The sequence below is a fragment of the Agrobacterium sp. 10MFCol1.1 genome, from assembly GCF_000381165.1.
Taxonomy (GTDB): Bacteria; Pseudomonadota; Alphaproteobacteria; order Rhizobiales; family Rhizobiaceae; genus Agrobacterium; species Agrobacterium tumefaciens.
This window is the reverse complement of record NZ_KB906085.1, coordinates 1-57671: the sequence shown is the minus strand read 5'-3', so window position 1 is coordinate 57671 and position 57671 is coordinate 1. Positions and strand designations below refer to the sequence as shown.

The window sequence follows — 57671 nt, the reverse complement described above, 5'->3', positions numbered from 1 at the left end:
GCGCACGGGTCCCACCCGGTCGGCGGCACGACGTCACCTACCCGGCCCACGCAGTTCGCATGTCGGAAGTCTTTTTATATTTGAGACCGGTCTCAACTAGAAAGAGACCGGTCTCTTTGGATATTGGCAATTGTTATCTTCGCATTTGCCAGTCGTCAAGTTCTCTTGTAAGGCTACCGCTTATGGACAAGATCCCACCTAAAACTCCTTCCGTGACAGTCGCTGACGTCGCACGCCAAGCCGGCGTCTCAAAGGCAACGGCTGCACGCGTACTGGGTGGCTACGGAACCGTCAGCGACCGGGTGAGAGAGGCGGTCCTGGCAGCGGCTCAGTCCCTCGATTATCGCCCCAATGAGCTTGCTCGCAGCATGACGACAGGTCGTTCAGGCACCATCGGCGTCGTGGTGGGAGATATTGAAAACCCCTTTTTCAGCCTTGCCGTGCGAGGTATCACGGATATTGCCCGGCAGGCAGGCTTCACCGTCATCCTCATTAACTCGGGTGAAGACGTCGTTGCGGAAAGAGCGGCCATCCGCACTCTGCTTGCCAAGCGTGTCGACGGTCTCATCGTCTCGCCGGCCAAGGAAAACGATGTCGAGCATCTGCATGAGGTTATTCGCTCGGGGCTGCCGCTCGCGTTGCTCGATCGTGGAAGCGACACGCTCGATGTCGACACCGTTATTGCCGACGACCGGCATGCCGCCGAGAATATTACACGCCGGCTGATTGCTCTCGGCCACCGCCGCATCGCCTATTTAACCGCCTGCGACACGCCGGATCATTGGTTCCGCAGTGCAGACGACATCAGTACCGGTTCGGTCAGGCGACGCATCGAAGGGTATCTTGGTGCGTGCAGTGAGGCTGGTCTGACCAACATGGAAAGCTGGGTACAGGTCGGTGCCGTCACGCAGCAAGAGACGCATCGCATCGTTACCGAAATGCTCCAGTCGGCGCAGCGTCCGACGGCAATCATTGCATCGGACAGTATAATCGGCCTGGAGGTGTTCAAGGTTCACCGTCAACTGGGGCTTAGCATCCCGGATGACCTGTCGCTGGTATCGTTCCATGATGCGGATTGGACGTCTGTAACAACGCCTCCCGTGACCGTCGTGCGCCAACCCGTCTACGATCTCGGTGCGACGGCGGCCAGGTTGCTGGTCGACCGGCTAAATGGCAAAGGTCAGACGGTCCGCAAGGTCGTTCTGAAAACCGAAATCGTTGAACGTGCCTCCATGCGGGAAGCACTTTGACTCGGTAGACGGTGTTGAAATGCTGCTTTGATCCCTCCGTCTTTTGTGACGGCCCCTCGCCGATCGATCCGCTGTCACTATTATCGCCAACGTAAAAACGGCGCTGGTCCTCGGTCAGACAGAAACCGATAGATCGGTTCGCAGCCGGCCCCTTTTAGTATGGCCGAGTGGTTGCCTCTTGAGATCGAATGTCGTTCGATTCGCCATGGGGTAGATTTTTTGCACTGAAAATCTCGTTTCGATCGACGCTGATGACCTTGATTGCCGAGCGAAAATGCAGTTGCCGCCGCAGGGACAGGATGTCCGAAATATTCTATAAGTGTCTGATTATAATTTATAAAATGGCCGCCTCTATTCCCCTGTCAACCACGGACGTCAATATCCGGTTAACCGTAAATAACTGGACGGCGAAACAGAATCATGTTGTACCTTTGGCGGATGATGGTCGGCAAACCGGCGAATGCCCGCCAAGAGGAAAATATGGCGATAGCAAAACACGCAGAAATGACGAGCGGTCAGAAGGAAGACGCGGGCGCCAAGATCATGCGCCATGCGGGTCTTCTGTCTCAGCAGTTGCAGGACCTTCGCACCCGCATGTATCCTCCGAAGTCGGAGAAGAGCCTGCGGCCGTTCCTCACCAACGAAGTCTCCAAGCTGACCTCAATACCCGATTCTACGCTGAAACTCATGTCGAGCGAAGGCCGTGGACCGATCCCTGGCCGGCTGGAAAATAACCATCGTGTCTATACGCTTGCTCAGATCAATGAATTGCGCGAGCTCTTTGCCGCCCAGAAGCCTTCTGAAGCGCTGAGATTTTCTCCTCGCCGACGCGAGGGCGAGCATCTCCAGGTCGTTGCGATCGCCAACTTCAAGGGCGGCAGTGCCAAGACCACGACCTGCGTCCATCTTGCGCATTATCTCGCGCTGCAGGGCTACCGCGTCCTTGCTCTTGATCTCGATCCGCAGGCATCACTTTCTGCACTGTTCGGCGCGCAACCTGAGTTTGACGTTGGTGCCAACGAAACGATCTACGCTGCTCTTCGCTACGACGACGCCGAGCGCCGGCCAATCCGCGATATCATCCGCAAGACCTATTTCGACGGGATTGATCTGATACCCGGCAACCTCGAAGTGATGGAATATGAGCATGAAACGCCGCGGGTTCTGGCGCAGAAATCGGGCTCGGGAGCGATCTTCTTCGAACGGTTGAAGCTTGCTCTTGCCGAGGTTGATCAGGACTATGACGTCGTCATTCTCGATACTCCGCCGTCTCTCGGGTTTCTGACGCTGAGTGCGATTTATGCTGCGACCAGCATGATTATCACGGTACACCCGGCGATGCTCGATGTCGCATCCATGAGCCAGTTTCTCCTGATGATGGGGGACCTGATAAGCGTGCTCAATGAGAGCGGAGCGCAGCTTGATCAGGATTTCATCCGCTATCTCATTACCCGCCATGATCCCAACGACGCACCACAGTCTCAGGTCGTTGCGCTGATGCGCCATCTCTTCGGAACGGATGTGCTTCTTCCGACGCTGATTGAAAGCACCGCTGTCGAGGCAGCAGGACTTGCAAAGCGCTCGATTTACGAACTCGAAATGGGCCAGATCGGCCGTGACACGCATAAACGCGCACGCGAGGCGGTTGATGCCGTCAACGAAGCGGTCGTGAAACTCATCAACACCAGCTGGGGACGCACATGACCAACAAGTCATCGCGTAAATCCATCGTTGCAAATTTTGGCCTGCTGTCGGCGGAACTTGAAAACCGGCTGGCGACCGATGCTCCTGCCTCCCCGCAGCAACCTGCACCAACTGCACGTGTCGGTGCCGGCGTGATCGGTGCGGCGCACAGGGCGATCGACGACATCAAATCGGAACGCGACCGCCTCAAGGCGCTTGTTGAATCCGGCGGTGGTGCGATCAGAGAGCTCGACCCGTCAAAGGTCGATCCCTCTCCCTTTCCCGATCGTCTTCCAGATGACGATGCGTCGGATTTCGAGTCTTTCAGGAACTCGATAAAGTCCGAGGGGCAAAAGGTCCCGATCCAGGTCCGCAAGTCACCAGCATCGCCCGATCGCTATCAGGTGATCTACGGCCATCGCCGGCTTCAGGCAGCCCGCGATCTTGGAATTCCGGTCAAGGCGATCGAAGTCGAGATTTCCGACGTCGAGCTTGTCATTGCGCAGGGTATTGAAAATGCCGATCGCCAGGATCTGACCTGGATCGAGCGCACCCTGTTTGCTCGCCGTATGGATGATGCCGATGTGAAGCCTCGTGATATCAAGGCGGCATTGTCTATCGACGATCCCGAGCTTGCACGAATGCGAGCGGTTTATCGCGCACTTCCGCTCGATATCGTCGAGACAATTGGTCGGGCAGCCAAGGTCGGTCGTCCAAGGTGGGTGGAGTTTGCAAAGGCTTTCTCCGAACAGCCTGACCTGCACGATGAACTGCGCAGCGTGCTTTCGGCCGCTACGCAAAGACGGCTTGGATCCGATCAAAAGTTTCTGGCCGCCTTTAACGCCCTGAAACCTGCCGCACCGTCGAAGGCCGGCAAGATGATTGCCGGCGCCGCAGGCGAACCACTTGGCAGCTTTTCTCGCACGAACAAGGATATCCGTATTTCTGCGGATACACCGGCCGGAGCAGAATTCCTGCGTTTCATCGAGGCGCAGCTGCCATCACTGGCTGAGCGGTTCACGCGTGAAAGATCAAAGATTTGAACTGAAGCCGAGAAACAGACTTCGGAACCATTTTAAGTAAGGAAAACGCGCAAAAGAAAAAGGCCCCCGAAACGTTGCCGTCATGGAAGCCCTTCTCGTCGTGTGAGAGCTAGAGAATCGCATTTCCATGAATCCTAGTCAAGAGTCTTTGGCATCGTTTTGGTGAGCGTGAATCTTTTGCCTTTTTGAAGAGGCGAGGGACATGGAAGGTGGACAAGTGACGACGCCGTTTGGGCGGCGGTCGGTAACGCTTGCGCTTGTGAAGCAGCAGATTGCCACGACCAGGATCAAGGAAGGCAAGTCGGCAGACAAATGGAAAGTCTTCCGCGACGCATCGGAGGCGCGAGAGGTGCTTGGTCTGCAGGATCGCAGCCTTGCAGTGCTCGATGCGCTTTTGAGTTTCTATCCTGAAAATGAGCTGCGCCAGGACGCACAGCTTATCGTTTTCCCGTCGAACATCCAGCTGTCAATTCGTGCGCATGGCATTGCGGGCGCTACCCTGCGGCGTCATCTTGCCCTGCTTGTCGATGCAGGGCTGATCATCCGCAAGGATAGTGCAAACGGCAAACGCTACGCCCGAAAGGATGGTGAAGGCTCGATCGAGCACGCCTTCGGTTTTGACATATCGCCGCTTCTGATGCGCGCCGAGGAACTGGCATGCCTTGCCCAGCAGGTGGCTGCCGATCGGATCGCGTTCCGCAGGGCAAAGGAGAACCTAACGATCTGCCGGCGGGATATCCGCAAGCTGATTACGGCGGCCGTCGAAGAGGGAGCTGCAGGCGATTGGGACGAGCTGGAAGAACAATATCTGGCCGCCGTCAGGCGAATTCCTCGAACCCCGACGCTCGACGAACTGAGAGATTTGGGCATCGAGATGGATAATTTGCGGCAGAACATCATCAACCAGTTGAATTCCGATGATTTTTCTTCAGAAATGACCACCAATGATGCTCAAAATGAGCGTCACATACAGAATTCAAATACCAACCTCCTTAATGAACTTGAACCTAGCTCTGAAAACGAGCAGGAGGCGAAGCCGAGCCAGAATAAGCAGGCCGAACATGTGCCGATTAAGGCTTTTCCGATTGGTCTCGTCTTGCGCGCCTGCCCCGAGATTTTAAACTACGGTCCTGAAGGCCAGATCAGAAACTGGCGAGAACTCATGACGGCCGCCGTTGTGGTCAGATCGATGCTCGGGGTGAGCCCGTCCGCATATCAGGAGGCATGTGAGGTGATGGGTCCGGAGAACGCGGCAGTGACAATCGCCTGCATTCTCGAGCGGGGCGGCCACATCAATTCGGCCGGCGGGTATCTCAGAGACCTAACCAATCGGGCCAAGCGAGGTGAGTTTTCGCTGGGGCCGGTGCTGATGGCGCTATTGCGGGCGGCCGGTCATTCGGTGAAGGCAACGGGGTGACGTTGACGTAATGGATGAGGGTTCCCGTTGCGCCGGTGTTTCCATCTGGAGACTGGAGCATTTGAGGAATCCACATCCAGGTTTGGGGGCTTTCCCTTCATTTTCCGGCCTTCCATATCAGTTCCTTCCGCCTCAATGTTTACGACCCAACGACAGCTGAACTCTTGTTGGATTGCAGAGGCCGAGAGAGACTGACATCAGCTACCGGACGTTGTTCACGGAGCTGATGCGGCGGACGTTGGGTGCCTAACTTGCGGCGGACTTCCGTTTGGAAGCGTAGTTCGTGACTGTGACGGTCAAATAACGCGACTATTGGGGGTCGTTTGCGGGAGGGGGCGAAATCCTACGCTAAGCCGAGGACCACTTTTGCGGGCTCGACATTGCGCGAATCATTTTCCGCCAATAGTTTGAAGCTTGGCACCGTGCGGCCAGCCGCTTGCTCCTCTGGAATGGCGAAGGCACGGATAATCCTGGTTTGACCCTTATGGGCGACCGTCAGCAATGCAAGCACTGACAACGGCGCGCCCTTTGAGGATCAAATATGCTTTCCTTTTCAGACTCGAAATCTATGGCCAAGGCTCTTCGCAAGTTGCTGGAGGAGCACAATCTGCAGCTTTCACACAGCGCATGCCTTGAAATCGTCGCTCGCCAATTTGGTTTTGCAAATTGGCAGGTTCTGAGTGCCGCCTGCGAACACGAAAAACAACTTGCCGTCATTGTTTTCGTTGAACATGGTCGCCAGCGAGAAGCTGCCGCGTTTTATATGTCGGCGTTTAACGCCTCCCATGTGCGAACACATGAAGATAGCAATATTCTCTATGCAATAGATCTCGACTTAGGCGGGATCAAAATTACGGTCTCGGGCGCCAATCCGAGGCGCGAGGCGGAGCCGCATCGAGGAGGCCCCTTCTTCCCCAAGGCAAATGGCGCGGTGAATTCGATTTTTTCGCTCACGGTCGCAGATGCCGAAAAGACACTGCAGCAGGCAATTGCTGCAGGAGGAACGGTCCGAAATCACCTTGAGATCAGTGACGAACGTAAGCGAGTGGCAAGCTTTTTCGATCCATTCGGGCATGTCTGGGCTTTAACCGAAGCGCAGCGGATGAAGATTTCGCCTCGGGAACTGGATAAATTGCGCGCGGCCGGATTGGCCCGTGCGCGGGAAATCAGAGGCGTCACGCCTGCCCCAGAACCCGCCGGCCATAATCTCTGAGTTCACCTTTTGGGCCGACATATCGGTAAAGGGTGACACGCTCGATCCCCAGTTCCTTGCACAACTCGGAAACGGAAGTGTCACGCTGAGCCATGGCGGCCTGCGCTAAACGCACCTGCGCTGTATAAGTCATGTCGAGGCAAAAAGTTCTTTCATGGCACTTCCTCCCAAGGTGCCATGTTGAATATCTAACCCGTTAATGCCATCGCGTACTTGGACGGGCCGTGAGCGGCTTCGGTATCCTCCTCAGAACACGAAGCTGCCGTGTCCTGCTAACTCGGCAGATACTCTGCGCTCCAACTCTCGCTGATCGTGCCGGATGCAATCAACCGATCGATCTCGTTATCGGTTTAGTTCAGGTCGCGAAGAACGGCGCGCGTGGAGGCGCCGTACTTCTCCGCTGGCGTTATAGCCGTCACCTTGCCGACTGCCGGACGGATGGCGAAGGGGTCGAGCTGAGTGACGGTGTGCCCGCTCGGATGGTCTGGAAAAACCGAGAATGAATAACTGCCCCGGTCGAGCCCCGGCGTGCCGTCGGCAATGCGGGCGCTGCGGCTGCGGATCTCCTCGATGTTCTCGCAGAGAGATACGCCGATATCGGCTTTCTGCAGGCGCTGTTGCCAGGTTTCAGCAGGTGCCGTCATGAAGGCTTTCGCCAGATAGGCCTCGCGATCGGATGCGGCCATCTCGACAATTGCCTCAAGCCCCTCCGCCTTGCCGAAGCGTGGCAAATCAACTTCCGAAGCACACAGAAGAATATGATCCCCCGACGCCGTTTCGTAGAGCTGCGACAGGGCGCTATATCCCTTGGTCTCGCGACCGGAAGGCTCATCGAAGGGACCTCGGTTGGCATAGTTATAGCAGAAGGGTATCTGGGCGAGGCCGGTCAGCGCCGACAGTGATGTCCGCGGGCGACCGATAACCCCGGTTCTTGATTTCTGATACAAAGCCGCTGCAATGCCGAGCGCAGCGCCGAAACCGCACATCACGTCAATGGTACCGACATGGGCGTGTTCCTCCGGCGTGTCCATGGAGCCGCCGAAACGTAACATGATGCCGGTTGCCGACTGCACGAGGTCGTCATAGCCGAGATAGTCGGTACGCGGACCGGTGCGCACGCCGCCGAAGCAATCGAGCTGGCAAAAGATCGCTTGGGGGTTGAGCGCTTTCAGGCTTTCGGCATCGAGACCCATCGCCTTGACCTGACGGTCGGTGGCGTTCCAGACAACGACGTCGACCGAGCGCACCAGTTCTTCGAACACGATGCGGCCATCGGGCGAACCAATGTTCAGCAGCACGGACTGTTTGCCGCGCATGTGGGACATGCCGAAGATCACGGTGTTCCAGCAGTCATAGAGCGGCTTGGCCGGATCGATCTTGATGACCTCCGTACCGAAACGGGCAAGATAGGCGACCGAATGCGGACCGGCGATCACATTGTACAGATCGAGAACCTTGACGCCGTCCAGCCAGCCGCCGGGGCCCCATTCGCTACAACCGGCAAGGAAGGGCGCTCGATGCCGGCGAGCAGTGCTAGCGCCTCCTTGGCCGTTCCCCAACGTCTCGGGCTTGGCGTTAACATAGATTCGGCGCTCTCCTGCAGCCAGGCCATAGGCCCCGGCTGGGTCATGCGGCCGAAGATCGGATCGTCCAGTTCGATCATGAGGCCGGCAGCCTTGGCATGATCGTCGGCGATCCATTCCTTCAGCCAGCGTTGCGGCGCGCCCGGAAACAGCCCTTCTCCGAAGACACGTTCCCATTCGGAAGCCGTTTTGGTCAGGAAAACATCCTTCATGCGAGCCGCGATTTTGTCAGCCCAGAATTTCGGGAGCGGATAGACACCGAGCGAAACGTCCGAAGACCACTGCGAAACTGGAAGATAGGTGTCTTCCTCCTCGCGCAGTCCTTCAGCAACGAGCTCGTCGTAAATGCCAAGCGCTTGCAGGCAGCGTTTGGCATGGTTCTTGTGGCTGGGGCAGACCACGTAGAACATCCGTCCGTCGGCGCACCTATAGCTGCGATAGAAGGGATCGAGAAACTCCTGGAGGTCGTCAAAAGACATGTCCATTTGCAGGTCCTCGCCCCGCCGACGCTCGATTTCCCGCTCGCGCTGGGTTTTATAACGCAACGGATAGTCGTCAATCAGAATGGAATTGTAGGACAGGCCCTCCATGACGGCGCTTGCCAGCGGCACCTCAATATGATCGCCGTGGCCGGTGCGCTCACGCGCCTGAAGCGCCAACACCGTCGCGGAGGCCGCAAGCATCGCACCATATGCGGAAGAGAGTGGGAGCGGCGAGAAAGACGGGTTGATACCCATAAGAACGCGGTTTAAGCCCATATCCGTAAAGACGCCCGACGAGGCTGCGATCACTGTCTCGAAGGCACGCCAGTCCCGGCGGAGTTCATCGTCGGAGGCGAAACCTGGGATAGACAGGGTGATCAGCTCAGGCCGCGATTTACGCAAAGTCGAAAAATCGATCCCGAGCCGGGCAAGCACACCAGGGCGGAAGTTCTCGATCACAATATCAGCCTCGGCCACCAGCGCTTTCGCCTCAAGCAAACCCTTCTCCGTTTTGAGGTCGAGTGCGACGATCAGCTTGTTGCGGTTGAGGATGGCGTTGGCGGGATTGTCCCAGAGCGGCCCGCTGGGGGGATCGATATGCACGACGGTCGCGCCGAGATCGGCAAGGATCATGGCCACGGCCGGGCCAGCAATATACTGCCCAAAATCAACGACTCGAACGCCGGAAAGCGGAAGCGTTGAACGTGCTACTGATGTCATCCTGTAACCTCCCCCAATAGTTTTCTATGCGTGTGCGTCAGCAACAATCCAGCCGGCTGCCTTTTCGGCGATCATCAGCGTCGGCGCATTGGTGTTACCACTGGTGATCTTCGGCATGATGCCCGCATCGACGACCCGCAGTCCCGCGATTCCTCGAACCATGAGGCGACTATCGACAACCGCCATAGGATCGTCATCGCCGCCCATCTTCGTCGTACCAACCGGATGGAAGATGGTATTGGCAATATCGCCCGCAAGCCGCGCCAGCTCCTCATCGCTTTGGAACTGCGGGCCCGGTTTCCACTCCTGCGGCCTATATTTCGCCAATGCTGGCTGCGACACGATTTTGCGCACTTGCCGCAGACTTTCTGCAGCAATCCTGCGGTCTTCGTCCGTGCTGAGATAGTTCGGCGCAATCGCCGGCGCGTCCGACGCCTTATTGGAGCGAATACGAACGCTGCCCACGCTCGATGGATTGAGGTTGCAAACGCTGGCTGTGAAAGCGGGGACAGTGTGCAACGGTTCGCCGAAGGCGTCGAGGCTGAGGGGCTGGACGTGATACTCCAGATTGGCGTGGGCCTGGCGTTCGTCCGAACGGGTGAAGGCGCCCAGCTGCGAGGGCGACATGCTCATCGGACCACTGCGTTTCAACGCATATTCGAGCCCTATCATCGCTTTACCAAGGACGCTGTTGGCGAGCGTATTCAGCGTTTTCGTATTACCGACCTTGAAGACGGCACGGATCTGCAGATGGTCCTGAAGATTTTCTCCGACACCTGGCAGGTCGTGTTCGACCTCAATACCGAAACGCTTCAGCAATCCCGCTGGACCGATGCCAGATAATTGCAGGATTTGTGGTGAGCCGATGGCGCCGGCCGACAGAATGACTTCTCCCCGCGCCCCAACCTCCGCGCGCTGCCCTTGACGCTCAACAATAACACCGATGCACCGCTTGCGACCAGATGCCTCGTTCGCAAGGATCAAACGCTCGACATGAGATTGCGTCCAGATCGTCAGGTTTGCGCGGTTTTTCGCTGGGCGCAGGAAAGCCTTGGACGTGTTCCAGCGCCACCCCGAGCGCTGGTTCACCTCGAAATAGCCGACGCCTTCATTGTCGCCACTGTTGAAATCGTCCGAACGCGGAATGCCCGCTTCCACCGCGGCTTCTGCAAAGGATTCGAGGATATCCCATTTCAGCCGCTGCTTCTCGATGCGCCATTCGCCGCCATGGCCATGCATGTCGGAAAACCTGCTGTTGCCACCAGTCTTCGGGTCTGCGCCATGGTCCAGCCGGTAGTGGTCCTCATGCGCCTTGAAATCGGGCAGGCAATTTTGCCAGGACCAGGCATCGTCGCCGGTTGCCGTTGCCCACCCGTCAAAATCGCGTGCCTGACCACGCATATAGATCATGCCGTTGATCGACGAGCAGCCACCAAGCGTCTTACCGCGAGGATAGCGTAGCGAACGACCGTTCAGTCCGGCGTCCGGTTCGGTTTTGTAAAGCCAGTCTGTGCGTGGGTTGCCGATACAATAAAGATACCCGACCGGGATATGTATCCATGGGTAGTCGTCCTTGCGGCCGGCTTCCAGCAACAGAACATGTTTTGACGGGTCACGACTGAGGCGATTGGCAAGCAGGCAGCCTGCGGAGCCACCACCAACAATAATGTAGTCAAAAACGTCGTGGAAATTGCCGGAACCACCATTCCTCATTGGGTTACCCTCCAATCGCGATGGAACACCACACAATTATAAGACTGGACACTTTGCATTGGCATGCCATGCTTCCTCCCTGCTTTATATGCAGGCATAGCCAACATTCGATCGTGAAATCCAATGACAAATTCAACCAAGCATTATAAGTGAAATTAATATGCTGGAAGGTATCGATCTGAGAACATTGCGAGCGTTTGTTACCGTGGGGCGAGAAGGGAACGTCACCCGCGCCGCCGAGCACCTGCACGTCACGCAGCCCGCGGTGACGCTTCAGTTGAAACGCTTGGCCGCTGACACCGGGCTAACCCTGTTCCGGCGGACCTCGACAGGTTTGGAGTTGACACAGGAAGGTGCACTGTTGGCGGCAAAGGCCGAGCAAGTGCTGGCGGCGCTGGCGGACTTCGGCCAGACAGCCGGACGTTTATCGACCGGCGTCCGGGGAAAATTGCGGATCGGTACGATCATCGATCCGGAGTTCACACGATTAGGGGCGTTTCTGAAAGCACTTATCGAAAACGGGCCAGGTATCGAGACAACGCTGCGTCATGGCATGAGCGGCGATGTGCCGGAGAGGCTGAAGCGAAACGAACTCGACGCCGGTTTTTATCTTGGTGATCCAAGGGACTATGACCCGCCGACCGATATTACTGGAGGGAGTACCCCGTCGCTTTTCCACTCTCGCGCACTTGCGCAGTTGACCTATTGCGTTGTCGCTCCGCCATCGCTCGCCAGCTTTGTTCGAGGGGCCAACTGGTTACAGCTTGCCTCCCTCCCCTGGATCGGCACGCCACCCGCATCCGTCCATAACCGGATGCTGGCACGGCTGTTCACCAATCTTGGCGTTCGCCAACAGATTGTCGCCCAGGTCGATCAGGAAGCGTCAATGATTGCCATGACGCGTACAGGGATAGGGCTGAGCCTTTGCCGGGAATCGATTGCCCTTTATGAACAGCAGTCTCATGGACTGGTCATCGCTGATAATGTTAAGCTCTCGACGACCTTAAGTTTCCTCTGCCTGGAAGCGCGTATGAGCGATCCTTCTATCGTCGCTGCATTTGACTCAATCAAACGAGTTTGGGTTCAGTAAACCGACTTAGCGGTGAAGCTCTTGATGAGATTCGAACCGTTGAACAGTAATTTTGGCAGAGTGAAATTTCGATAAAACAGTCATTTAGGTTAAATTGTCGGTATTGTATGATTTTCTAGATTCGACATGTGGCGTCGTCATCCAACCTTTGTCCATGGGTAACAATCACCCTAGCGAAGTCGATGAGTTGGTGTGTCACATCGAGCTTTTTGCCACAGACCATTAATTCTAGGCGCGGTGTCCACATATTGACAGGACGTACTGCTTCGGGCTAACTGTCCTCAGTCCTAGGACAGAGGACAGTGTTTATGAAGAGCCAAGATATCGTCGTCCTGCTAAAGCTGGTAAGCCTGCAAGACCAGGAACTCACCAAGGGCATCGATCAGTTGCGATCGGAATCCGTGGGGGGAGACCCTTATTCTGTTCGGAACCTAGAGGCGCTACTCGGGATCAGCAAGACCGAAATAGCGCAGTCGATCAAGCGCAGTGTCGCATCAGGCATCGCGCGAAAAGACAACAGTAAGAACGAGCCTCGGCCAAGCCGAAGGAACCTGTTCGGCTTCATTACCACCGGGCTAAAGTTCGTCTTCCCCGCCAAAGTTGGGCCGATACAGCGCGGCATACCGACCGCCTTCGCCGCACCTATGCTCACGGAACTCCTGATCAGCGGCGGGACGTACAACTACGTTTGGCCCTATGCCAACGGAAGGGAGATGGGGCAGGCGGTGGAGCCGCTCTTTAAGACCGTGCCTGACGCAGTCCTGAAGGACGACGCACTCTATGAATACCTCGCGTTGGTCGATGCGATCCGGATTGGGAACCAGCGGGAAGTCGGTCTCGCGACCGACCACCTCAAGTCAAGGATCATGAGCAAATGACAGCGATCCGCGCTCAACTGCTGGAAATGATGAAAGCCGTTGCCTCGGCCCTTGGCGAAGACCTTCGCTCGCGCCTGGTCTTCGTTGGCGGATGCACGACCGCGCTCTTCATCACCGATCTGGTCACGCTCGAGGATGTGCGTGCCACAGATGACATCGACCTTATCGTTGACCTGGCGGGCCTTCCTGCCTGGGCACAGCTCCAAGAAGAGCTTCGACACCGGGGTTTCATGGAGGCCGCTGACGAGGCGGTGATCTGCCGCATGCGTCTCGGCAAGCTCAAGGTCGACTTCATGCCGGATGATCCGACTATCCTCGGATTCGGAAATCGATGGTATGCGAGTGGCATCGAGACGGCACAGCACTACCAACTCTCGGAAGACCTCACGATCCGGATCCTGACGCCGCCAATGTTTCTTGCAACGAAGCTCGAAGCCTATGCCGGAAGGGGAAACGGCGACTTGATCACGAGCCGTGACGCTGAAGACATCCTCCTTATTGTCGACGGCAGGGAGGAACTTCTTGCCGAGATCACGGCTTCCGACATCAACGTTCGAAATTTCATCGCCGGACAGTTTCGGGAGCTCCTCGATCAAGCTGACTTCGACGATTTCCTCGACGGCAATATCCGCGGGCCCGCCGGTCGTGTAGAAATCGTCCGGGACAGGTTTGTCTCGATAAGCCATTGTGCGGATGGCCCAACACAATGAAAATCGAGGCCCGATGGTTGAGCCAAAAAGGAACGCGTACCGACGACAATCGCGACCATGCGGGGATCGCTGGGAGAAATGGCGAATTTCTTGCTATTGTGGCTGATGGCGCCACGAACGGCTCGAACAACGGGGGATATGCACGGGCAATCGTCGAAGCTGTCGTCGACTGGTTTGCCGGAGCCGACGATGCATGGGGCCGCGAGGTCATGCAAACCAAGCTGCGGGAGATTCATCAGGCCCTTCGCAAATCGTTTCCAACAGGTTCAGCCAGCATCATCGTCTTTCACGTAACGGACAAAGGCTCCTTGACGGTCCTCCACTCAGGAGATTGCCTTCTTGGCAGGCATGACGGCCAGGTACACTGGCAAGTCAAGCCACATACCCTGACAAACGCCCTGGCGGACATGCCTCTTGATGCGATCGCACGATCCCCCACGAGGCACCTTCTCACCCAGAGTTTTCGTTCCAGGGAGTTCATGGCCCCAGACGTACTAGCGGAAAAGATTGCCAGTGGCACGCTTCTTCTTGCCACCGATGGCTTCTGGGCGGAATTGTCGGAAAGCGAGCAGGAAGTCTTCCTTGGCGGCGGCCAGTCAGCTGCTTCAGAAAGAGATGATCGCAGCGTGCTACGATTATGGCTTTCTACTGAGGAGCCAACCGAAATCTCGCTGGACGATGGTGGATCGACCAATTTTTATGTGCGGACTCCAGCGCCCCAGAAATAACACAGGAGCAGTAAGTCGTGGAAGACGAGACATTTGTGGGCGACACGCTGCCGAATTTTTCAGACCTCTTCATTGGCTACGAAGCAAGGATCCAAGCGATCTTCGATAGAATTGTCGCAGCGTCGAGCGTTCATCCTACTGCTAAGCTGCAGTTCACCGAGGAGCATTCATCGATGCTTTTCAAGTGCAAGCCAAGCGCGGCCTCGGTAACGGCGGACTGGTACGGAATTGCGAGCCTCTGGGCCATGTCGCAGGGCGTCGGCCGCTTGTGTGCAGCGATGTTCAATGCCCGTCGCTCCGGCCAGGCTCGCTTGGATTTCGAGGAAAGTTCGGAGGCGGAGCTCGGTTACCATTTCATCCAAGAGGCGAAGGCGCTGGCCAGGCCGCGGGGCCACCGATGGAACACCTATTTCCCGAAACCCAACCTCCAGTCTGATAGGTCGGTCGCTGGCGACGTATTCTTCTTCCGGGCGATCGAATGGATACTTGCACATGAAGTCGGTCATATCGCTTCTGGCCACGATGATCGGGCCTGGACGGCGCAACAAAGCCGCGACGAGGAGAGGGAAGCGGACCGCTTTGCAACGTGCTACGTGATCGGCGGACTCGCCGCCGACCCTGGGCGCCAACTAAGTGAAAAGCCTTCGCAAGACGAGATCGAGCTTGAGCGCCGGGCAATTGCCGCGGGACTGGGCTTGGTCTGGGTGGCAATTTACGAGGACACGCGAACCCAGGATACCGACATGTATCCCGCGGTGGCCGCGCGAATAGACGACGCCATGACGGGGTTCGGCTTGGCCGACGATAGCGCGGCATTGGAAATCCTCTCCGACTTCATCAAGGCCTGGATAGACCCAGAGGGGCAATGGCCAGTCGCGCCGCCATCGGACGCATCCGCAAGGTCTGCAATGGATGAGGCTTGCACGCGGTTGTACGACCATGCAAGCGAGGCATGGCAATGATCGCCAGCCTGATGCAAAGCGGGCCTGGCGTCCGAGGAACTATCTTGCTCTCGACAAAATAGGCCCCAAAGATCATGTTTTGGGACCCAGATGCGGTCCTGAATCCGGCATGTTTCGCCGACTATCAACGCCGACGTTAGGTCCAGCGCTCTTGAGGGGATATGAACTGACGACCCCAATATCTTAATCAAACTAGCTCTCTAACTGCGCCAATATCATTCTCCTGACGACTTGTCGAAACCTCGGTATCCAGCTATATTACTGGAAATATCTGGAGGATCAGATGGCTAGCTCTCAGACACGCGCAATTCAGAATTATAGAAGCCGCCTGGGCGAGCGCGGTCTCGCTCGTTTTGAGGTGCTCGGGCGCGATAGTGATCGCAGCCTGATTAGATCACTTGCGCGCCGATTGGCCGAAGATGGCCCGGAAGCAGCCAATCTACGAGCCTTTGTAAGCGAAACTCTCGCTGGAGAGCCGCCGAAAAAGGGAGGGATTCTCGCGGCACTTCGCCGATCACCCTTGGTTGGAGCAGATCTCGACACACCCCGTTCACGCGAAGAAGGTCGCGAGATCGATTTGTAATGCGCTATTTGCTCGACACCAACATTCTCAGCAATATCACGAAACCAGAGCCTTCAGCGTCATTGTTGACATGGATGGCTGAACAATTTGACGATGATTTGTTCATCGCGTCGCTCACTATCGCCGAGATACACCGAGGGATACTCGAGAAGCCGGCGGGTAAAAAGCGAACCGATCTCGAAAGTTGGTTTGGAGGCAAGGAGGGGCCGCTGTCACTCTTCGCAGGTCGCATCCTTTCGTTTGACGAGAAGGCAGCCCTCGTTTGGGGAGAGCTGATGGCACAAGGAAGGGCAACCGGTCGCCCGCGTAGTGCGCTGGACATGATTGTGGCTGCCATCGCCCAATCCAATAGCTGCGTTGTTGTCACCGATAATGAGCGAGATTTTCACGGGATCGAAATCATCAATCCTGTCCGAGGGAACGCAATCTAAAACAATTGCTAGATTTAGCTCTTGAAAGGATAGGAACCAAGGACGCCTTTGTTTTTATCTTCTCATCGCCACAAAATTTCTAGGCACGTGAACGAAACATCAAATGTAACTCGCGTTATCGGTCAATATGATTGTGCGGTAGCGATGCGGAGATTACGCTTGCTAATCTCTGCATCTGAGCCCGATTATGAGCCATGACCGATATCTGGCAGTCGCCCCTGACCATTTCTAAGGCGGCACGTCAGGCTACGTTACCTGCAATAGATCGATCACGACAGCGTGGTTGGCTGGCTTTCGAACGACCAATTCATAACCGAATTGCGAAGGAGAGCGATTCTGGCGTAGCCATTCGAGCGAAGGCGCCTCGTTAGTTACCACTATGAGCGGTTCGCGTTGATCAGCCTTTGCGACATCAACGATCACCGCCAGGACCTCTTGGTCCGGATTCCCATGTTTGCCGTTCGCCGAGAGCAGATAGATGTCAGCAGGCAGGCGTTCGAAGTAGTTTTTCGTGACGTTTCTATCGCTGCCGTGGTGCTAGACCTTGAGAAGGCGAAGGTGGTGGGCGGCACCTGTCGCGACAGCACCGGTCTGTTCGAGGCCGTTGAGAATGTGATCGCCCCGCGCATCTCCGGTGAGAAGGATATTACCGGCTGGCGTCCTTCCGAAAAACCTGATGAGAGCGGAATCGAACAATCGGTTACCTAGATAATGACTTTGGTTGAGTTCACTGGACTAGCGGCAATTTATTTCTGCAATGACAGCGAGTACCGGGTATGCCTACGTTCACCCGTACGCGTCAGTGCGCCAATCTCCACGAGCTGCTGAAGGTCGCGTGTTGCTGTAGCGCGGGAGGTGTCTGTGATCGAAATGTAGTTTTCGGCACTTAGCCCCCCCTTGAAGCCTGCCGTGCCTTCCTTGAAGATGCGCGCGACTACTTTTTCCCGCCGATCGTTTAGCTGGCCCCGAAAACGATCATAGAACTTTGCTTTCTGAATGAAGAAGTCTATGCGCTCAAGCGTCGCCCGTTGAGCATCCAGGATAGTTTCTGAAAAGAAAATGACCGAGTCGGTGATATCGAGCGTGCGCTGATGCCGCTCAAGCTCTGAGTAATAGGCCTTCCGGTGTTTCTCGATTGTGAAGGCGAGTGAAATGTGCTTGGCTGCCCTATGTTTTGCGCCAGGGATTTCTAGGCGAGCGCGCGTCCAATTCGGCCGTTGCCATCCTCAAACGGATGTATGCTTTCAAAGTAAGATGGCCTACTGCGGCACGCGTCAAAGCTTGAAGCGAGCATTGGCCATCTGGCCCTGATTGATTGAACCATGTGATGAAGGTCTCCATCTCAGCGGCAACCCGGAGCGACGGGGGAGCCTCGAAGTGGATGGTGGGCTTGTCCAATCGACCTGACACGATCTGCATGGCGTCTTCATGCGTGCGGTAAGCCCCAACCGTTTCAATATATTGGTTTCCCGCCATCAGCATTGAATGCCAGTGGAACAGTCCCTCATGACGCAGCGGCCCATGCCAACTTCGATAGACATCCGCCATCATCTCGGCGATCCCCCGCTCTTGGAGGCGGATCTGTCTATCATCAGTGTTTAGCCCGAACTGTCGGCGGAGTGACGACTGGACACTCACGCGGTCCAGAAATTCGCCCTCGATCTCTGAGGCCTTGACCGCTTCGTCGCTCAGCAACTCAATGCGAAGTTGGTTGCTGTCGTCCTCGTTGAAATGCTGGACAGCACCGATAACCTCGCCGGCTGAATGCAGGAATTTCTGCTCCAGCGGTACCAGACTTGCGGTGCCGCACCTGAAGTTTGGCCAATCAGTGTTTTGCCACTTCCATTCCATGAGTTATAGAATCCCTCGCTATAGCTCATAATCATTGCCATAAATGAGCTATTGCAGGCCCGTCTATCGCTCAGCACCACAATCTGCAGCTCTCCAATCAAGAGGCAGCGATCGACAGCTAACCACTTGCCCTGAACATATTTTGTTAACGGGCGCTCAAGCGAAGAGCTGCAAAAACGATCCGTTCGTCGACCATGACGGCAGCTGACGGATTATCCGATTCAATAAGTGCGAAGATGGCGTCTCGATCTTATCGCGCAAACGCTGAGCGAGTAAGCTTCACGACTTGCGTGCCACTGTTTTAAGCCGCGCTTACCCGCTACGTTCCTCAAACTGTGCCTCGACTTTACCGTCCGAGACGCCCGGTCGAGAGAAATTAGTTCGGCCCCACCTTGTTACGGCGGGGCTGGTCAAATAAATGCATGGATAATGGCTTGCGGATAATCTATTGGGCCAGGTGCGTGAGGCGAGGTCTATGCTCGATCTCCTGCTACGCAAATCGCCCCCTACGTTTCGTCGAGGCGGGTTTGAAGAAGGTCCATTCTGCTTCCAAACCAATGTGGATTGAAGCAAGTTGACACCTGTCGGCGCTCAGTTTCCTTTGGCCTCGTTATCTTTCTTAGCCTGATCGTGATGCCACTTGATGGCGTAGTACATGCCAATGCCCAGTACGATAATTTTGAACGGCAAGAAAACTATTGGGAAAAAGTCTACCCATTCCAGGTCAGCCATTTCGAGTACTTCCAGTCTGTTGCTTGGAATTGTCTATGCTTTTGCATAGGACACACCCGAAATGCGCCTTTAAGAACTCAATTACAAGATCGACAGGCATGGTCTTTTTGACGCAGCCTCGCCTCCTTTGTGCCGGCCGCCGGCGTGATACAGGGTTCCTCAATCAGGAGCGATACGCCGCCGCGCGCAGGTGCATGCTGGCTATCAGGCTGGATGGAAAGACTGTTGACACCGATACGGTCGGACCGGTCTCGGCCTCGAATGCGAGTTGGCAGGCGTTTGGATCGGATGGCCGCATCGCTCTCACATTCCAATCGGTTCACGCCCGGAGGCACAAGTTCGTTGACGACGTGCCCGGAAGCTCGCATGTCTACAAATGTTTCGAAAACCTGGCCGCCAGTGCTTCTGATCCGCGCGCCAGCAATGCGACATCGACACCGACGGCAGTGAACAGCGTTCCCAATTCCATGCAACGTGCCGCGAACTTCTCGTCAGGCGTGAGTATTCCTGCCGGCTTTCCGAGCCGTTTGAGTAATGCGATCGTATTTTCAATCGCCTCGACCACTTCCGGATTGCCTGGTTGTCCCGGATAGCCGAAACTGGCTGCGAGATCCGCCGGGCCGATAAATATCCCGTCCACCCCTTCGACCGATGCCATGGCCTCGATATGAGCAATAGCCTCCCGCGTTTCGACTTGAACGAGAACACAAATCTCCCTCTCCGCCTGCTGGGCATAATTCTTTACCCTGCCGAAACGTGTGGCACGCGTAAGGGCCGAAACGCCTCGAATTCCTTTCGGTGGATAGCGGGTTGCTTCCACCGCGGCTTTCGCTTCGTCTGCATTTTGAACAAAGGGTATTAGAAGAGATTGTACACCAATATCCAGGAATCGCTTGATCAGCACAGGATCGTTGACAGCTGGGCGCACCACCGGCGCGACATCGTATGCGGCGATCGCCTGCAATTGTGGCAGCACGGTCAGCACGTCGCTGGGGGAATGTTCGGTATCAAACAACAGCCAATCGAACCCGGCTGGCGCCACGATTTCGGCAGCGTAGCTCCCTGGAAGCCCGCACCAAAGTCCTATCTGGCTTTGCCCGGCCTGCAGTTTTGCTTTAAATTTATTGACTGGAAGATCCATCTCTACCTCACGTAAAAGAGACGCCGATCGAGCCAACTAGCCCATAATCAGCCTGAATGACATCGCCCTTTATGATGTCGACCGGTCTCGTAAATGAGCCCGCAAGGACGATCTGACCTTTTTTCAAGCCGCCGCCGACGGCATGAAGTTTGTTGACCAGCCATGCAACGCCGGCGGCCGGATGACCCATGATCGCGGCTGAAACCCCGGACTCTTCGATAATGCCGTTTTTCGACAGAGTTGCTCCGACCCAGCGTATGTCGATATCAAACGGGCGGATCACCCGCCCACCCACGACGATTGCTCCGAAGGCTGCATTGTCGGCGATTGTGTCGGCAATCGCACGCGGAACTTCGGTTCTGTAATCGATGATCTCGAGCGCAGGCACAATGAACTCCGTCGCGCGCATGACGTCATAGATACGGGTGCCCGCTCCTTCCAGGTCTTCACCCATTACGAACGCCAACTCGACTTCCACGCGCGGCTTGATGAACAAATCCGCATTAATTTGCGCGCCATCATTGTAGAGCGCATCATCCAGGATCACCCCATAATCCGGCTCGGTCATCTTGGATGCCATTTGCATGGCGCGAGACGTCAGACCTATTTTGTGACCGACAATCCGCGCGCCGCGCGACACACGCAACTCGGACCAAAGCGCCTGAATGCGATACGCATCCTCAATTTCGAGCTCGGGATAAGTTTTGCTGGGTTGGACAATGGGAGTCCGCGTGGTTTCGGCCTCCAGGATGGCCCTGGCTGCTGACAGGCGTTGTTCCTCGGTAATCATTATCCGGCTCCAAATAACGTTATTTTATTGGCGGGCGCGGCAAGAGAGCCTCGCCTGCTTCCATGACATAAGTGTAGTCGAGCGAGAACCACGGCGCCTGAATGTCTCGGTTGGTTGGATGCGGTTCGCCGTGGCGAATGAAATCGCCGGTGAGTGCCGCAGTCACGCCAAACTGAACGTCGGATTCGATATTCGGATCGCTCGGATCGAAAACCTGCGAAATCAGCGTCTTGTAGCCCCGCTTGAAGATCAGCGCGTGCAAATGTGCTGGTCGATAAGGATGACGGCCCTGAGCCTTGAGCATGCGTCCGACAACGCCATCGACGGGGATGGGATAACCAACCATCTTCACTGTCTGGAACCAGAAACGTCCCTCCCCGTCCGTCGTGAATTTGCCGCGCAAGTTCATCTCCGCCTGATCTGGGTCCTGGTTCTCATAAAGACCGACAGGGGATGCGTGCCAGACGTCGACTTCGGCACCAGATATCGGATTGCCTTCGCGATCGATTACACGAGCATGGACGAAAAGCGGGCTACCAGGCGTGTAGGACCGGATGATCGTGCCGCCGTTTTCAACTCTTGGAGAATTCAGGCGCCAAAATGGTCCAAGAAGCGACTGTGAAGTCTCTGTTTGCCCCTTGTCACCATTATTGAGCAGGCAGACAAGTGACGAAACGCCAAGTGAGCCGGACATGAGGACAAATTCGTTATGACTGTCGGTTTGCATTTGGCCGATCTCGTTGAGAATAGCAGTCGCTTCCCGGAATTCCACCTCGGTCAGCCCCACTTCGCGAACGAAAGCATGGAGATGTTTCACCAGCGCCATCAGGATGTCCCGCATCCTTGGATCAGAGGTCTGGCCCATGGCCGCAATCACGGCGGGCGTTAAGTCTCTTTCAGATTTAATCACCATCGTTACCTCCCAACGCTCGAGTGATACGTAAATAATCGATTATCTGTCAAGCGCTCATCAACGCCCCCAGCGTCAGGATTTTGCGAAATTACAAAGTTGTGAGATAAATAGCCGATATTGGCGTATTTTTCTCGATATTCTGAATTGTCCTGTCAAACGATGATGGAAAACTCCAAATTCGTTGACAAGAATAATCGTTTATAATATCGCCCATCAACCAAGCGCGACATTCGCGTGGGAGGTTTTATGAAGCGACAGAGTGCCTCACCCGACGCACCCAGCGAGCAAGCTGGAAATGGTGACTTTGCCGATGACGGCAAGAATACGATTGGAAGCCAACTGGCGTTCCGGCTGCGCGAAGCAATTATTTCCGGAGGGCTGGAGGCTGGCAGCAAGATCAATCTCGACAAGGCGCGACAGTCATTCAATGTGAGCCTCAGCCCCTTGCGCGAAGGGCTTGCGCGCTTGATTTCCGACGGGCTGGTAGAGTTTGAAGACAATCGCGGCTACCGGGTCGCGCCAGTATCACTGGCAAATCTGGAAGAGATCACGAGTCTTCGCGAGGAGTTGGAGGTTTTCGCGTTGAAAGAGTCGATTAGGCTCGGTGACGCGGAGTGGGAGAGCAATGTCATGCGCGCTCTTCACAAGCTCAACCGTGCCGACCGCGATGCGAACAAGCCGGAAACTCTCGAATATTGGGAGATGGCGCATCGCGACTTCCATCTCACTCTTATTTCGGGCTGCGGAAAGCCGCTTCTCCTGCATTTCTGCAGGACCCTACTCAATCTAAATGATCGATATCGCAGAAAATTCCTGACCCAGACTTCAGGCGATCGAAATGTCAGCCAGGAGCATAGTGAAATCGCTCAGGGCGCTGTGGCGAGAGACAGCGATTACGCGACTGACAAGCTTCGTCAGCACATCCATCGCACCGGCGCTAACCTGCTTGATCATTTGGCTCGTACCGGAGTTGTGCGATGACCGATGCGGTGAAAGAGTCGCCCGTCGGCATCGCCCATTTCTCTGCGATCCAACTGACGCCCCAGCAGTTCGTCAGGCATGCTGCAGTCGCAGGCTTCAATTCCGTAGGACTTCGGCTGCATCCCGCTCTCCCTGGGGCACCCTATTACGAGCTGCCGCAGGGCAGCAGGGATGCAATGGAGTTTCGAACTCTACTCGACAGCGAAGGCATCAACGTTTTTGATATCGAGTTTTTCATTATCGGCCCGGATTTCAACGCTGCCCTCATCGAACACATCGTTGCCGCCGCCGCCGATATTGGAGCCAAGCGCCTGTCCGCATGCGGCGACGATGGCGACTTGCAACGGCTAATCGGCAATTTGACGGAGTTCTGCCAGCTTGCCGCACGATATGGGCTGGCTGTCGACGTTGAGAACATGGGTTGGCGCACTATCAACACCTACAGCAAGGCTGGTGCGCTGGTCACGGAGTCCGGCCAAGACAATGCAGGTGTCTTGGTCGACGCCATTCACTTTTTTCGAAATGGCGGAAACATTGACGAGATCAAAACTGATATCGTACGGCACGTGCAACTCTGTGACGTAGTGGGGCCGGCACCCAAGCGTCCAGAAGACATGATGACCGAGGCCCGGGCAGGACGGTTGGCGCCAGGTGATGGCATACTGGGGTTGAGCCAATTGCTAAACAAAGTTGCTGGCCATGCCACGATATCGGTAGAGGTTCCATTGGTTGGCGACATCGATCCGCTGGTTCATCTGACAACGCTCAATATGAAGTCCCGGAAAATTCGTCAGCGGGTAGCCGAACAGTTTTAACGAAGCCTTCGTCGGGCTCCCCCTGCCCCGCTCAGCGGCGCCCTATGGCTCGCCGTCCGATCGCCACGACAGTTCACCAGTCCTTGTTTTGGTTCAGGGTTTGGGCAATCGAACTTGGCGGCCATTAGGCGGGAGGCTAAACGAATTACGGAATCAGGTTAGTGGCCTAGAAGAATATGGTGGTCGCAGCCTGTTCGTCCCCTCGCCCTCTCGCCCCCTCCCCGTACTCATGTCCATTTTACCTCGGCGGTCAGATTTCATAGTTTCCGTTCCTACGCGCGCTGTTGGTGACCTTGGGTCGAGGGATCGAGCAGCAGAGGTTATCCTCACACTGAAGTGCACATTCTGTCACAGTGCAATCAGATCCGTCTGTTGCGGCAGCTTACGGGCTCGGATGTAAATGCACCAGGAATGCCGGTTGTCCACGTCCCTGCCATGCTCAAGTGGATATTGTCGCTTGGTGTAGGTCGTCAGGGTGCGGTGAGGGTTTTGCATGAGCTCAACCTCCCCCTGCCCCCTGCCCCCTGCCCCCAGCCTTGGCCTTGGTATGACTGTTGACCGTTGAAGTTGATGGGGGACAGCAAACCTTGTCAGCTGACAAGGTTTTCCGATTGGTCCTGGGACGTCAACCATCGCAAAACCATCGATGATGCGCTCACGCCTTCCCCGCTTGTACCGTCCGGATCAATTCTGTCCGTTCACAGATATCAGCGGATAAAAAGTCGCCTCTTGTCGGGTCAGTGCCTCGGGTTGCGGCCTCAAGCCGGCTGTGCGGTTCAGCGCGCGTGAAACCTTTGTCGCCCGTCACGGCTCCAGGGACAAGCGCCGGGCAAAACTGTTAAAGGCCGGGCTCGGGGGACTAGCCGAGAAAAACGTCCGACGAAGTCTAGCTTTTTCCGGGGCCGTCTACACCGCGTTGATTGCCTCCTGGCGCTTCTTCTCAGGTTGATGCGGCTTTTGCCGCCATGAAAGCGACTTGCGTTCGCTCAATAATCAGCTTTGGCGCCAACTATACGACGGCGCAAAAGAACGGTCGAAAAAACACATTTGTTTAGCGAACGTATCGATCGGATCGCCGATCGGCTGAAAATGGACGCCGCCCTTCGACGATCTGTGTTGTTTAAAAGACTTATCGGCCAGCCAAGGGAGCTCATCAGAATATCCCAAGCACATGGCAAGTGAGGAATTTGACCACCAGAACCACCAGAACGATCGAATCCTCGCTGCGCCCGTCACGTACTCTCGAAATATTCCCTTGGTGGCGGGGCATCTGCAGCGGAAATACCTACAAAAATTGGAAGGGCGAGAGCTTCGGAAAGCCTCCTTATCCGGAGGGACAACAGAGAGAGCTCTGCCTGCCAGCGGAGGGATCTCTGCCTGCCAGCAGAGGAGGGCGGTCACGAGGGTAGAGACCGTTTGTAGGATCCCGCTCCTGATTTTTCCCAGGCAGCGAATTTTCGTGGAGACATCAGGTTCTTTTCGCAGTTCTTAAATGGAACTGGGTAGAAGCGGTCACAGATCTGATCGAAACTCGAAATGAGCAGCGCAATGTCGGCCTTTCGTTGGGGTTTCGTCTATGAACAAATATCCCCTTGGGCGGTCGATCATCTCAAATACTGCAGGCTGAGCTGGACTAAGGTGCTGTCGGAGATCGATAATGTACCTGCCTGCGTACCAAGATCCTCGCGCAACGCATCATCGATGACGGCATCCAACGCATCAGTGATAGTTTGGCTCTTAGCTCTATCGTCGAGAAACGCGAGAGATCGCTTCAACATCCTATGCTGCAGTCAAAGGACAGGCCAGAGGATCCGAACGTCATATCGGACGCCGATTTCTTCAAAATGTTTAGGCGGCTGAATAATTTGACGCTGCCGCTCATATGCTCGGCGCACATCGTGGGCCAACCCAAGGAACGAGCCTTGCCTGCCTTTCACAATTCGCGAGTGCTCATTCACGTGATGGATGACTTCATGCAGCCAGATCAAGGGCGTGCAGTGAGCAATAAGAAGATTACGGCGTGATTCCTGAGCATTTTGTAGGAGACCATTCAGTCCAGCCCTTTCAATCGAAAAGCAACGGCCAGATCAGTCCACCCACTGATCACTGTTTTTTATTCCGAAGCCTTCTAAATCCTTGATGTTGCGCGTCGCGACGGTCAATGGGTGAGCCACGGCTGTAGCAACCATCGAGGCGAGCCGGCGACCATTTCGTTTGGCAAGCGCCATCAGATAGGCCCAGGCGACGGCGGCATGACCTGCCACCGGAATAATCCTGTTTTCGTAAGCTTTGAGGCAGATCATGCGTGAGCCGTTCCTCTAAGGCGCCAGCCGCTATCCATCAGCGCGACACCGCGGCGAATTTCAGCAATAGAGAAGATGCTGATTAGGGTTCGATCCACGTCCAGCCCGTCAAGGCACATCAGACACCCTTCATCAGGGCGAGGCTTTCTAACTTCCGACAGAACATTCGTATCGAGCAGAAGTCTCACAAGGACAAGTAACGGGGCTCGTCGTGTTGTCTCTCGCTATCCAAGTCGGCGCCGCATAGGGGTGATGCCGATAGAAATTCCTCAAGCGATCCCCTGTGAGTAGTTTTCGTCAACCGCTCTTCTGCAGAAACAACAATCACGCTCGGTTTTCCATTGCGGGTAATCGTCTGAGGGGCCAACTGGGCGCACTCTCTTTGATCGTCTCTGGTGAAGCCTGCCTTGCTTCTGCACGTATCGATCATCGACTTAGGCAGAGGGGGCATGCCAGCCTGTGGAGAACGTCAGAGAAGCAGGCTTTCCGACCTTGCCTAGGTCGTCAGGGAGACCGATTGACTGTGCAACCAGTTCCAACAAGCCGGGGCGTCTGATGCTACGCATGAGCGCCATTACAGAATGCGTGCCGCACGCCCGCTTCGCCGTGTAGCGTTGTTATAATAGCTGGAAGCCTGCTGCATCGACCGGTGTCTGGACTGCTCCATCGCCTCGAGAAGGGGAATTCCGCGATTGGCGGCCTCCGTCAAATATCCCGATCGTAGCCCGTGCGCCGAAAATTCCCCACTGTCCAACCCTGCCATCTGTGCGCGCTGCTTGAGGATCGCATTGACCGACTGCGGATCGAGCGCACGCCGCGAGACGGTGCCCCATCGCCCAATTCCCCGAAACACGCTGCCCTTTTCGATCTTTGCGGCCGCCAGCCAGGCGTTCAGCGCCTCGACAGGTCGGCCTGTGAGATAGACGACATCGTCCTGCTCGCCGGTCGTCGTTTTGGTTCGACCAAGATGGATGGCAAGTGAGGGGAGGGGAGGACCGTCGTTCACCTCGATCGGTGGCTCGACTGTCAGCTGCTCGACGCGTAGCCTGGCGATTTCGCTGCGTCGACGGCCGCCGGAAGCAAAGGCGACCATCAGGATTGCCTTGTCGCGTAGATCGCGCAGGCTGTCTGACTCGCACGTCGCCAGCAGCTTTGCCAGAACGTCGCCAGTGACGGCCTTTGCGCTCTTGCGCGCACGGGTTCGCGGAACGGCGCGCACGGCCAGACGAATGGCTGACTTAAGAGCAGGGGAGGCGAAGGCACCCGAAAGGCCGCGCCACTTACTCAATGTCGACCAGCTGGCCAGCCGGCGCCGCACCGTGTCAGGCGCGTGCGGGCCAACGGACTTCAGGAAACCCTGACGCCTTAGATTTTTGTCGACATCATCGGGCATGCCGTGGTTGGGGTCACTTGCGCGCTTTTCCGGATCCCACAGATGATGGGCTACGAATTTGAGCAGCAACGCCTCGGGCGCCGGCCAGGGCAGGGACTGTCCGGTGGCAGCGAGACCCCAGGCCTCCAGGTAGGCAAGATCAGACGTCAGGGCCCTTAGCGTATTGTCGCCCATGCCCTGATTAACGAGATGCCGCAGCGTCTCGATGTCATCATCGGTCAACAGCTCGGCAAGCTCGTCGCGGCGTTCGAGCGGCAAAACGGACGCGATGGTATCGAGTTCTTCGGCGCGCCACTCGACGGACGTGTGTGATGTCTTCGTTTTAGGCACGATAGGCTCCAGAATCGCGGGTTTCGGCGGCCGCTGGCACCGTGATTTGCCCCGATTTTCCTCGATTTGCGCCGCGAAATCAACTATCATCGATAAGAGATACTTATCGATGGTTAGAAGCTCAACCACCGACCATACCATGTGAGGAACTGCAATATTCATATAGCGTTCGTATAAGAATTCATTTACCATGATTTCAATGGCTTACGATCTCGCGAAAATCAGCATGACAGCTCTGATGAGACCGGTATTCGACGCTGGGACCGCGCTGACCCGTCTCGACGAGCGCATTGCCCGTTCACCCGTCGGCGCGGGCGTCCTCGAACGATTGCATTTTGCCGACGCCTGCGCCTCGCTGTGGATCGACGGCGAGCTCGTCCATCTCGAAGACCTCGTCCTGCACGACGCCACGCGGGATATCCGCACCCCGACCCACGAGCTCACCATCGCCCGCGACGTGTTGCGAACTCGCCGACGTATTTCTGGCCAGTCGCCTGATTGGGCGCTGTCACCGGAAGGCATTCGCACGCTCCGGCAGACATCGGAGAACGCGTCAACCGGCACTGAGGCGGCGGAGGCCGCCAGCACAGTGCGGAACGCGGCTGCGATTGATCCGGAAGGGGAGGGGAAAGAAATCGATGAAGCCGAAGGGCTTCCCGGCATCGATTATGCCGCTATCGATGCGGTACTCGCCCGATCGGAAGCGGCGATCGAGAATGCAACACGGCCTGGCCGTGGCGGCGGCCAAGAGAAAGATCCGATGATCTACGATCTCGACTGGGACGAGGATGCCCGGCTGGAAAAATGGCGCGGCGTGTTGCGGCAGACCGAAAACCTGCCGGCGATGCTGCAGGCCATCGTTGCCCTTAATGCCTGGAACGAGCTTTCGGTGCTTCAGCATGCGCCCTGGCTCGGTCGGTTATTTGCCGCGTCGATCCTTCGGGACGCAGGCATCACCACCAGCGCCCATCTGGCGCCCATCAACCTTGGCCTGAAAACCATACCCGTCGATCGGCGCCGGCATCGCGACCGGGAAACCCGGCTGCTCGCCATTGCCCACGGTTTCATCGCGGCCGCCGAGATCGGGATGAAAGAACATGACAGGCTGACGCTGGCGAAAACGATGATGGACCGAAAGTTGGAAGGACGGCGGACGTCGTCAAAACTGCCGGAGCTGGTTGAGTTGGTGATGGCCAAACCGTTGGTATCGGCAAAAATGGTGGCGAAGACGCTCGATGTGACGCCGCAGGCGGCGCGGCGGATCGTTTTGGAACTTGGCCTCAGGGAGATGACGGGGAGGGGGAGGTTTCGGGCGTGGGGAGTTTTTTGAATCCGATATACTACGGGGCGAAGGATTGCCACCACGTGGGGCCGAACTTGCGCCACATCGAGATTGAGCTCGGGCTCCCAAGGAATATATGCTGACTGGCCAAATGACTGCCATGTCGCGGGGACTGCCTCATACGAGGCGCTCAAGGAAATGCCGCCTCAGGCTCACGACAGGGAGCATCCACTTCCGGTTAGCGTGCCCTAACCCGACACCACTCAAGCGATGTTTAAATTGCAACTCGCCATGGCAGGCGTACGGCTCGCGCATGTGCTGAACACCGCCCTTGAATCTGCGGAGAAACAGCGCGCCCCGGGCTTCTTGCCCATCCATCCAGCAGCTCTCAGCCCGCTAGTCATCGAGGCGCGCAAAATCCAAGTCGTCGGTAAAAGCTTCAATCGGTTCGGCGGTCGCCTCGCAAAAGATCACTATATCTCGCCACAATGGCCAGCCGCTCTTGAGATCCAGAATGCGAACAGCGGGCTTCGGTCCCAAATCGGTGTCAATCTCGTCGATGTCACCAAGGCCGTAAGCATCAAGCTGATTTGCGCGCTCGGCCAGTGCGCGTTCGCCAATTTTAAACGCGCCCTTCAGGTCGCTGACAAGAACTCGGGTTCCGCCCATACTTATTCGGACGGCGCGACTGTCGCTCATTTTTACAGCTCGCTTCGTGACGGCACCAATGAATCTGCGAAGCTCAATCGGCACTGTCCGCAGTTTGGCGATATAGGCATTCAGCTCATTAACGGCTTCCTGCAGTTCGATGGGTTCGTTCTTCCAACCAAGTGCTTGATCCAGCCGTTTGAGGTTCTGGACCTCCGTCGGTTTATCAAGTTCAGTCCAATCGGTGAGGGTCTCGAGGATGGCGCGATCGGGGCGTGAAAAGCGGTTCTCGTGTTCGGCTTTCATCTTTTTGAGCTTGTTGACGGTGTATACGACAACATCGTTCGTCTTCTGATGATGCGGATAGCACATCAGCATGAGGTTTGCCGCGGCACGGCGGTCTTCGTTTGTCATCGTTTCGTTGAAGCGCTCTCCGTCATCTTCGGCGGCCTCGATATGACAGACCTGGCCGATAAAGACCCCGTCGATGTCCATCATAAGCTGGCCGCAGCCCGGAAATGCACAAAGGTTGCCTGATTTAAGGAACAGTTCCCGCAGTGTATCGCCCTTGGGTGCAAGCCTTTTTGCTTTTTCGGTCATTTCAGGATCTTTCTCAGCAGATGCATTTCCAGTTGCCCGATACTTTGGTATCGACGGCGGTTCGAAGCCGTACGGTCGAAGCGTTCCAATTAATCTGCGGGCGCGTTAAGGTGCACAAGATCCCATTCCTGCCATTCACCGTCGTGTGCAACGAGCTTAGCACCCCATTCCTCCGCCGATCCTCCGAACAAGCCGGATTTCAGCGGCGCACCGGCCAGCGGATTGTAGGCCACCTGCACCGGCAATTCGGGACGGGAGAGAGCTGGTGGCACGCAGCCTATCGCTGCGCTGACGTGGGAATAACCCGGATCGAAGAACACTTCCGTCGGGACCAAGGCATCGTTGCGGTTGCGCGTTGCGGGACTGATCGTCGTCGTTGTTCCGAGAAAGCGACCGGACTCGCTGTCAACTCTCAATGCAAAGGGGCCTACGGCGAAATTGGCTTCGACGATATATGGCATCCGCTGGGAGGCCCCATGGGTGAGCGGCGACCATCCGAGCTGGCTTCCGTCAATTGCCGCAGAGCAACCAGTTGCTCTTCAACATTGGAACCGCGCGTGATGTTGAACATCAAGCTCTGCAACCTCACCGCTGCAGGCCACGCGACAGTTTTTCGATGAGTGTCGGGTAAAACGGGTTCTGCATCTCCGACACGACGATGCCGGCGATATTGCTGCGCCGCTTTGAGAGCATAGAGGCAATGGCATTCGGGGGGTAGTTCAGTTCCGCCGCGGCCTTCAGGATGCGTTGCCGCAGTTCCGGGGTAATCGAGCTCCCTGGTGTGATTCTGGCTTCGCTGTATGACCTTCATGGCACGGAGCGCTACCTTCGCGAAGACCTGCCGCGTCCCTCGCAGGTCCGTGCGCGCATGCTCATGGGAAAGACAGTTGGCCTGATAGGCTTTGGCAGAATTGGACAGGCTATCGCGGAACGGCTGTCTGTATGGGGCGTGAGGCTCATCGCTTCGGTGCGCACAACGCGATCGATGCCGGCCTACGTCACCTCCCAGAGCCTCGATGAAGTGCTCGCGACAAGCGATGTCGTTATCATGGCGGCTGCACTCACTCCTGAATCACGGGGAATGCTGGATCTTGACGCGTTGCGCCGAATGAAACCGGACGTGGTGTTTGTCAACATCACGCGGGGCGGCATCATCCCCGACGATACACTCGCCACGCTCGCCGCAGAGCGACCTGCTATGCGCCTTGCCCTTGATGTGTTCGACCCGGAGCCGTTGAAAGAGGATAGTCCGCTGCGCGACCTTCCGAACGCCATCCTCACTCCACACATGGTGGGACATACGGTCGAGTCGCAGACGCGCCTGCGGGAGGCATTTTGCGAGAACCTTCTCGCGGTGGCAGAGTGGCGGGTGCCTGAATACGTCGTCAATCCGGCTGTGATCGAAACGTGGCTAGGAAAAAAGCACAGCCCACAGCTCTAATTGCGTCCGAGCTTGTATCATTCATCAGTGCGCCGTCATCCATTCGCGGGCGGGACATGGTGCATCGGCGAGTTCGGCCTAGCTTATCGTCTGGGCAAGGTCACCGCGCGGTGCTGCAGCCCAGCTTAGCCCTTGATGGCGGCGATGATCAGCCACTTGTGGGCGGCGATGAAATCAACGGCGCAGCCGCGACCGGTCGCATACATGAGCCCCATTTCGAATAAGACGTCGGCGTAATTGTCGCCGCCCATTCCAAGGGATCAGGCCGGTCATCCCGCCGAAGACAAACCGGAAAGCCTCGCCCGCCTGCGACTTCAGAAACTACAAGATTGAAACTGCATCGGGATGTTCAATCGGATCAAGCAGTTCCGTCGTGTTGCTACCCGATACGACAAGACCCGAAAATCTTTCGATGGCTTCCTCGCCCTGGTCGCCGCAAAAATATGGTTGCCCAACTTTGTCAACAGGACCTAGCAACGACCTTACGTCGTGAACGCCTGACCCAGCCAATTACGCGCTCGCTCTGTTCGAACAGAGTATCGAGTTCCAAGCAATTTTTGATGTGTGATGCAGCTCTAGACAGCGTTCTCATTGCTCATCCTTGCATGATACTTACGAGGCGAGCAGCCCATAATGCGCTTGAAGGCGGTGCTAAACGCGCTGTCAGAGTCATATCCGACTGCCAGCGCGGCTGAGGCAATTGTTCTGTGTGGCTGCCTCAGAGCGTTGGCGGCTAACATCATGCGCCAGCGCGTCAAATATTCCATCGGACTGGCGCCGACGCTCGCCTTGAAGCGGAGCGCAAAGACAGTGCGCGACATGCCAGCGATCTTGGCCATTGCCGCGACGCTCCATCGATCAGCTGGTTTCGCATGCAGAGCTGCGATGACCGCTGCGACGGGTGGGTCAGCTAACGCCGAAAGCCATCCAACACGTGTGCCGTCCCGCGCTGTGAGGTGCTGGCGCAGTGCCTGGATCAGTATCAGGTGGGAGAGGTGCTCAACGAGAAGATCGCTTCCTGCTCTAGGTGTACGCAGCTCCGCCATCATCCGGTCCAGCGCCCAGCGCATCGCGGTCTGATCTGTTTGGTCGTTAATATGGACAACCGGCGGAAGCATGCCGAGCAGCAAACTCGAATCCGGAGTGTCGAAACCGAAATGTGCGGCACACACAAAACAAGTGCCTCCCTTCTCATAGATAACGACTTCGCCATTGCTCCGGCCAGCGAAGAAAACAGCGGCATCCACGGATGTGAGGCCTTGTTTGCTGCAAATGCGAAACGGACGACCGCTCGGCAGCAAGACGCAATCCCCGGCTTTGAGCCGGAGCGGCGTGGCGCCGTCCTCCAGCGTCAACCAACACGCACCTTCCAGCACCGCATAACAGTACAGGCCTTCATGCGGTGGAAACCGGATCGACAGGTCGCCTCCCACATCGGTGGCGCCGGTCTCCAGCCGACGGGGCTTTAGAATGGTCAGGATGTCGGACAATGGATCCATGTTTCGAACGATCTCGAAGATTTCTCGGTCGGATAAGCATAGATGGTTCGTGCAACAAGGGATAGTTTGGAAATCTAAATGATCATAGGAAATCTCATGCCCACACCCCTCGTAGTCCGGTTTCGGACATCCTGCTTCTTGAGGATGCTGTGAAAACGGCGCATCTATCTCGATCGCGCTTGGGCCTGTTCGTCTGGGCGTCCGCGGCAACGATCTCAACCGCGGTGGCGCTGATTTCCTATCGCTATCTTGTGGGCCAAGGGCCGGTCCCCCCAAATGTCGCTGCCAACCGGCATTTTGATCCCTGGATCGCGGTGCACGCGGCCGGTGCTGCAACAGCACTGCTTCTCGGACCGTGGCAATTTCGGCCGCGATTAAGAGTACGGTGGCCGTTTCTTCACAAGTGTATCGGTCGCATTTACGCACTTGGTTGCGCGAGCGGTGGCCTAGCGGCGCTGGTGCTGGCGACTGGTCTGTCCTCGGGTCCCGTGGCCGGGGCGGGTTTCGCTGCCCTCGGCTTGGCGTGGCTTATAACGACAGGTCTTGCAGTGCACGAGGTTCTTGCCGGCCGTATTGCATCGCACCGGCGCTGGATGATCCGGTCCTTTGCGCTCACGCTCTCAGCAGTGACGCTTCGTATCTACCTGCCGCTCTCGGACGTCTTCAACGTCGAATTTCTAACAGCCTACCGCACTATCGCATGGGCTTGCTGGCTACCAAACCTTCTGCTCGCCGAGCTCTTTCTCTGGCGTCGTCCGACAAGCGTTCTGTTCGCTCACCCCGTGACAACTTCCAAGGAGTAACTAGATGCGTATCTTCATGACGGGGGCAACCGGTTTCGTCGGCCCTGCGCTCATTGAGCATTTGTCAGCAAAAGGCCACGAGATCGTCGGATTGGCCCGTTCAAAGACATCAGAGCATCGATTACGGTCTCTGGGCGTGCGTCCGCTTGGAGGGAGCATCGTCGATCTCGATATTCTCCGTAGAGGAGCTGCCGAGGCCGATGCGGTCGTCCATCTCGCCTACAGCTTTTCGCCGGGCGACCTACCGCGCCGGCGCTTGTTTGGCGCTCTCCTTGGAGGATGGCCCGGCAACACCGTCGCGAGAATGATGCAGGCGATAACGGCCACGAACGAGGCAGCCATCGATGCTTTGGCCGCGGCGTTGGCTGGATCCGGACGCCCGATGGTGACGGCGTTCGCTACTATGGGCGTGGCCGGCCCCCCAGGCGCGCGCGCCGAACGCCTTGCTGTGGAATCCGATTTGCCCGATCCCCGCTCGCCCGGTCGCGTTCGTGCTGTCAGCGAGGCCTTGGTGAGGCAATGGGCGCAGCGTGGCGTGCGGGCATCCGTGGTTCGGCTCGCGCCGTCAGTGCACGGTCGGGGCGACAGCGGATTAATTCCGCAACTCGCGACAGCTGCCCGTAAGAATGGTGAGGTGCTCTATGTCGGAGACGGCTCAAATCGATGGAGTGGAGTACATATCGGCGACGCCGTCTCTCTCTTCGAGCTAGCGCTTAAAAAGGGACGGGCGGGGGGTGTTTATCACGGCGCAGCAGAGGAGGGGGTCACATACAAGCAGATTGCTGAAATCATGGCCAAAGATCTCGGTCTTCCAGTCCGATCCGCAACATCGCTGCAAGCCAAGCGCCAGTTCGGCTTCCTGGCGCCCTTTGTTGGAGTCGATAACCCCGTCGACAGCCAGCGGACACAGCAAGAACTCGGCTGGCGGCCGGTTGGCCCCGCATTGATCGACGATCTCGAAGGATTGGATTACTTCGGCACGGCATAAACGGTTCACGAGCGCCGAGTGATAAGAAGAAAGAGCCGGGCGAAAACGCCGCCCGGCTTCATTGCTCCCACGAGGGCGATCAGAAACTCAGGATGATCTTGCCACGCGCCCTGCCAGATGCCTGACGCTCGAAGGCCTCTGCGAACGAGGTAATGGGGAAAACATCATCGATCAGGACCGATTGGCCCTTTGCGCCCATCGCCTTGACCAGATCCGAGAGCCGCTTTGCGTTCGATGTGTGAAACACGAATGCACCTTCGACCATGTGGGCGGTCGCCAGTGCCTGATCGGGCGGAGACACGGTGGAAAGCAGCTTACCACCACTGCGCAACACCTCGAAAGAGCGCTGCTGTGTCTCCCCGCCGATCGTGTCCAGCACCACATCGATGTCGGAAACCTTGCCGGCAAAATCCTCGGATCGATAGTCGATGACCTGATCTGCACCCAGTTCGCGCGCGATCTCCACACCGTCTCCCGACGCAGTGGCCATAACCCGGGCGCCAAGGCCCCTGGCGAACTGGATAGCGAAGCTTCCGACACCCCCGGTACCCGCATGCACAAGGACGGTCTGGTCGGCTTGAAGATCTGCCATCTCTAAAAGTGCCTGCCAAGCTGTTCCTGCAGCGGTTGGCAATCCGGCTGCGCTGTTGAGGTCCAGATCTTCAGGAACAAGCACCAGTTGATCTTCCGGCACGATTGCATAGTCCGCAAAGGCGCCACCCGTCGTCGGATCGAGCCGCGCCATGACCCGATCGCCCGTCCGCCACCGCGAGGTCAGCGAGCCTGTTTTCTCGATCGTGCCCGCGAGATCAGAGCCGATGGCCGACGGGAAGCTGAGCGGGAAGTAGGCGTGCACCTGACCGCGCTGCAGCTTGACGTCGAGCGGGTTGAGGGCCGCGGCTGCGATGCGGACCAGCACCTCTCCGTCTTTCGGCTCAGGCATAGCGGCGTCCTGCAGAACAGGGGTTTGCTGATAGTCTGAAAGAATGATCTGTTGCATTGTCAGCTCCTAGTTCTTGACCGGCCAGGCACCCATCTGGGCAAACCAGCCCATCCAGTCTTCCATGTGCCAGGTGTGGGTAATCCGGCCGTTCTCAAAGGCGTGGAACTCATGGATCGGAAGCGAGAATTCGCGGCCGGTCGGGGCGACTCCGAACCAAGCTGCGACGTGGCGGCCGGTAATGACGGCGCGGACCGCTGCCTTGTCCGGCCCGCCGATCACATCGACGATCTCGATCTTGAGGTCAGCGAACGCTTCAGAGAAAGCGGCGATCATGGGTTTGAACCCATCCCGGCCCGCCGCTTGGCCCGGCGCAAGCGGAATGTCTTGCCAGTCCGCGACGACGCTTTCGTCAAGTAGATCAGAGTTTCCTTCAAACGCTTTGTAGAAGGTGCGAAGCGTCTGTAGATCTGCGGTGCTTATCCCGCTGTATGGTGGTTGTTCGTTGCTCATATTAATCTTTCCATGTTGACGATGAGCAACGTACGTCACGCGATTTCATCGTTGAAATCGATATTAGATATGCTGTAACATCCACCGCATGGATTTATATGGTATCGATCTGAACCTCCTTGTGGCCTTCGACGCTCTAATGGCCGAGCGGAGCGTGACGCGTGCAGGAGTAAGGATCGGGCGCACACAGCCGGCGATGAGTGCAGCACTTTCCCGTCTGCGTGCTCTCTTGCGGGATGATCTGTTTATTCGTGGCCCAGACGGGTTGCAGCCGACGCCGCGCGCGCTCGATCTCGCCGAACCTCTCGGCCATGCGCTGGCAGAAATCCAACGAACTCTGGAGTTCACGCAGGTCTTCGACCCCTCTAAGTCAACCGTCACATTCTCGATCGGCCTTTCCGAGCACGCGGCGTTTATTGTCCTGCCAAAACTACTTGCTCTCCTGCGAACTCAGGCGCCGGGTATCGTTTTACGGATCCGCAACTTCGACCATCGCGACGCGGTCCTCTCGCTTCTGGATTCTGGGGAGGCAGATCTAACCGTCGGCGTGCCGCACACGACGGCAGGTCGTATCCTGAGCGAACGACTGTTCGAGGAGAGTTTCGTCTGCGTCCTCCGCAAAGACCATCCGCAAGCAGACGCAGAGCTAACGCTCGACTCGTTTCTCCAGATGTCGCATCTTCTGGTTTCTCCGGAAAACGAGCGTTTCGGGATGGTCGATGCCGCGCTCGGCAAGCTGGGGTTGCGACGGCGCCTTTCGCTGACGCTCCCGCAAATGTACGCCGCGCCGCCGCTCGTTGCGTCGTCCGACCTGATAGCGACGCTGATGAAGGGCGTCGTCGAAGCTTCCGGGTATCGCCAACAGCTTCACGTCCTGAAGCCGCCATTGGAACTTGGAACGGCAAAGTTCGATATGGCATGGCATAGGCGCAACGACGTTCACCCCGCACAGCGCTGGCTGCGTGAGGTGATCGGGTCACTCTTTGAAAAGGCCGACTCCTAGACTGGCCTGTGCCAGAAAGGTTAGATGGCATGCGCGGGTGTAACTCGCCTCAATCCTGGTCGCGCAGCTGGCGCGCGGCGCGCGCCCAGTCTTCGACGTGATATGTCCGGGAAACTCTGCCATCTTGAACTTCGTGGACATCGATGGTCATGATCCGGAAGGCGTGACCGGACTGGGCGACACCGAGAAACTCGCCGACAGGTGTGCCTTGAGCTTCGCTGCGAACAACAATCCTGTTCCCCATCGTGACAACATCCCTGATCTCGAACCTGAAATCCGGTACCTTGGCGATCCGGGCGCTCCATCTCGCGATCGTCGCTTCGCGGTCATCGCAGGCGTTGGTAGAGCCGCAATTCTGCCAATCCTTTGTCGTGCCGCTTTCAAGATGAATGCGCACATCCGCTGATGACGCCGCGGTGAGTGCGTTATAGACAGGCCGCACGACCTCGATCGCCTGCTCGACAGATAAACTGCCCTGTGTAGCAGGAGATGGCGTTGCCAACGCGATGACCAAGCCAGCGGTTTGGAGGATGTCGCTCATGCGTATGTTCCTATGGAAAGTAAGGTCTGCTCGCGATTGCGTGGTCGGGTTCAGACTATGGACGCTTGGGCCTCATCAGGTCGGCTATCCCAAGTCTCTCGAAGAACGAACGCTGCCTGGCGCCGATCAAGGCTTCAATCTCGTCCGTCCCTTTGGCCTGTGGATCGATCGTAATCCTGAACGGTTTCTCTCCGAACGGAAGATCGAGGACATCCTTCACCGCTTTGCCAACGGATTCGACAGTCAGACCGAGGCCTTTGTCGGCATCCAGTACCTCAAGCGCTGTGCCGAGGCCGCGAAGACGATCCGGAAGCTCACCGTATTGGCTGACGACGGCGAGGCTCTCCGGTCCGTGTGCGTCCGCGAAATGTTCCGTGCCGAATGTAAACGCGCCGGGCACGACCATGACACTCTCGATGCCAAAAGGTGCCGCTTCGAAGCTCATCGCTTCAGCCAGAGCCTCAGCCGCCGCCTTGCTGGCGATATAGGGCCCATGGATGCGCGAGGTCGTGCTGCCAACGTGGACAAGGACGCCTTCCTTCTGCCGGCGCATGATTGGCAGCGCTGCCCGGTTTACCCGAAGCCAGGAGATTGCGTTGGTGTCTAAAATTCTTGCCATTTGCGCAGGCGTGAAGGCTTCGGCAATGCCCACCATCAGCATGCCCGCATTGTTGACGACCACGTCGAGACGGCCGGTCTCGAACAGGACCTGATCGAACGCTGCTCTTATGCTTTCCTCCGAGAGGACGTCGAGCTCAAGCGCGCGCAGGTCTATTTTCTTCTCCGCCGCAAACCGCGACACCTGCTCCACACGGTCCTGGTTTCGATCCTTGAGAGATCGCATCGAAGCGTAGACAATGTGGCCCGCAATGGCGAGCGCCTCGGCGACGGCGCGACCGATACCGGATCCGGCGCCTGTGACGACAATGACTTTCTGGGACATAATGTTTCTCCTTAAGCCAAGCCGCCATTGGCGCGCACGACTTGGCCATTGACCCATCCTGCTGCGTCAGACAGAAGAAATGCGACGACTTCGGCAATGTCCTGTGGTTGTCCGAGACGTTTGAAGGGTGCCGCTTGGGCCATGCGGTCGATCTCGGTCTGGCTCTTGCCCGTAACGAACAAATCCGTTTCGACAGGACCAGGAGCCACGGCGTTGACGGTAATCCGCCGACTTCCAAGCTCCTTGGCAAGCACGCGCGTCAGAGCCTCGATGGCGGCTTTCGTCGCGTTGTAGATGCCGTAGCCTGGAGGGTTGAGGGCAAGCGTCGTGCTGGAGATGCTAACGATGCGGCCGCCGTCGACGATGCGTCGCGCGGCTTCGCGCATGCCGTTAATTGTTCCTCTAAGATTTGTGTCTAGTTGTTCCGACAACCCTGCGTCGTCGAGGTCTTTGATCAGCGACGGCCTGATGATGCCCGCACTGCTCACCAGCGCGTTCACCTTGCCATAAGCGCCTTCCGCTTGATCGAAGAGCGCCTTCATTTCGGCCGCTGATGAAACATCGGCGCGAACCGCATTCGCACGCCCACCTCGTCCGACGATCTCTGCGACGACAGATGCGGCTTCGTCATGATTGTTGGCGTAATTGACGACAATGTCCCAACCGTGTGCGGCAAGGAGCAGGGCGGTGGCGCGACCGATCCCACGCGATCCACCTGTGACAATAACTGTTCTTTGCATGTGGCGTGCCTCCTTTAGGCTTTCCTTGAGCCATTTTACGGAGGTGTCGTATCGAGATGAAATCGACTTATGGTATGGGTCATCATTTACGCGGTTGATAAAGGTTTCGCCGATCCATACGAAAACTGTCGCTGAGTTTTTGCGCTTTCCATAACTAGGACTGACCGCATTCCGCACGTCATAGGAAGTACTATAGTCGCGAACGCGACACGTGAGGACCGCAGGGAGCTTGCAATGCGGCGGGTGACTTTTTCTACGATGAAGAAGAGGGAACATCCGGCGATCATTTGATCCGTGGGTAGAATTGGCAACTAGCTCTGCGGCGCCGGCATACGATGGCTTATGGTGTTCATTACATCGGCGTGCGTCTTCCGCTTCTATTTGAGCTAGTTAGCCCGCAAGAGGCTCAGGTCGTGGGTTCATATCCTTTCAAGGCGTACAAGGGTCTGGCTTTATACCATTTTCCTAGCTCTGACGCACCGAGAGCCGTGAATGACTAAAGGCGCTTTCGGTAAAGATATTCCCAGCCATTTCGCTTAGATAGCCAGGTGGGCATGGTTTACACGAGTTACTCTAGGGCGTCGGGAACGCACGATTTGCTGCTCTCCAGCGACTTTCAAAACTGTGCCCAGACTTCCATACATTAATCTTGGCGACCTCGTCCGCGCATAGCGCGTGCAATGGATCCCGCTCCATTTCGAATTCATCATCCAGCACAATACCGAACAAAACGCACTCCGTTCGGTATTCTCCACGTTCCCGGCTCTTAAATTTCAATGCAACTCGAGTCACCAACGCATCCAGTTTCCGATCTTTCCAATTTACGCTACCAAAATCGTCAACGGACGTGTCGACGTTCCCGAGTTCCCAGCCATCTCTCTTCTGCGCATTGAGCCAGTCAGTGAATTCCCGATAAGTAGGCGAATTCGTCTGTATTGCAGCTAACCCGCCATCGGGTGTCAGCGACGCTTTGAGGAAACTTGTAAACTTCGTCAGCCGCGCATTCGCCGCTGGGCCGTTGACTTTTTGGAGCTCAGCTTCAACGACGCCTCGGCGTGACTGCTCCTCTTGTCTCCGAATATCGGACAAGCGCTCCGCTTCCTGAGCTGCAAGTCTTTCAGCTTCCTGCTGCTTCACTGTTTCGAGTTTGCTGGCTGCTACTCTGGCGGCAGACTGTGCAACCTTATCGCTCTCAATCCAAATCGGGAGGAAAATGCCAGCCTTTTCATCACGCTTCATAGCTTGCGCCAGCTGCTGCAAGGAGCTGGAGGCTCCATACACCACACGGCATTCATCACGCAGTATCATAGGGTAAACTTGTTCCAAAGTTTTGTCACTTATTACCCTCAGAGGCTTCGTCGTCTCGACGAGCGCAGTGACCTCTTTCAGCATTTCTTCATGAACATCAACTGTGTCCGCGACTACGACGCATAGGTCGCCCTTCTCAGAAGCAATTTCAAAAGCGCCAAATCCACTTCGAGATCCTGCTTCGACTCCAGACGTCACTGCGGTGACTAGAGAGATTTCCTTCTCTTCTCGTTCTGCTAGCTTTTTGTAGTCAATCGCATCGAACACGCGAAGTTTCTTAGCCTCAAGTGCATCCAGAAATGCCACGGCGAAACTTGGTTGCGCCTCGAGGAATGCTTTTCTTTTTGCAATAATCAGGTCAACCCGTTCTGGACTCCGGCTGTCGCACGAGCTTATCTTTACAACTGTCGCACCCATTGGCGCTAGGATGTCTCGTAGACCACGTCTAAGCGAGGGTGTTTCGTCAAGGCCGATCAAGCATACTGCCGCGTAATCTTTCGAGAATGAAAGGCCTCCGTTTAAAGTGCGAACGAGTGATGGTGCATCAGCGGACGCATTGAAAAACGAAACTACGTCACCCCACGCGCCACTCAAGAGCACCGCGTTTAATGGCGTGACTGCAAAAGGTGCGTTCGAGTTTTTCTGAATGACTTCAGGTCCCCCCGCACCCGCAGCCTGGTATCCGGCAAGTTCTGTCGCTAGCCCGGTTCTGGAAATCAATGTTCCAAGTGACTGTCTTGCGTTTTCGAGGACGTCAAGGTCATCCGAGATGGCGGCATCGGCAGAAGTCTTTAATTCTTGAACGACTTGCGGGAGTTTTGGTGAGGAAATATTTCCCGCCACCCATTTTGTCAGCGATGCACGCGTCGCCTCAAGTGCCTTTTGATTCGCCAGAACCTGCCTCTGACGGTCCTCAGCGCGCTCCTTATCCCTAGCCGCGACAAAGTCGCTGTAGCCGACTAACGGAACCAAAATGGCCTCGAGTTCAGACGACGCCTGCTCTAGATTTGACGTGTTTCCAGTCGGCAGCGTAACACCAAGGATAGAGGCCTTGTCGGCGACTTGTATAAGGTTCGGGATTTGTGGGTTGAGCCTGATGAAAACTTGGGCATCATCAAGCAGAATACCGGCTTTCAAGCGAGCAGCTCTCAAGTCTGCTGCGACGGCTCGCTCATAAGAAGTCTTATCTGCGAAACCCTTTTCCTGCGCGCTCTTGAAGGTGGCCTTGTCAGCAAATCCTGATGATCGAAAGGCTACATATTCGGTGCGTGTATCGAAACTAAATCGCGAAGCTGCTCGATACTCATCTGCAGCCTCGAATCCACCGGCTCTCGCTTTCCCGTATTCCTCGGCCGTTTCAAATCCCGATCGTGACGCCGCCTCGAAATCGACGTTTGTCTGGAACCCGCGCTGCTTCGCAACGAGCATCACCTGTGGAGATTTGAACCCTCCCTTAACGGCTTGAGCATATGTTTCGCCGTCTTCAAAACCCATACTCTGGGCCACTTGACGTTCTGTCACTGAGCGAAACCCATCCTGCGCACTTTGTTCGATTAGGTTAAGTGCGTAGTCATCGAGATAGTCCCCAGTGGGCGCTCCGAATGCAGCGGTATATGCTGCAAATGCCTTAACCGTCCCAGGTCCGACAAGACCATCGGTCGAACCAGTATAGAACTTCAAACGCGTCAAGGCGATTTGCAGACGTCTCACGGAAGAAACGAGAGTGGTCTGCGTCATCACGTCAGTAGACGTTCCCGCTGTGTAGCTGTGAAACAAGATCGATCCAAAGCCCTCGCCAGCACTTAAAAACGCATCCTGCGGAACAAGTCTAAGATCTTTCAATGTCTGAAGGTTGGGCTTGGCTTTGTCCTTGAACAGGGTCCCCGTTACGATGGCAAATGAGCCGTTACGCGAACGCGTTATAAGCGCCGGGCCAAGAGTTGCGGCAAAAGTCTGCGCGACGGCAGCGGCTTGGTCAAACGTGGGCCGACTAGAAACTACCAGCCAGATCATCGTTGGGTTGGGAGTGGGCAAGGCTGCCGGCTGGACGCTCGTCAGACCCGCGGTGACCTTGATGCCGGCTCTGGCCTCAGGTGCGGCGCTCGCGGTTCCTCCGATCAAGCCATGCAAAACGAAAACGCAGCAAATTAGTATTGCAACTCTACGCACGAAAATATCCCCGATCCCCTACTGGAGATGATATTAGTCGAAGATCATGTTAGCGCAACTAGATGTTGTTCATGCTACTCGCTCTTTAGGAATTTTGCATTCACCCACCCATTTTGGCCGGTTTCTTTGACCAGGATCTGGACCCAACCAGCCTGCTCATCGACAATGGTGACAACGAGCCCGGTAGTCAGTACCTCGATCAAGGGCGAACTGGGGTCTGGTCGTGTCCGCATATTAAGGTTGGTTGTAGTTTGCGCTACCCTCGCACTTGTTTTCCCATCTGATGGAGCGTCCGCTACCTTAGGGGTCGATTTCACTTCCTTTGTGGTCAACGTTGGGAGAGGCGAAGCTGAATTATTAGCGTCATTGGCGGAAGCGGCAACGCCACCCATCTTCTGCGCCAGTGCAGCCTCTATTGCGATGTCGAATGCCTGCTTGACGTCGTTATCTATACGTCGAAATTGCCTCACGGGTGGTTCGTCTTCTTCCGCCTTCATCCCAGTTGGAAGCGCTGTGAGCTTTTGATCCGTGGTTGTAGATGGCGATTGAGTGCCCGCAGACGCCTGGTGGCTTTGGATCTGTTGTTGACCAGATGAACCCTCAATTTCTGTTTGAGGTGAGCCGGGTGAAATTCTACCAGAAGCAACCTCCGGATTGGACGATAGGTTTGCTAAGACCGTCGAGCTGACCGTCATCGCGACGATGATCCAGAAATTCCGGTACGGTGCAGACATTGGCAATTATCCCCTGTCTACTTCGATTTGCTTCAGTCGGACAAGTGCATCGTACATGGTCTGTGGAGGTGCGTTTCGAAGGCGTTCTGCAGATTCACAAACGCTTTTCAACTGATCAGGAGCATTCGCGAGTTTTTGTTCAAGCCCCACGCGTTCCATACTGATCGTGCTTTTGACCTGTTGAACCAGATGGGGCTCGGTTGGAGCTGTAGGGTTGAAAGCAAATCTTTGGCCCACGGAGCTCGCCCATGCTTCCACTTCCCCAACAAGAGAAGGTCCAAATCCTGGAAGCTTCGGGACACGCCGATTTTTCACATCAAGGGCATTGGTAAAACCATTAGAGGCAAGAGTTGCTTTGCGGCTTTGGCCGACCCCTGGTATCTTAGCACGCTCGATTAAATGCGATTTCATGTAGTTTGTGAACTGTCGCTCTCGCTTGGCCTTTTCGAGCTCGCCAAGCAACTCACGCTCTTTCGCTGGCAAGCCTGAATATGTGCCGGCAAGCGATAAAAAGAGTCTACGCTTCTCTTCAAATTTCGCTGGACCTGCTTGGGTAAGCCAAGTTTGTCGTTGCTCGTCCCATTTGGCCTCGGCATCCCGGTATTCGACCTCAAACTTCCGCTTCAGGCTTACCGAGAGTGCAGTCATCACGAGTGCTCCGACGCACAGCGCTGTTCCCCAGAAACCGTGAACGAACAGCGCAAGGTAGCCACCGACCGTCAGTGCAGCGGCTCCTGCAAAAACTGTCAATTTCCTCTCAGATCTGGCAGCACGCCCCACCTCGGATAACTGGAGGGCTGGAAGCGGCGGTAACGCGGCTTCCAGCTCTGGAGGTGAGGGCGGTGCAGGGACCGCCTTTATCGTTTCTATAATATGGCTGATATCCATGACGATCAGTTTGCAGCGATCCCGAAGGCATCGAGCACATCGGGCGTAATGGTTCCGGTGACTTTGAGATTGTAATCAGTCTGCATCGCGATCAACGCTGTTTTGCATCCTGGTCCGACCTGACCGTCTATCAGACCCGAATAGTAGCCATATGCGGTCAACGCTGTCTGTACCTGCATCACGATCCTCTTGAATTTGTCTGTGTTGCCGGCAAGAGGCTTTAGCGGCGGAGGACTTGGCGTGATAGGCGCAGTGTAAAGCGGCGCAGGCGTTGCTGGTGCCGGGGGGGCTACAGGCGCGCTGGGTGCAGACGGATAGATCGAGCGGGCGGGTGGGTTGTAAGAAGGGGACGGTGATGAGTATGTCGATGATCCACCGTAGCTGTATCCACCTCCGCTACTTGATCTGTGACTGGAGTGCGATCGGTGGCTCGAATGAGATCGATGTGACCGGTGGCCCGCAAGAGTAAAGACATGCTTGAGTTTCAGTCGTTCGAGAATTGTTGGAACGGAGTTCTTTTTCTCGACAAATTCACCAATTGGCATCGCTGTCGTTTTGGAAGGCAGAAAACCGGCCGCCAAAAGCGACGGGATCAAGAATATCCGCGATTTCATAATGGCCCCAGTGCAGCAAACCCCTGCCGATGATCATACCACTGAAAAAACCCACCACAAGTTCCGCGAGCATTACAACTATCGCAAAAATCAAGATACTTCCGTTTCCAATCGGAAATAGTCGACGGTGCATGCCCACGGTAGCCATGAGGAACTGAGCAGGCTGGGAAGTTATAGAGCCAAGCCTGTATCCCTCTTGCCGCAGCAATATCGATCGCTCTGGCAAGGGGATCGAAATCAGTCGAAGTGTCTTTGAATGACCTCGTCCAATTCATACGACCGTATCCGATCCGTTCAAGTTGCATCACGGCCCAGAAGGATACAGCACTCAATCTCGTCGAAACGAAATCGGCAAGAGCTGGCAGGTCATCCCAATTCTGCTTTAAAACCACTGTGCGGAGTTCTACTGAAGCACCTGCGCGAAGCAGAGTAGCGAGCCCGCGTTCGAGAGATCTGAAAGCTCCCTCTTTCCCAACGATTTGATCATGTACGTCGGCTGTGGCTGAATAGATCGGGACACCCCACAGAATACGATCCCATCCGAGATCGGAAAGCGTTTCGATATCTCCGCCATCGAGATGCTGGGCGTTGGTCAGAACGTGGAAGCGAATATCCGGCCGGGTTTTCGTGACGTGCGAAAGCATTTCAAACAGTCGATGCTTATGTAAAAGAGGCTCGCCACCGGAAATCCCGATCGTAGCGCCTATCGGGGCCAGCAGAGCCGCGAGCGCAAAATGTTCAAACATGTCATGGTGATGCTTCTTGGGCGGCTGCGAACACATGACGCACAGCTGGTCACATTGCTCAGTGACGAGAAACGTGTTGTGTTCCGACTGAGCTCGTATCAGACGATGAGCGCTGGCTTGTCCTGGCAGGAGGAGAAGCACGTCTCCATCCATGCATTCATCGACGCCTGCGTAAACACCCAGGGAAAACCCATTGAAATCGTACTCCCGTCGCTCTCTCGTTACCTCAACTAAAAAAGCATCGTGCTGACCGTTAGCGTCGGAAGGATCATCGTTCAGCCTGACGACCAGGGGAACGTCGATTGGTAAGGGATCGACTTTGAGGCGCAACTCGATCATCGGTGAGACTTCGCAAGCGAGCGATCGAAGCGAGCAGATCCTGACCATATGGCAAGAGACTTTTGAACCTTCGGATCGTCTGAATAGATCAGGGAAAAAATCTTATCGAACAGGTAGGTGTGGCGTTGGCAAAAATCGGTGAGATGTTTCGGGTGGTCTATCCGACCGTACCGCGATAGGTCGTCCACCAGATCAACACCACAAAAGGCCTGATAGGGACAATGGACGCAATCCGGGTGGAAGTTGTTGATCGCCTCGCTGTTTAAAACCTCAATCTTATCTCGGTTCATGCCCTTGAAGACATCGCCCATGGATAGGTCCAGCTGCCCCACGCGCGTCACCATGCGCGCTTCATCAGTGGGATAAAATTTCCCGTCGTAATCTATGACAACATAGCTTTCACCGATGATATTTGGGTTACGAAGATCTGCGTGGTGGTTATGCCCGGACCGCAGAACACGTCTGAGACAGTGCGTGAAATAATACTCTTCAACGGGTTGGTCAGCATCCCAGTTGAAAGCAACCAATTCGTCGATGAACTCCGAGTGGTATTGATTCCACACCGCTGCGCTGCTGCGAGCGTCGAACTTTTTGCGGGCAAATCCCTGGTAGTTCACAGGCCGCAAATAAATGGAGCGGAAACCGTAGTGAACGAAAGACTCGATTAATGCGCTCGGCGGCGGCGCTTTGCGTGGGTCAATTGTGGGGAGAGCTGAGACTTTCTCGGCGCCCAGCCTTTCGATTGCGGTGTCGAGATTATTGAAAAATGCTGTCGTTTTCTCGTCACTCACAGTTCTCTGCGCTTGATGGATTGCTCTTGTCGCATCGAGTGATGTGCTGGTGAACACGTCCGGCTCGTTCAAGATCTCCCAAGCTTCATCTGAAACCTCTTGCAGGTTTGTACAGATGACAAACTCACAGTGATCGAATCTGCCTCGACAGAATTCCATCAAATCCTTGATGACGTCGAGGCGCAGGAGCGGCTCGCCTCCCTGAAACTCGATCTTGATGGTGGTTGTCGACAGGCCGTCAAGGAAGCTGACGACACCGGCCAAAGTTTCAGCATCCCAGTCAAAGCCTCGCGCATTTTCGTTGACGCGCGATACTTGACAATAACCGCAGGCCAGGTTGCATCTCAGCGTCGGCACCAGAATGACGTAGTCTATCTCAGCCGGAAGGTAGAGACGGCTGGCAAAACGTTGTTCAAAGCCAAGATAAGTGAGGTCACCCACCTCGCTGAATGCACTACCATTCGAATTTAAGAAGTCGAAATCCGACGACAGCAGTTCATCGCGAGCATAGCGGTGCAGAAATTCTTCGCTTGCTTTGAAATAGCCACCCGCGTCGTCCGCGAAAAGGACCTTACCGTCGTCGACAAAGCGGAATTTAAGAGGTGCGACCAGCAACGCCTGTCACCCCCTCGATTAGCATCTTGCGCATAGGCAATGTCTGTTCGAAAATCTTCTGACGATAGAGACAGAACTGAAATTCCCGCTTCACGCGTGGATCACCTGCATTCGTCCCAGTGAAGCGAACAATGTCTCCATCGATGGTTAGCTCAAGCTCCGGATAAAGATACTGAAACCGCACCGACGCCTCCGGGAGCCATCGTCTAAGAGGCTCGTCGATGATCAATTGCGAACTACTGGGTAGATTTTCCATTCTAGACCATTCACTAGACGCCAATCAGAGAGGTAAATGCAGGCTATCAAACGTTGAGAGCTGCGATAGAGAAAAGACTACCGCAGGTTAATTGAGAGGGACGTTGAGCATCCGCGACTGTCGGAAATTTCGTGTTTAAGAAGCTCGATCCATTCTCCGTCGTCGAAGCTGAAAAACTGAATCATGCATTCTCCCGAGCCAGCGTCGGACCATTGCGCGGTCATGAGGCGGCTGGATAGCTCGTACTTCAGATCGAGATCGAGGTTAGTTCGTCCCCCTACAGGCAACTTGAAAACCTCACCGGTGCGGACATTTCCGGCATAGGCGTTTGAACAGCGAGTGCCGCAATCAATTTGGACGACCGCATATTCACCGGCGAAAGCAGGGCCTTCAGCCATCTGCCTTGCAATCCTGTCTTGATAAGAGCGCACTGTCGAATTTTGGCCGCTCAAATCGGGGAGATTTCTCGGTCCGGAATAGACACGGGCCACAGGTAATTGCGTGGATTTTATTCTCGACAGTACCATTTGTTTTTTTGGTTTGTCGGTGGAACTGCTCATCGGTGTCCATGCAATAGGACTATATCCAACATCCGCAATCGATGCCGTCCCGCGAAGGCTACTGAAATAAATCGCATCGGATATCGCTATCGAATGAAGCGTGGCCACCGACGCCATATGAGCATATGCATCCGCGCCATGTCGGCGTTTCAAGTCAAGGAGCTCCGCTCGCCCGATCTTTGTCATGAAAGTCGCCATTGTCTTCGAACCGGAGATTTCATAAAAGTTCGAGATTGTGACGCCACCATCCGGAGTGCTTAGGACAGATGAGCCGCCTGCAGGCAACAGGCCAAGATTGCCAAAGCGCTCCTTGATATCTGCGAGTGTCGTTTGGCCGAACCTGAAGTCGGAAAAGTAAGCGAGTTGGCGCAAGCCTTTTCCATCCCATTTGGCCTCCAAGCAAACCAATTTCCCGGTCGACTGCTCATAGGTCGCTGATACTTCGACCCCAGTTGCAGCCTTGAATTTCCCGTCGACATATCCGCCAAAACTGTTCTGCCAGGCAATGCCATCCAGCTTGTCACGGTCCTCTCCGATAGAATGCCCAGCAACGACTTGAGCTGCCGCCTCAGAAGGAGGATGCAAGACGACCACGCCAAGGACAACGGACACGCCGGACCATTGGAAGAAAGATCGCAGCTTTAATGATAACATTTCGTGCCGCCCCCGCCCACGTTCCATTAGGACGATCTCACGTTATCAGGTTAAGTAAACTACGAAACCACTAATTGAACGCCATAGAAAGGTTTTCGCGAAAAGCGCGATTTTTTGTGCGGTAGTCCAAAAAGGCCGCCGTGTCTGGCTGAACGGTACTCCACCTAGCTGGTGCAGGGTCATAAAAGTCTATTCTCACTCGACTCTAGATTGTCGCCGTGCTTATTTCCTTTCGGGGATTTTTTCGGGGGCATCATGAACACCAAATTCGCTGCAGCGCTATTGTCTTGCGCCATGCTGACGGCTTGCCAATACAAGGCGGAGCCGCTCACAGTCGCAACCTACAATGTCTATTCGTCTTATGAAGGCAAGCTTCCCGGCAAATACTTGCTCTTCGTTGATGGGTTGAAGCTGGATAAGCCAATCAAGCCATCCGACATGAACTGCGCAGCGCACACATTCCCGCTCAATCTCTCATCCAGCTTTTCTGGCTCGGTAAGACAGACCTTTGCAAACCTGGTGACCGAATTGGTGCCTGTTCAAGCGCCTGTGGGCCGCGATGAGCTCAAGGCGCGTGGTGCCCGCGGCATGATTATCGTTAAGGGTGAAGACGTGAACGCTCGCCTGCGCGTTGTGCCAGGCTTCTGGGTTGCCGGCATGGAAACGGAAGTCGAGGTCGCAGCATCCATTACTGTTGACGGTCAATCAGGGCGCCTGCTTGGCACTACAGTCTCTGGTGACGGCAACGCGCAAGGCGATGCCGGCTTAGCTTGTGAAGGTGGTGCAAAATCGCTCACTCAATCTGCTGAGCAAGCGATGAAGGAAACGTTAGGCCGCTTGGGCGAGGCACTCACCAATTCAGACCGCGTGCGCAACGGCAAGTGAAACGTTACTCGAGAGTGTGGAAACGCACTCAAACTGCTTATAAAAAGTGTTGGAAGCTGCTCTGGCCGCACAGCTTTTGTGATAAAAAACTGGGCGTACACGTACCAGAGACGGGTCCGCGTTTGTGAAGCAAGCGCCCCCCGAAGTTGACGTGCGTATTTTGTGGAAAGGTGGAGGTGGTGGAAATATCGGGTATGCCCTCAGCATCGAATAGGAAGCTTGCCTTATTCCTCGACGGAACGTGGAATGCAGTTGGCACGAACACAAATGTATGGCGCCTCCGCTCCCTTTGCGCAGAGAAGGACACCGAGGGTCGTCAGCAGCTTCGCTATTATGACACTGGAGTTAACGGCGTCATTGGCGGCGGCTGGGGTAAAGGCGTAACCGAGAAAGTGCAGGAGGCCTACAATTGGCTTGTCGAGAATTACGAGGACGGCGACCAAATCTTTATCTTCGGGTTCAGTCGCGGAGCCCACACGGCGCGGAGCCTTGCCGGATTTATTTCTATTTGCGGGCTTCTAAAACCAGGCGGAGCGCTGGGGGTTGACCAGCTATATGAGCGGTACCGTAACGACGATGACCGCACGATTTACAAACTTCCTACCTTTGACGCCAACACCATGACGCTCGAAGAGCGCTGGATGCTGAAGTACTCGCGACCGGTAGCGATTGAAATGGTTGGAGTCTGGGATACGGTTGGTGCACTCGGCGTCCCAGCTTTCAGTCTTGCCGGCATCAGCACTTCAACGCTTAAGTTTCATCATACCGGTCTTCGGAAACCAGTCAGGCACGGGTTTCATGCACTCGCAATTGATGAACACCGAGCTAAATTTGCGCCAACTCCCTGGACAATCAGAACAAAGACGGGCGCTCCAGCAGCAGCTCCAATGAGGGCTGTAGAGAGCGTCGAACAGCGCTGGTTCGTGGGCGCTCATGCGAACGTCGGTGGGGGTTGCTTTAATGACACGCTGGCGCAAATACCGCTCCAGTGGATGATGGAAAAAGCGGCAAATCTCGGACTAGCTTTTCGCAATGAGCTTGAAATGGATGGCAATGAACATCTCGGCGAGATCTCAGACTCTTACAAAGAGTTCCTCAAGGGGACATATTCTTGGGTAAGAAAGCGACACTACAGACCTATCGCACCAGAACCGTTCGGTGATTCAACTGGAACTCACACAAGGGTTAACGAGACAATCGATGGTTCCGTTTTCGCAAGATGGCGAGACGATAGCAAGTACCGCCCACCAAACCTCGTAGAGTGGGGAAAGCGAAAAGGGGTCAATCCTGCGGACATTTGTAATTCCATTACGGCGAACTCGCCCGATATCGCTGCGCAGTAATCGAAATAATTTGCGTTTGCGAACTCTTAACGATGAAAAAAGCGGTTGCCTAGTTTCGATCATTGAAATGGTCGGAGCATGAACGCAGCGCTCCAATTTCCCTAAGTTGTGTAAGGACAACGAACGCTGGAGCACAACTGCTCTACGATAGGGTAGTGCACGGCTCGCCTTTCACGTTAACGAAGTGACAAGTCGTGTTTTCTCAAGCATCATCGGAGCCAACGTTTTTTGGATCAGTCGCCACCGTCGTCATTCGACATTGAGTACCATCTTCAAGAAATCGAGAAAATTACTGCTGTTCTGTCACGAATGCCCAATGACCATCTTGGACCACAGGGTACAGCAATTCCAGATATCGAATGGTATGCGCTTGGCGCAATCAAGAAGACCGCTTCGCTCAGCCATGCGTTTTGTACTCTCGTGAGAGCGAAAAACACATTATCAGCTGCCGCCCTCGTTAGGTTGCAACTTGATACGGCCATGCGCATGTTCGGCCTTACTCTGGTCGAAGATGTAGAAGCTGCCGGCATTTGGTTAATGGATGACAATATTTATCGAAAGCTTAAGGCGCGCACGGGTGAACCTTTGAGCGATGCATTTCTCCATCAAAAATTGAACGAAAAGTACCCCGGCCTGTCAGAAGCATATGAGGCAACTTCTGCTTACGTACATTTGTCGGGGCGGCACATAAAAACTGGACTTTGGTCTCGAGAAGGAACCAAAACCTTATTCTTCAACCTTCACGGCACTGATGATACTCGGCCTGATGAAAGATTTGCCGATATCATTGACGCTTTTGATCAAGCTACCAGGCTGACAGCTGAACTTACTTCTCAGTTTCTGAACAAACGCTCCCGCGACCGGAGAAAGATCTGAAGTATCGGGATGCCTTTTAATTAGATAAAATATTGCGGTGCTTGGTCAGTCTTCCAAACCTCGATCGACATCATCTGATGGTTGTTGAGGTCGGTGCTACGTTATCTGCACAGCCAGCCGCTGGTCAGTTTCGAAAAGGAACAGATACGGCATTCGATCGCGGTTCGACGGTGATGAATTTCTGCCAATATCAGCTTTTCTCGCGGTATTGTTCTGCGTCAAAAAGCCACGAGGCGTTCCCTTACGGCCAATCGAAGATCAAGTATCTGATCGGACTATACAATTATGGTTAAATATGGCCACTGATACTAGTGTTGCGAGGGTTCGATTCCACTCTACTTCATCAATCTTTGGAGCAAGCCTACTCCTATGTTTTGCTCACGCAGACGAATTACGGCCCTGGTCTCACAACATCAATTGCGCTCACTGGCTGAAGAGCAGGATCGCCGTCTGGCGGACGCTTAGCTTGGCGTTCAGCAAGTGAGAAGACGGCCAGAGACTAGCCCATCGACCGAGTGCGTCAGTCCTGCGCCGGTGTTTTGAACTTCACATGCTCGCCGTTGACCCAGCCACCACCCAACAAGATGGTGCCCCGTCGCGAAACTGTGTTGAGTTTAAACGGTACGGCGTGATCCTTCGTCAGGTTCGTCGCAACGAGATAGGCAAACACCAGCAGGTCCAGTTGTTCGTCGCTCAGGGCCGCGTCCTTCCAAAGGACCGCATTCTTGCGCGCTTCGGTACGCTGATATTGACCTTCAGGTGCATCAGCCAGAAATTTCAGGATTTTCTTTTTAACTTCCGCATCGGTGCGATCCTTGCGGAAGGCTTCTACCAGCACCTGGTTTGCCTGGTCCTTCCATGTCCCGTTGAAATTAAGCGTGTCGGTGAACGTCGCGAATTCCAGATAGGTTGGTGAGGCGTTTGCACCGCGCTTGGCCTGGGCCCACCATGTCGCATACTCCCACCCGGCATTGAGCTTCCCATCGAGTGCTTTCTGCTGCAGGTCGACGACCTCTGCGCTCTTGAGCAGCGCGCTTAACTCTTTCGAAAAATCCCTTCCTTTCGCAGACCAGGCCGCTTTTCGGATATTCCCGTTACAGGAATTCTCGTTCGCGAATGTTTGGAACTGGCGCACATATCCCAATCGCTCTTCTATCGGTTTGGTAAGCGCCACGCGGAAGTCTTTCCCATAAGTCGGCATGGTCTTGATAAACTCTTCGGCGGGAACTTTCGAAAGTAGTTCGTCCCATAGAGAACCCTTGCCGACGTTCCATTGCAATACGCCGGCTGAAACGCCCTGACAGTCGAAATCCGGCGTGATCTTGCCATAGCCTACTCCAGATGTCTCAAACCAGGCGACCATGTCAGCTGCCGGTTTTCGCCATATCTCCGGCGGCTTGGCGCACGCTATCGCTGGAATAGAGATAGCCAGAACGGCCCACACAACCCTGATCACGATCATATCGCCCCCTAAAAAATGTTGCCTATGGTAGCAATCACGAGCAACAGTCCCCCACACGCAGGAAACTGCATTCCACCTTTTCAGTCAATGCTTCGCTAGTGGTCGATGTGGAGAGCGACTTGGTCCAACTGTGGTCGGTTCATTCGTGGCGCTAATCTGACGCCGTTGGTCGACTGGTGGCGGCGAGAGGTACGCGAATGTAGATCTCAGCGAGGAAGCAGGCAAAATCTTCAGTCTCTCGGATGTCGCTTTACGCACCTGAATTCTGACGGCGGAGATGTGTAACTCCGGTGGCGCCTCGAGCGGCGTGAGTGACACTCTCCATAGACCTCTTGCCGCGCAGCCATAGTGGTAACCCCGAGCCATTGCGAAAGCTTCTAAGCGCTGCCGTAACGCGTAGGAAGAAAATGACGGCAAGCATCCGGTGTCGTCTTGCCCCATCCAGGCAAGCCATATTTGAAACACATCAACTCCAATTCAGACTGAAACGAAAGCGAATTGAATACGCGCCTCACTCGTCCTATAGTCGAATCGCTCCTGGCAGGAGCATGGCACTCGCCGTTCCGAAGCTGCTGGCAGCGCTGCTTAAGAATTTCTGACGAACCCTTTCAACAGGCACTCAGGCTTGAAGGGCGGTTGGCGAGTGACGCTTCAACTCAGGCCAGGAGAAGCTATGTTGATCGAGAATATTCACCCGAAGACGCTTGACGGCGTCAAACGGCTTGCAACGCAGTTGAAGAAGTCGAGAGGGATCAAGCACTCCGATGCGCTTGATCTGGCGGCGCAAGCTGCCAACTTCACGAATTTTCGCCATGCGCTGCGTACCTTGCCAGTCCGAGGGCCGGCGTTTTCCAACCCCTATGTGTTGTTGACGGTTTACTGGCGGGACGAGGTGCATCGTCACCTATGTGGGCGCGAAACGCTCAAGATTGATCTATCCAGGCCAATCCTGGAGATCTGCAAGAAATCCGCACTGAAACATGTTCGCGGCTTTACCCATCTTCGAATGGTTGCAGATGATCATTTCGTTTGTGACGAAATAGCCCATTCACAGGACTATGCCCGCGAGAGGCTTTGCACGTCCGAGCGCTCGCTCCGTTTCATGGAGCACACTGGGTTGCAGCCTAGCAGAGACCTTCGCAAACTGAATACGAGAGGCCTCGATAATGAAGAGTTGCCGTATCTCGATCATCCCACTGACTGGGTAGATCCCGCAAGCGGCCAGTACTTCCTCATTGATGAACCCTATGCGAATGCGCCCAACGAAGCAAAGCGCCCTGCTTGGGCAGCCCGAAACGGGTGGCGGGTCGAAAAGACCTCATGGCCCGGCATGTATCGCCCCTATGTTTGCGATCTCTATGTCGCTGTCGACAACCGCTGCCGCTATGACATCGATGCCCTTGTGGAGAAAATCAATGCTATGGGGGAACCTTTGACAAGTGAGCGCTGGATTGGGGAGTCGTCACCTTTATGGGATACCTTCCTCAGCCCGATGGCAATATCGAAGCAGGACAAGCGACGTGCCAGATGCAAAGGCATGATTTACCCATCAGCAAGTAAGGTGACTGTTCCCTACAACTATGCCCAAGGGACCGCTCGACGGCGCCCTGTTGGCGCACTTGGAATAGAGGGTCACATCGAGGCCGGACGCATCATCAAGGCGGCCCTGCGATCACGGTTGACACGCTCTGGGGTTTACACCCGTCTCGGTTCACTTCGTTCCGAGCTTGAAAACTGGCTCAGTCTTGAAATCGGTCGCGGACAACTCGACGGACCAGAGTTTTTCGATGTCTATTATCGTGAGACCAGCGCAGACGAGGCCTATAAAAAAACACTCAAGTCCGCTGACGACATTGTCACAACTCTTGAGCTTCGTAAGCCTCCGGTGAAGGCCGCAAGTCTGACTGCTCGAGCATCGCGGGTCGGTGGCGTCCAATTTCACGGAAGCATCTGATCGAGGTGAGCCTTTGGTGAAGGTCATTCGTCCGCACTCCAGTCCTGTGACACAAAAAAGGCGCCGCTCTCTGCGGCGCCCTTATCGAAAATGGGGATAAGCAGTTATTTCGACTGGAGGGTTCGCAGGATAATCATGTACGGGTTGGACTTAGGGAACTGAAAAGACCAACCAACGCAACCCCTGATCTTACCGAAGTAACCGAAGTCGGCCTCCTCGATGACGCCACATTCCGTAAATGGCATTGGTTCTTTTATCGGAATGATCTTCAGTTCGATTGCGCTGAAAAGCAGCGGCGCGGAAACGCACGCTCCAATAACGATAGCGGAAACAACACTGCTGGGCCTTTTCAATTCACTCTCCATAGCTCGGGTGGTCGATGCCGATCACTATGAGGCCCACGAAAAGTGCGCCAATAACGTCCACTTTTTGTGAGCTGAACACCTTCGCGCCTTTGTCGAGAGAAAGCTCCTTAGGAAGAAGCTTGGCGGTGTATTTTTTATGCCAACTTAAAGGCCTTAATCTTGCCGAGTTCTCCACAAAAAGTGGAGGTTCTTCCGAAGCGGAAGAGTTATGGTATTGTCTGCCTGCCTACAAGATTAGGAAGGATTCAGAATGTTTAGCGCTCATTACGATATCGCGCAAATTGCAGTAGTAACCTTTTTCCGGGATGTAGTGGCTTTGTTCCATTACTCGGTCACGGGGATTCTACGCAATATAGTGGCTATTCTCAAGGACTGCATGGGCAGATCCAGCCACGCGCGAAGGGTGCTAAACCATGACCGCAATGTCAGCTCTCAAGGAACTTTCTCAGGCTTGGACCCAGGAATGGGTCCGGCTGCTTAACGACACGGATCGCGATATTTACAAGACGCCGAAAGGCGCAGCTAAGGCCTTGGTACAGTTGGAAACGGCGGCATTCTTTATGACTGTCGCTCAGATGGTGACCAAGTCTAAGCTTCCAGTCGATCGCAAGGAGATTGTTGAAGGCTGGATCGAAGGCGAATTGCAGCCTTATGGCAAAACGCTGAACGATCTCCGCAACAATGCGAGCGCTTATACGAACACCACTAAGCGTGTTACCAAGATGGTCGATACTCAAATCGGACACCTGAAGACGTACGGTTTGGTTAAGAAAAATGCTGGCAATACGTATGCTCTGACGCAGCGCGGCCAGGAGGTGTTCAAGAACCTTGGAGGCTAAGAACTTGGCCAAGTTTAGGAAAGCTCGATTGAACTGCGCGGGGAGCTCGTGCTTCCCGCCAGTTGCAGCGAAACCCCTCAGAATCCCAACCGGATTTATTGATAAAATTTTGAAATAAGCCACAGCGTTACGTTTGTTGGCTCGATATGAGGAAGCTGCTCTGCTGCTACGATACGAATAGCAGCAGACGCCTTTTAAAAGGCCTTAGGTTATGCCGCTTGTGCTTCAATAGCCGGTGGTTTCCAATTCCACGGAAGCAATTGCTCCAGCTTGGTAATCGGCGTGTCAGCGATGCGGGTAAGAACGTCGGCAAGCCACGCCTGCGGATCGATGTCGTTGAGCTTTGCCGTCATGATCAACGTGGCCATGAAGGCTGCACGATCCGCGCCGCGGTCTGATCCGGCGAAGAGCCAGGACTTCCTACCGAGTGCGAAGCCTCGCAGGGCTCGCTCCGCGGCGTTGTTCGTGAGGCAAATCCGGCCATCCTCCAGGAATGACGTGAAGCCATCCCAACGCTTGAGCATGTAATCGATCGCCTCGGCGACCGGAGAACTGCGCGACAGTTTTGCACGCTCGGTTTGAAGCCAGGCCTGCAGA

At 55.5% G+C, this 57671-nt stretch carries 50 protein-coding genes and 5 pseudogenes; 26 read left to right on the top strand and 29 right to left on the bottom strand.

Going from position 1 to position 57671, the window contains the following annotated elements; all coding sequences use genetic code 11:
- Positions 1 to 182 precede the first annotated feature (182 nt).
- The 5 genes from F617_RS0125240 to F617_RS27565 all read left to right on the top strand — a co-directional run bounded on the left by F617_RS0125240 (position 183) and on the right by F617_RS27565 (position 6606).
- Complete coding sequence (locus F617_RS0125240; RefSeq protein WP_026331066.1) at positions 183 to 1250, top strand: LacI family DNA-binding transcriptional regulator; 1068 nt, start codon at positions 183 to 185, stop codon at positions 1248 to 1250.
- 420 nt (positions 1251 to 1670) lie between these two features.
- Positions 1671 to 2954, top strand: coding sequence for a plasmid partitioning protein RepA (gene repA, locus F617_RS0125235; RefSeq protein WP_025591772.1), 1284 nt, complete (start codon positions 1671 to 1673; stop codon positions 2952 to 2954).
- Complete coding sequence (repB, locus tag F617_RS0125230; protein WP_019567178.1) at positions 2951 to 3976, top strand: plasmid partitioning protein RepB; 1026 nt, start codon at positions 2951 to 2953, stop codon at positions 3974 to 3976. The genes repA and repB overlap by 4 nt, the downstream gene beginning before the upstream one ends.
- Positions 3977 to 4178: 202 nt before the next feature.
- Complete coding sequence (repC, locus tag F617_RS0125225; RefSeq protein ID WP_019567177.1) at positions 4179 to 5393, top strand: plasmid replication protein RepC; 1215 nt, start codon at positions 4179 to 4181, stop codon at positions 5391 to 5393.
- Between the two features lie 541 nt (positions 5394 to 5934).
- Positions 5935 to 6606: a glyoxalase superfamily protein gene (locus F617_RS27565; protein WP_019567175.1), complete on the top strand. Its 672-nt coding sequence runs from the start codon at positions 5935 to 5937 to the stop codon at positions 6604 to 6606.
- On the opposite strand, the pseudogene F617_RS28165 reads toward F617_RS27565, so the two are convergent.
- From F617_RS28165 to F617_RS0125205, 3 genes and pseudogenes are all read right to left on the bottom strand, one after another.
- Positions 6569 to 6727 (bottom strand): annotated as a pseudogene (locus F617_RS28165) (transposon DNA-invertase); the annotation flags it as partial. The gene F617_RS27565 and the pseudogene F617_RS28165 sit on opposite strands and share 38 nt — an antisense overlap.
- Before the next feature lie 151 nt (positions 6728 to 6878).
- Positions 6879 to 9391, bottom strand: a pseudogene (locus tag F617_RS27335) (CoA transferase).
- Positions 9392 to 9415: 24 nt separating this feature from the next.
- Positions 9416 to 11104, bottom strand: a complete 1689-nt coding sequence (locus tag F617_RS0125205) for a GMC family oxidoreductase (RefSeq protein WP_019567174.1) — start codon at positions 11102 to 11104, stop codon at positions 9416 to 9418.
- Positions 11105 to 11264: 160 nt separating this feature from the next.
- Between F617_RS0125205 and F617_RS0125200 the strand changes: the two genes are divergently transcribed.
- From F617_RS0125200 to F617_RS0125170, 8 genes are all read left to right on the top strand, one after another.
- The gene (locus F617_RS0125200; protein ID WP_019567173.1) at positions 11265 to 12194 is read left to right on the top strand and encodes a LysR family transcriptional regulator; all 930 of its coding nucleotides are present in this window, start codon (positions 11265 to 11267) and stop codon (positions 12192 to 12194) included.
- A gap of 308 nt (positions 12195 to 12502) precedes the next feature.
- Positions 12503 to 13072 carry a hypothetical protein gene (locus F617_RS0125195; RefSeq protein WP_019567172.1) on the top strand — a complete coding sequence of 190 codons (570 nt, stop codon included), beginning with the start codon at positions 12503 to 12505 and terminating at the stop codon, positions 13070 to 13072.
- A complete protein-coding gene (locus F617_RS0125190) occupies positions 13069 to 13782 on the top strand; it encodes a nucleotidyl transferase AbiEii/AbiGii toxin family protein (RefSeq protein WP_019567171.1) in 714 nt (237 codons plus the stop codon). Before F617_RS0125195 ends, F617_RS0125190 begins: the two co-directional genes overlap by 4 nt.
- Positions 13779 to 14510, top strand: a complete 732-nt coding sequence (locus tag F617_RS0125185) for a PP2C family serine/threonine-protein phosphatase (RefSeq protein WP_019567170.1) — start codon at positions 13779 to 13781, stop codon at positions 14508 to 14510. Before F617_RS0125190 ends, F617_RS0125185 begins: the two co-directional genes overlap by 4 nt.
- Positions 14511 to 14527: 17 nt before the next feature.
- On the top strand, positions 14528 to 15472 hold the full coding sequence (locus tag F617_RS0125180; protein ID WP_019567169.1) for a phage exclusion protein Lit family protein: 945 nt from the start codon (positions 14528 to 14530) through the stop codon (positions 15470 to 15472).
- 283 nt (positions 15473 to 15755) lie between these two features.
- Positions 15756 to 16055, top strand: coding sequence for a hypothetical protein (locus F617_RS28970; RefSeq protein ID WP_065704146.1), 300 nt, complete (start codon positions 15756 to 15758; stop codon positions 16053 to 16055).
- Entirely contained in the window at positions 16055 to 16486 is a 432-nt protein-coding gene (locus tag F617_RS0125175; protein ID WP_019567168.1) for a type II toxin-antitoxin system VapC family toxin, read from the top strand. The genes F617_RS28970 and F617_RS0125175 overlap by 1 nt, the downstream gene beginning before the upstream one ends.
- A gap of 393 nt (positions 16487 to 16879) precedes the next feature.
- Positions 16880 to 17194 (top strand): hypothetical protein, encoded by a 315-nt coding sequence (locus F617_RS0125170; RefSeq protein ID WP_019567167.1) that lies wholly within the window; start codon positions 16880 to 16882, stop codon positions 17192 to 17194.
- A gap of 38 nt (positions 17195 to 17232) precedes the next feature.
- Here the strand turns inward: F617_RS0125170 and F617_RS27330 are convergent.
- From F617_RS27330 to F617_RS0125145, 5 genes and pseudogenes are all read right to left on the bottom strand, one after another.
- Positions 17233 to 18337 (bottom strand): annotated as a pseudogene (locus tag F617_RS27330) (Fic family protein).
- A 591-nt stretch (positions 18338 to 18928) separates the two neighbouring features.
- Positions 18929 to 19069: a hypothetical protein gene (locus tag F617_RS28495; protein ID WP_003518781.1), complete on the bottom strand. Its 141-nt coding sequence runs from the start codon at positions 19067 to 19069 to the stop codon at positions 18929 to 18931.
- Between the two features lie 370 nt (positions 19070 to 19439).
- A complete protein-coding gene (gene hpaI / locus F617_RS0125155; protein ID WP_019567166.1) occupies positions 19440 to 20210 on the bottom strand; it encodes a 4-hydroxy-2-oxoheptanedioate aldolase in 771 nt (256 codons plus the stop codon).
- Positions 20211 to 20217: 7 nt separating this feature from the next.
- The gene (locus F617_RS0125150; protein ID WP_019567165.1) at positions 20218 to 21000 is read right to left on the bottom strand and encodes a fumarylacetoacetate hydrolase family protein; all 783 of its coding nucleotides are present in this window, start codon (positions 20998 to 21000) and stop codon (positions 20218 to 20220) included.
- A gap of 19 nt (positions 21001 to 21019) precedes the next feature.
- On the bottom strand, positions 21020 to 21913 hold the full coding sequence (locus F617_RS0125145) for an intradiol ring-cleavage dioxygenase (protein ID WP_026331065.1): 894 nt from the start codon (positions 21911 to 21913) through the stop codon (positions 21020 to 21022).
- A 246-nt stretch (positions 21914 to 22159) separates the two neighbouring features.
- On the opposite strand from F617_RS0125145, the gene F617_RS0125140 reads away from it, so the two are divergent.
- Together F617_RS0125140 and F617_RS0125135 are read left to right on the top strand one after the other, a co-directional pair.
- Positions 22160 to 22894: a GntR family transcriptional regulator gene (locus tag F617_RS0125140; protein WP_019567163.1), complete on the top strand. Its 735-nt coding sequence runs from the start codon at positions 22160 to 22162 to the stop codon at positions 22892 to 22894.
- On the top strand, positions 22891 to 23709 hold the full coding sequence (locus F617_RS0125135) for a sugar phosphate isomerase/epimerase (RefSeq protein ID WP_019567162.1): 819 nt from the start codon (positions 22891 to 22893) through the stop codon (positions 23707 to 23709). The genes F617_RS0125140 and F617_RS0125135 overlap by 4 nt, the downstream gene beginning before the upstream one ends.
- A 2087-nt stretch (positions 23710 to 25796) precedes the next feature.
- Here the strand turns inward: F617_RS0125135 and F617_RS27325 are convergent.
- The 3 genes and pseudogenes from F617_RS27325 to F617_RS0125110 form a co-directional block, all read right to left on the bottom strand.
- Positions 25797 to 26200 (bottom strand): annotated as a pseudogene (locus F617_RS27325) (VapC toxin family PIN domain ribonuclease).
- The gene (locus F617_RS28960; protein ID WP_081626789.1) at positions 26197 to 26442 is read right to left on the bottom strand and encodes a hypothetical protein; all 246 of its coding nucleotides are present in this window, start codon (positions 26440 to 26442) and stop codon (positions 26197 to 26199) included. The pseudogene F617_RS27325 and the gene F617_RS28960 overlap by 4 nt, the downstream one beginning before the upstream one ends.
- A 144-nt stretch (positions 26443 to 26586) precedes the next feature.
- Entirely contained in the window at positions 26587 to 27735 is a 1149-nt protein-coding gene (locus F617_RS0125110) for a site-specific integrase (protein WP_026331063.1), read from the bottom strand.
- A gap of 190 nt (positions 27736 to 27925) precedes the next feature.
- Here F617_RS0125110 and F617_RS0125105 point away from each other — a divergent pair, with 190 nt between their 5' ends.
- Positions 27926 to 29065, top strand: coding sequence for an RHE_PE00001 family protein (locus F617_RS0125105; RefSeq protein ID WP_019567156.1), 1140 nt, complete (start codon positions 27926 to 27928; stop codon positions 29063 to 29065).
- A gap of 348 nt (positions 29066 to 29413) precedes the next feature.
- Here F617_RS0125105 and F617_RS27320 read toward each other — a convergent pair whose 3' ends face one another.
- Positions 29414 to 30265, bottom strand: coding sequence for a hypothetical protein (locus F617_RS27320; RefSeq protein ID WP_019567154.1), 852 nt, complete (start codon positions 30263 to 30265; stop codon positions 29414 to 29416).
- A gap of 89 nt (positions 30266 to 30354) precedes the next feature.
- Entirely contained in the window at positions 30355 to 30726 is a 372-nt protein-coding gene (locus tag F617_RS0125090) for a hypothetical protein (RefSeq protein ID WP_019567153.1), read from the bottom strand.
- Between the two features lie 320 nt (positions 30727 to 31046).
- On the opposite strand from F617_RS0125090, the gene F617_RS27315 reads away from it, so the two are divergent.
- A complete protein-coding gene (locus tag F617_RS27315; RefSeq protein WP_019567151.1) occupies positions 31047 to 31706 on the top strand; it encodes an NAD(P)-dependent oxidoreductase in 660 nt (219 codons plus the stop codon).
- 125 nt (positions 31707 to 31831) lie between these two features.
- On the opposite strand, the gene F617_RS29065 is transcribed toward F617_RS27315, so the two are convergent.
- Both F617_RS29065 and F617_RS0125065 read right to left on the bottom strand, forming a co-directional pair.
- Positions 31832 to 31957 (bottom strand): hypothetical protein, encoded by a 126-nt coding sequence (locus F617_RS29065; RefSeq protein ID WP_019567150.1) that lies wholly within the window; start codon positions 31955 to 31957, stop codon positions 31832 to 31834.
- Positions 31958 to 32281: 324 nt separating this feature from the next.
- Complete coding sequence (locus tag F617_RS0125065) at positions 32282 to 33205, bottom strand: AraC family transcriptional regulator (protein ID WP_019567148.1); 924 nt, start codon at positions 33203 to 33205, stop codon at positions 32282 to 32284.
- A gap of 149 nt (positions 33206 to 33354) precedes the next feature.
- On the opposite strand from F617_RS0125065, the gene F617_RS0125060 reads away from it, so the two are divergent.
- A complete protein-coding gene (locus F617_RS0125060) occupies positions 33355 to 34008 on the top strand; it encodes a DUF2306 domain-containing protein (RefSeq protein ID WP_034502562.1) in 654 nt (217 codons plus the stop codon).
- 4 nt (positions 34009 to 34012) lie between these two features.
- Positions 34013 to 34996 (top strand): SDR family oxidoreductase, encoded by a 984-nt coding sequence (locus F617_RS0125055; protein ID WP_019567146.1) that lies wholly within the window; start codon positions 34013 to 34015, stop codon positions 34994 to 34996.
- Positions 34997 to 35075: 79 nt separating this feature from the next.
- On the opposite strand, the gene F617_RS0125050 is transcribed toward F617_RS0125055, so the two are convergent.
- Entirely contained in the window at positions 35076 to 35996 is a 921-nt protein-coding gene (locus F617_RS0125050; protein WP_019567145.1) for an NADP-dependent oxidoreductase, read from the bottom strand.
- Positions 35997 to 36005: 9 nt separating this feature from the next.
- Positions 36006 to 36449 carry an ester cyclase gene (locus tag F617_RS0125045; RefSeq protein ID WP_019567144.1) on the bottom strand — a complete coding sequence of 148 codons (444 nt, stop codon included), beginning with the start codon at positions 36447 to 36449 and terminating at the stop codon, positions 36006 to 36008.
- A gap of 88 nt (positions 36450 to 36537) precedes the next feature.
- Here F617_RS0125045 and F617_RS0125040 point away from each other — a divergent pair, with 88 nt between their 5' ends.
- The gene (locus F617_RS0125040) at positions 36538 to 37452 is read left to right on the top strand and encodes a LysR family transcriptional regulator (protein WP_019567143.1); all 915 of its coding nucleotides are present in this window, start codon (positions 36538 to 36540) and stop codon (positions 37450 to 37452) included.
- Between the two features lie 49 nt (positions 37453 to 37501).
- Here F617_RS0125040 and F617_RS27560 read toward each other — a convergent pair whose 3' ends face one another.
- From F617_RS27560 to F617_RS0124975, 10 genes are all read right to left on the bottom strand, one after another.
- Positions 37502 to 37993: an ester cyclase gene (locus tag F617_RS27560; RefSeq protein ID WP_019567142.1), complete on the bottom strand. Its 492-nt coding sequence runs from the start codon at positions 37991 to 37993 to the stop codon at positions 37502 to 37504.
- 55 nt (positions 37994 to 38048) lie between these two features.
- Positions 38049 to 38936, bottom strand: coding sequence for an SDR family NAD(P)-dependent oxidoreductase (locus F617_RS0125030; RefSeq protein WP_019567141.1), 888 nt, complete (start codon positions 38934 to 38936; stop codon positions 38049 to 38051).
- An 11-nt stretch (positions 38937 to 38947) separates the two neighbouring features.
- Positions 38948 to 39676 (bottom strand): SDR family oxidoreductase, encoded by a 729-nt coding sequence (locus F617_RS0125025; protein WP_019567140.1) that lies wholly within the window; start codon positions 39674 to 39676, stop codon positions 38948 to 38950.
- A 573-nt stretch (positions 39677 to 40249) separates the two neighbouring features.
- On the bottom strand, positions 40250 to 43153 hold the full coding sequence (locus F617_RS0125020) for a hypothetical protein (protein WP_155846290.1): 2904 nt from the start codon (positions 43151 to 43153) through the stop codon (positions 40250 to 40252).
- 74 nt (positions 43154 to 43227) lie between these two features.
- Complete coding sequence (locus F617_RS28950; RefSeq protein ID WP_245260856.1) at positions 43228 to 43887, bottom strand: SH3 domain-containing protein; 660 nt, start codon at positions 43885 to 43887, stop codon at positions 43228 to 43230.
- A 6-nt stretch (positions 43888 to 43893) separates the two neighbouring features.
- Entirely contained in the window at positions 43894 to 44775 is an 882-nt protein-coding gene (locus tag F617_RS0125010; RefSeq protein ID WP_019567137.1) for a hypothetical protein, read from the bottom strand.
- A 5-nt stretch (positions 44776 to 44780) separates the two neighbouring features.
- Positions 44781 to 45389, bottom strand: a complete 609-nt coding sequence (hxsA, locus tag F617_RS27300) for a His-Xaa-Ser repeat protein HxsA (RefSeq protein WP_034502560.1) — start codon at positions 45387 to 45389, stop codon at positions 44781 to 44783.
- Positions 45386 to 46474, bottom strand: a complete 1089-nt coding sequence (gene hxsC / locus F617_RS27295) for a His-Xaa-Ser system radical SAM maturase HxsC (RefSeq protein ID WP_034502559.1) — start codon at positions 46472 to 46474, stop codon at positions 45386 to 45388. The genes hxsA and hxsC overlap by 4 nt, the downstream gene beginning before the upstream one ends.
- Positions 46471 to 47880, bottom strand: a complete 1410-nt coding sequence (gene hxsB, locus F617_RS0124985) for a His-Xaa-Ser system radical SAM maturase HxsB (protein ID WP_019567132.1) — start codon at positions 47878 to 47880, stop codon at positions 46471 to 46473. Before hxsB ends, hxsC begins: the two co-directional genes overlap by 4 nt.
- A 333-nt stretch (positions 47881 to 48213) precedes the next feature.
- Positions 48214 to 49350, bottom strand: a complete 1137-nt coding sequence (locus F617_RS0124975; RefSeq protein ID WP_155846289.1) for a hypothetical protein — start codon at positions 49348 to 49350, stop codon at positions 48214 to 48216.
- Between the two features lie 255 nt (positions 49351 to 49605).
- On the opposite strand from F617_RS0124975, the gene F617_RS0124970 reads away from it, so the two are divergent.
- The 4 genes and pseudogenes from F617_RS0124970 to F617_RS28945 all read left to right on the top strand — a co-directional run.
- Positions 49606 to 50235: a hypothetical protein gene (locus F617_RS0124970; protein ID WP_034502566.1), complete on the top strand. Its 630-nt coding sequence runs from the start codon at positions 49606 to 49608 to the stop codon at positions 50233 to 50235.
- Between the two features lie 194 nt (positions 50236 to 50429).
- On the top strand, positions 50430 to 51578 hold the full coding sequence (locus F617_RS0124965; RefSeq protein ID WP_019567128.1) for a DUF2235 domain-containing protein: 1149 nt from the start codon (positions 50430 to 50432) through the stop codon (positions 51576 to 51578).
- 228 nt (positions 51579 to 51806) lie between these two features.
- Positions 51807 to 52454 (top strand): hypothetical protein, encoded by a 648-nt coding sequence (locus F617_RS0124960; RefSeq protein ID WP_155846288.1) that lies wholly within the window; start codon positions 51807 to 51809, stop codon positions 52452 to 52454.
- A 338-nt stretch (positions 52455 to 52792) separates the two neighbouring features.
- Positions 52793 to 52916 (top strand): annotated as a pseudogene (locus F617_RS28945) (nucleotidyltransferase); the annotation flags it as partial.
- Positions 52917 to 52974: 58 nt separating this feature from the next.
- Here F617_RS28945 and F617_RS0124955 read toward each other — a convergent pair.
- On the bottom strand, positions 52975 to 53916 hold the full coding sequence (locus F617_RS0124955) for a hypothetical protein (protein WP_155846287.1): 942 nt from the start codon (positions 53914 to 53916) through the stop codon (positions 52975 to 52977).
- A gap of 673 nt (positions 53917 to 54589) precedes the next feature.
- Between F617_RS0124955 and F617_RS0124950 the strand changes: the two genes are divergently transcribed.
- Both F617_RS0124950 and F617_RS0124935 read left to right on the top strand, forming a co-directional pair.
- The gene (locus F617_RS0124950) at positions 54590 to 55870 is read left to right on the top strand and encodes a DUF5623 domain-containing protein (RefSeq protein WP_019567125.1); all 1281 of its coding nucleotides are present in this window, start codon (positions 54590 to 54592) and stop codon (positions 55868 to 55870) included.
- Between the two features lie 778 nt (positions 55871 to 56648).
- A complete protein-coding gene (locus tag F617_RS0124935) occupies positions 56649 to 57074 on the top strand; it encodes a hypothetical protein (RefSeq protein ID WP_019567122.1) in 426 nt (141 codons plus the stop codon).
- A 209-nt stretch (positions 57075 to 57283) separates the two neighbouring features.
- On the opposite strand, the gene F617_RS0124930 is transcribed toward F617_RS0124935, so the two are convergent.
- Positions 57284 to 57671 (bottom strand): transposase (locus F617_RS0124930; protein ID WP_019567121.1); only part of this gene is annotated, 388 nt, incomplete at its 5' end.

What these genes read in the sequence shown, in the direction of transcription:
- hpaI (WP_019567166.1), bottom strand. Translation starts at nt 20,210, where the DNA reads ATGGATCTTCCAGTCAATAAATTTAAAGCAAAACTGCAGGCCGGGCAA.
- F617_RS0125190 (WP_019567171.1), top strand. Translation starts at nt 13,069, where the DNA reads ATGACAGCGATCCGCGCTCAACTGCTGGAAATGATGAAAGCCGTTGCC.
- F617_RS0125010 (WP_019567137.1), bottom strand. Translation starts at nt 44,775, where the DNA reads ATGGATATCAGCCATATTATAGAAACGATAAAGGCGGTCCCTGCACCG.
- F617_RS28960 (WP_081626789.1), bottom strand. Translation starts at nt 26,442, where the DNA reads ATGATCGATACGTGCAGAAGCAAGGCAGGCTTCACCAGAGACGATCAA.
- F617_RS0125135 (WP_019567162.1), top strand. Translation starts at nt 22,891, where the DNA reads ATGACCGATGCGGTGAAAGAGTCGCCCGTCGGCATCGCCCATTTCTCT.
- F617_RS0125205 (WP_019567174.1), bottom strand. Translation starts at nt 11,104, where the DNA reads ATGAGGAATGGTGGTTCCGGCAATTTCCACGACGTTTTTGACTACATT.
- F617_RS0125240 (WP_026331066.1), top strand. Translation starts at nt 183, where the DNA reads ATGGACAAGATCCCACCTAAAACTCCTTCCGTGACAGTCGCTGACGTC.
- F617_RS0124935 (WP_019567122.1), top strand. Translation starts at nt 56,649, where the DNA reads ATGACCGCAATGTCAGCTCTCAAGGAACTTTCTCAGGCTTGGACCCAG.
- F617_RS0124950 (WP_019567125.1), top strand. Translation starts at nt 54,590, where the DNA reads ATGTTGATCGAGAATATTCACCCGAAGACGCTTGACGGCGTCAAACGG.
- F617_RS0125140 (WP_019567163.1), top strand. Translation starts at nt 22,160, where the DNA reads ATGAAGCGACAGAGTGCCTCACCCGACGCACCCAGCGAGCAAGCTGGA.
- F617_RS0125050 (WP_019567145.1), bottom strand. Translation starts at nt 35,996, where the DNA reads ATGCAACAGATCATTCTTTCAGACTATCAGCAAACCCCTGTTCTGCAG.
- F617_RS29065 (WP_019567150.1), bottom strand. Translation starts at nt 31,957, where the DNA reads ATGGGCGGCGACAATTACGCCGACGTCTTATTCGAAATGGGGCTCATG.
- F617_RS0124955 (WP_155846287.1), bottom strand. Translation starts at nt 53,916, where the DNA reads ATGATCGTGATCAGGGTTGTGTGGGCCGTTCTGGCTATCTCTATTCCA.
- F617_RS0125030 (WP_019567141.1), bottom strand. Translation starts at nt 38,936, where the DNA reads ATGTCCCAGAAAGTCATTGTCGTCACAGGCGCCGGATCCGGTATCGGT.
- F617_RS0125040 (WP_019567143.1), top strand. Translation starts at nt 36,538, where the DNA reads ATGGATTTATATGGTATCGATCTGAACCTCCTTGTGGCCTTCGACGCT.
- hxsC (WP_034502559.1), bottom strand. Translation starts at nt 46,474, where the DNA reads ATGATCGAGTTGCGCCTCAAAGTCGATCCCTTACCAATCGACGTTCCC.
- F617_RS0125025 (WP_019567140.1), bottom strand. Translation starts at nt 39,676, where the DNA reads ATGCAAAGAACAGTTATTGTCACAGGTGGATCGCGTGGGATCGGTCGC.
- F617_RS0125105 (WP_019567156.1), top strand. Translation starts at nt 27,926, where the DNA reads ATGATTTCAATGGCTTACGATCTCGCGAAAATCAGCATGACAGCTCTG.
- F617_RS28495 (WP_003518781.1), bottom strand. Translation starts at nt 19,069, where the DNA reads ATGGCTGACCTGGAATGGGTAGACTTTTTCCCAATAGTTTTCTTGCCG.
- F617_RS0125150 (WP_019567165.1), bottom strand. Translation starts at nt 21,000, where the DNA reads ATGATTACCGAGGAACAACGCCTGTCAGCAGCCAGGGCCATCCTGGAG.
- F617_RS0125175 (WP_019567168.1), top strand. Translation starts at nt 16,055, where the DNA reads ATGCGCTATTTGCTCGACACCAACATTCTCAGCAATATCACGAAACCA.
- F617_RS28970 (WP_065704146.1), top strand. Translation starts at nt 15,756, where the DNA reads ATGGCTAGCTCTCAGACACGCGCAATTCAGAATTATAGAAGCCGCCTG.
- F617_RS0125065 (WP_019567148.1), bottom strand. Translation starts at nt 33,205, where the DNA reads ATGGATCCATTGTCCGACATCCTGACCATTCTAAAGCCCCGTCGGCTG.
- F617_RS27565 (WP_019567175.1), top strand. Translation starts at nt 5,935, where the DNA reads ATGCTTTCCTTTTCAGACTCGAAATCTATGGCCAAGGCTCTTCGCAAG.
- F617_RS27560 (WP_019567142.1), bottom strand. Translation starts at nt 37,993, where the DNA reads ATGAGCGACATCCTCCAAACCGCTGGCTTGGTCATCGCGTTGGCAACG.
- F617_RS0125195 (WP_019567172.1), top strand. Translation starts at nt 12,503, where the DNA reads ATGAAGAGCCAAGATATCGTCGTCCTGCTAAAGCTGGTAAGCCTGCAA.
- F617_RS0124965 (WP_019567128.1), top strand. Translation starts at nt 50,430, where the DNA reads ATGCCCTCAGCATCGAATAGGAAGCTTGCCTTATTCCTCGACGGAACG.
- F617_RS0125055 (WP_019567146.1), top strand. Translation starts at nt 34,013, where the DNA reads ATGCGTATCTTCATGACGGGGGCAACCGGTTTCGTCGGCCCTGCGCTC.
- repB (WP_019567178.1), top strand. Translation starts at nt 2,951, where the DNA reads ATGACCAACAAGTCATCGCGTAAATCCATCGTTGCAAATTTTGGCCTG.
- F617_RS0124970 (WP_034502566.1), top strand. Translation starts at nt 49,606, where the DNA reads ATGAACACCAAATTCGCTGCAGCGCTATTGTCTTGCGCCATGCTGACG.
- F617_RS0125045 (WP_019567144.1), bottom strand. Translation starts at nt 36,449, where the DNA reads ATGAGCAACGAACAACCACCATACAGCGGGATAAGCACCGCAGATCTA.
- hxsA (WP_034502560.1), bottom strand. Translation starts at nt 45,389, where the DNA reads ATGAAATCGCGGATATTCTTGATCCCGTCGCTTTTGGCGGCCGGTTTT.
- repA (WP_025591772.1), top strand. Translation starts at nt 1,671, where the DNA reads ATGTTGTACCTTTGGCGGATGATGGTCGGCAAACCGGCGAATGCCCGC.
- F617_RS0125090 (WP_019567153.1), bottom strand. Translation starts at nt 30,726, where the DNA reads ATGCCATATATCGTCGAAGCCAATTTCGCCGTAGGCCCCTTTGCATTG.
- F617_RS0125185 (WP_019567170.1), top strand. Translation starts at nt 13,779, where the DNA reads ATGAAAATCGAGGCCCGATGGTTGAGCCAAAAAGGAACGCGTACCGAC.
- repC (WP_019567177.1), top strand. Translation starts at nt 4,179, where the DNA reads ATGGAAGGTGGACAAGTGACGACGCCGTTTGGGCGGCGGTCGGTAACG.
- F617_RS0124975 (WP_155846289.1), bottom strand. Translation starts at nt 49,350, where the DNA reads ATGTTATCATTAAAGCTGCGATCTTTCTTCCAATGGTCCGGCGTGTCC.
- F617_RS0125200 (WP_019567173.1), top strand. Translation starts at nt 11,265, where the DNA reads ATGCTGGAAGGTATCGATCTGAGAACATTGCGAGCGTTTGTTACCGTG.
- F617_RS28950 (WP_245260856.1), bottom strand. Translation starts at nt 43,887, where the DNA reads ATGTCTGCACCGTACCGGAATTTCTGGATCATCGTCGCGATGACGGTC.
- F617_RS27320 (WP_019567154.1), bottom strand. Translation starts at nt 30,265, where the DNA reads ATGACCGAAAAAGCAAAAAGGCTTGCACCCAAGGGCGATACACTGCGG.
- F617_RS0125145 (WP_026331065.1), bottom strand. Translation starts at nt 21,913, where the DNA reads ATGGTGATTAAATCTGAAAGAGACTTAACGCCCGCCGTGATTGCGGCC.